Annotated in this window: 42 protein-coding genes and 1 tRNA gene; 21 read left to right on the top strand and 22 right to left on the bottom strand. The window is 71.3% G+C overall.

What is annotated here, in order from left to right; all coding sequences use genetic code 11:
• Window positions 1-96 precede the first annotated feature (96 nt).
• From ND747_RS08425 to glpR, 3 genes are all read left to right on the top strand, one after another.
• Complete coding sequence (locus ND747_RS08425; protein WP_251732925.1) at window positions 97-618, top strand: molybdenum cofactor biosynthesis protein B; 522 nt, start codon at window positions 97-99, stop codon at window positions 616-618.
• 13 nt (window positions 619-631) lie between these two features.
• Window positions 632-1264: a GNAT family N-acetyltransferase gene (locus ND747_RS08420; RefSeq protein WP_251732921.1), complete on the top strand. Its 633-nt coding sequence runs from the start codon at window positions 632-634 to the stop codon at window positions 1262-1264.
• A 515-nt stretch (window positions 1265-1779) separates the two neighbouring features.
• On the top strand, window positions 1780-3087 hold the full coding sequence (gene glpR / locus ND747_RS08415; protein WP_251732920.1) for a gephyrin-like molybdotransferase receptor GlpR: 1308 nt from the start codon (window positions 1780-1782) through the stop codon (window positions 3085-3087).
• 276 nt (window positions 3088-3363) lie between these two features.
• Here glpR and ND747_RS08410 read toward each other — a convergent pair whose 3' ends face one another.
• A complete protein-coding gene (locus ND747_RS08410) occupies window positions 3364-4059 on the bottom strand; it encodes a cyclase family protein (RefSeq protein WP_251732919.1) in 696 nt (231 codons plus the stop codon).
• A 175-nt stretch (window positions 4060-4234) separates the two neighbouring features.
• Here ND747_RS08410 and ND747_RS08405 point away from each other — a divergent pair, with 175 nt between their 5' ends.
• From ND747_RS08405 to ND747_RS08390, 4 genes are all read left to right on the top strand, one after another.
• Window positions 4235-5809 (top strand): MFS transporter, encoded by a 1575-nt coding sequence (locus tag ND747_RS08405; RefSeq protein WP_285900189.1) that lies wholly within the window; start codon window positions 4235-4237, stop codon window positions 5807-5809.
• A gap of 305 nt (window positions 5810-6114) precedes the next feature.
• Window positions 6115-6771, top strand: a complete 657-nt coding sequence (locus ND747_RS08400; RefSeq protein WP_251732917.1) for a MarR family winged helix-turn-helix transcriptional regulator — start codon at window positions 6115-6117, stop codon at window positions 6769-6771.
• 282 nt (window positions 6772-7053) lie between these two features.
• Window positions 7054-7620 (top strand): DUF4365 domain-containing protein, encoded by a 567-nt coding sequence (locus ND747_RS08395; RefSeq protein WP_251732916.1) that lies wholly within the window; start codon window positions 7054-7056, stop codon window positions 7618-7620.
• Window positions 7617-8741, top strand: a complete 1125-nt coding sequence (locus ND747_RS08390) for a hypothetical protein (RefSeq protein WP_251732915.1) — start codon at window positions 7617-7619, stop codon at window positions 8739-8741. Before ND747_RS08395 ends, ND747_RS08390 begins: the two co-directional genes overlap by 4 nt.
• Here ND747_RS08390 and ND747_RS08385 read toward each other — a convergent pair.
• Window positions 8738-9688, bottom strand: a complete 951-nt coding sequence (locus ND747_RS08385; RefSeq protein ID WP_251732914.1) for a LysR family transcriptional regulator — start codon at window positions 9686-9688, stop codon at window positions 8738-8740. The genes ND747_RS08390 and ND747_RS08385 overlap by 4 nt on opposite strands.
• Before the next feature lie 100 nt (window positions 9689-9788).
• Between ND747_RS08385 and ND747_RS08380 the strand changes: the two genes are divergently transcribed.
• The gene (locus tag ND747_RS08380; protein ID WP_251732913.1) at window positions 9789-11048 is read left to right on the top strand and encodes an MFS transporter; all 1260 of its coding nucleotides are present in this window, start codon (window positions 9789-9791) and stop codon (window positions 11046-11048) included.
• An 82-nt stretch (window positions 11049-11130) separates the two neighbouring features.
• On the opposite strand, the gene ND747_RS08375 is transcribed toward ND747_RS08380, so the two are convergent.
• Window positions 11131-11682 (bottom strand): hypothetical protein, encoded by a 552-nt coding sequence (locus ND747_RS08375; RefSeq protein WP_251732912.1) that lies wholly within the window; start codon window positions 11680-11682, stop codon window positions 11131-11133.
• A gap of 93 nt (window positions 11683-11775) precedes the next feature.
• Between ND747_RS08375 and ND747_RS08370 the strand changes: the two genes are divergently transcribed.
• The gene (locus ND747_RS08370; protein ID WP_251732911.1) at window positions 11776-12255 is read left to right on the top strand and encodes a helix-turn-helix domain-containing protein; all 480 of its coding nucleotides are present in this window, start codon (window positions 11776-11778) and stop codon (window positions 12253-12255) included.
• 70 nt (window positions 12256-12325) lie between these two features.
• On the opposite strand, the gene ND747_RS08365 is transcribed toward ND747_RS08370, so the two are convergent.
• Window positions 12326-12811, bottom strand: coding sequence for a type II toxin-antitoxin system PemK/MazF family toxin (locus ND747_RS08365; RefSeq protein ID WP_251732910.1), 486 nt, complete (start codon window positions 12809-12811; stop codon window positions 12326-12328).
• Window positions 12812-13592: 781 nt separating this feature from the next.
• Here ND747_RS08365 and ND747_RS08360 point away from each other — a divergent pair.
• The gene (locus ND747_RS08360) at window positions 13593-13817 is read left to right on the top strand and encodes a DUF2188 domain-containing protein (protein ID WP_251732909.1); all 225 of its coding nucleotides are present in this window, start codon (window positions 13593-13595) and stop codon (window positions 13815-13817) included.
• Between the two features lie 206 nt (window positions 13818-14023).
• On the opposite strand, the gene ND747_RS08355 is transcribed toward ND747_RS08360, so the two are convergent.
• The 3 genes from ND747_RS08355 to ND747_RS08345 all read right to left on the bottom strand — a co-directional run bounded on the left by ND747_RS08355 (window position 14024) and on the right by ND747_RS08345 (window position 15863).
• Complete coding sequence (locus ND747_RS08355; RefSeq protein ID WP_251732908.1) at window positions 14024-14926, bottom strand: YihY/virulence factor BrkB family protein; 903 nt, start codon at window positions 14924-14926, stop codon at window positions 14024-14026.
• 322 nt (window positions 14927-15248) lie between these two features.
• A tRNA-Ala gene (locus ND747_RS08350) sits at window positions 15249-15322 on the bottom strand.
• 16 nt (window positions 15323-15338) lie between these two features.
• Window positions 15339-15863 carry a hypothetical protein gene (locus ND747_RS08345; protein WP_251732907.1) on the bottom strand — a complete coding sequence of 175 codons (525 nt, stop codon included), beginning with the start codon at window positions 15861-15863 and terminating at the stop codon, window positions 15339-15341.
• 763 nt (window positions 15864-16626) lie between these two features.
• Between ND747_RS08345 and ND747_RS08340 the strand changes: the two genes are divergently transcribed.
• Both ND747_RS08340 and ND747_RS08335 read left to right on the top strand, forming a co-directional pair.
• Window positions 16627-18171, top strand: a complete 1545-nt coding sequence (locus tag ND747_RS08340) for a phosphoribosyltransferase (protein WP_251732906.1) — start codon at window positions 16627-16629, stop codon at window positions 18169-18171.
• A 160-nt stretch (window positions 18172-18331) separates the two neighbouring features.
• Window positions 18332-19147, top strand: a complete 816-nt coding sequence (locus tag ND747_RS08335; RefSeq protein ID WP_251732905.1) for a CBS domain-containing protein — start codon at window positions 18332-18334, stop codon at window positions 19145-19147.
• Window positions 19148-19181: 34 nt separating this feature from the next.
• Here ND747_RS08335 and ND747_RS08330 read toward each other — a convergent pair whose 3' ends face one another.
• The 3 genes from ND747_RS08330 to ND747_RS08320 all read right to left on the bottom strand — a co-directional run bounded on the left by ND747_RS08330 (window position 19182) and on the right by ND747_RS08320 (window position 21455).
• Window positions 19182-20003 (bottom strand): sulfate/molybdate ABC transporter ATP-binding protein, encoded by an 822-nt coding sequence (locus ND747_RS08330; RefSeq protein ID WP_251732904.1) that lies wholly within the window; start codon window positions 20001-20003, stop codon window positions 19182-19184.
• Window positions 20000-20965 carry an ABC transporter permease gene (locus tag ND747_RS08325; RefSeq protein ID WP_251732903.1) on the bottom strand — a complete coding sequence of 322 codons (966 nt, stop codon included), beginning with the start codon at window positions 20963-20965 and terminating at the stop codon, window positions 20000-20002. Before ND747_RS08325 ends, ND747_RS08330 begins: the two co-directional genes overlap by 4 nt.
• 82 nt (window positions 20966-21047) lie before the next feature.
• Entirely contained in the window at window positions 21048-21455 is a 408-nt protein-coding gene (locus ND747_RS08320) for a molybdopterin-binding protein (RefSeq protein ID WP_251732902.1), read from the bottom strand.
• Window positions 21456-21634: 179 nt separating this feature from the next.
• Here ND747_RS08320 and ND747_RS08315 point away from each other — a divergent pair, with 179 nt between their 5' ends.
• Window positions 21635-22159 (top strand): NUDIX domain-containing protein, encoded by a 525-nt coding sequence (locus ND747_RS08315; RefSeq protein WP_251732901.1) that lies wholly within the window; start codon window positions 21635-21637, stop codon window positions 22157-22159.
• 241 nt (window positions 22160-22400) lie between these two features.
• Window positions 22401-22877, top strand: coding sequence for a hypothetical protein (locus ND747_RS08310; RefSeq protein ID WP_308204587.1), 477 nt, complete (start codon window positions 22401-22403; stop codon window positions 22875-22877).
• Window positions 22878-22922: 45 nt separating this feature from the next.
• Here the strand turns inward: ND747_RS08310 and ND747_RS08305 are convergent, their stop codons facing one another.
• Together ND747_RS08305 and ND747_RS08300 are read right to left on the bottom strand one after the other, a co-directional pair.
• Window positions 22923-25400 (bottom strand): hypothetical protein, encoded by a 2478-nt coding sequence (locus tag ND747_RS08305; RefSeq protein WP_251732899.1) that lies wholly within the window; start codon window positions 25398-25400, stop codon window positions 22923-22925.
• Between the two features lie 87 nt (window positions 25401-25487).
• Window positions 25488-26324, bottom strand: a complete 837-nt coding sequence (locus tag ND747_RS08300) for a TetR/AcrR family transcriptional regulator (RefSeq protein ID WP_251732898.1) — start codon at window positions 26322-26324, stop codon at window positions 25488-25490.
• A gap of 221 nt (window positions 26325-26545) precedes the next feature.
• On the opposite strand from ND747_RS08300, the gene ND747_RS08295 reads away from it, so the two are divergent.
• On the top strand, window positions 26546-28129 hold the full coding sequence (locus tag ND747_RS08295; protein ID WP_251732897.1) for an MFS transporter: 1584 nt from the start codon (window positions 26546-26548) through the stop codon (window positions 28127-28129).
• Between the two features lie 82 nt (window positions 28130-28211).
• On the opposite strand, the gene ND747_RS08290 is transcribed toward ND747_RS08295, so the two are convergent.
• Window positions 28212-29096, bottom strand: a complete 885-nt coding sequence (locus ND747_RS08290) for an acyl-CoA thioesterase domain-containing protein (RefSeq protein WP_251732896.1) — start codon at window positions 29094-29096, stop codon at window positions 28212-28214.
• Window positions 29097-29496: 400 nt separating this feature from the next.
• Here ND747_RS08290 and ND747_RS08285 point away from each other — a divergent pair, with 400 nt between their 5' ends.
• Both ND747_RS08285 and ND747_RS08280 read left to right on the top strand, forming a co-directional pair.
• Window positions 29497-30249 (top strand): cysteine hydrolase family protein, encoded by a 753-nt coding sequence (locus ND747_RS08285; protein ID WP_251732895.1) that lies wholly within the window; start codon window positions 29497-29499, stop codon window positions 30247-30249.
• A gap of 20 nt (window positions 30250-30269) precedes the next feature.
• A complete protein-coding gene (locus ND747_RS08280; RefSeq protein ID WP_251732894.1) occupies window positions 30270-31985 on the top strand; it encodes a regulator in 1716 nt (571 codons plus the stop codon).
• A gap of 52 nt (window positions 31986-32037) precedes the next feature.
• Here the strand turns inward: ND747_RS08280 and ND747_RS08275 are convergent, their stop codons facing one another.
• The 5 genes from ND747_RS08275 to ND747_RS08255 form a co-directional block, all read right to left on the bottom strand.
• On the bottom strand, window positions 32038-33264 hold the full coding sequence (locus tag ND747_RS08275; RefSeq protein ID WP_251732893.1) for a family 43 glycosylhydrolase: 1227 nt from the start codon (window positions 33262-33264) through the stop codon (window positions 32038-32040).
• 65 nt (window positions 33265-33329) lie between these two features.
• On the bottom strand, window positions 33330-34853 hold the full coding sequence (locus ND747_RS08270) for a SulP family inorganic anion transporter (RefSeq protein WP_374216184.1): 1524 nt from the start codon (window positions 34851-34853) through the stop codon (window positions 33330-33332).
• Between the two features lie 5 nt (window positions 34854-34858).
• Window positions 34859-35737, bottom strand: a complete 879-nt coding sequence (locus tag ND747_RS08265; protein ID WP_251732892.1) for a DUF305 domain-containing protein — start codon at window positions 35735-35737, stop codon at window positions 34859-34861.
• A gap of 192 nt (window positions 35738-35929) precedes the next feature.
• Complete coding sequence (locus tag ND747_RS08260; RefSeq protein ID WP_251732891.1) at window positions 35930-37513, bottom strand: FHA domain-containing protein; 1584 nt, start codon at window positions 37511-37513, stop codon at window positions 35930-35932.
• A 239-nt stretch (window positions 37514-37752) separates the two neighbouring features.
• Window positions 37753-39537, bottom strand: coding sequence for a glycoside hydrolase family 15 protein (locus tag ND747_RS08255; protein WP_251732890.1), 1785 nt, complete (start codon window positions 39535-39537; stop codon window positions 37753-37755).
• Between the two features lie 352 nt (window positions 39538-39889).
• Here ND747_RS08255 and ND747_RS08250 point away from each other — a divergent pair, with 352 nt between their 5' ends.
• The gene (locus tag ND747_RS08250; protein ID WP_251732889.1) at window positions 39890-40471 is read left to right on the top strand and encodes a hypothetical protein; all 582 of its coding nucleotides are present in this window, start codon (window positions 39890-39892) and stop codon (window positions 40469-40471) included.
• A 95-nt stretch (window positions 40472-40566) separates the two neighbouring features.
• Here the strand turns inward: ND747_RS08250 and ND747_RS08245 are convergent, their stop codons facing one another.
• Together ND747_RS08245 and ND747_RS08240 are read right to left on the bottom strand one after the other, a co-directional pair.
• Entirely contained in the window at window positions 40567-40764 is a 198-nt protein-coding gene (locus ND747_RS08245; protein ID WP_006541195.1) for a hypothetical protein, read from the bottom strand.
• 344 nt (window positions 40765-41108) lie between these two features.
• Window positions 41109-42650: a phospholipid carrier-dependent glycosyltransferase gene (locus tag ND747_RS08240; protein ID WP_285900192.1), complete on the bottom strand. Its 1542-nt coding sequence runs from the start codon at window positions 42648-42650 to the stop codon at window positions 41109-41111.
• A 172-nt stretch (window positions 42651-42822) separates the two neighbouring features.
• Here ND747_RS08240 and rsmI point away from each other — a divergent pair, with 172 nt between their 5' ends.
• A complete protein-coding gene (gene rsmI, locus ND747_RS08235) occupies window positions 42823-43806 on the top strand; it encodes a 16S rRNA (cytidine(1402)-2'-O)-methyltransferase (RefSeq protein ID WP_251732887.1) in 984 nt (327 codons plus the stop codon).
• A 14-nt stretch (window positions 43807-43820) separates the two neighbouring features.
• Here the strand turns inward: rsmI and ND747_RS08230 are convergent, their stop codons facing one another.
• Both ND747_RS08230 and ND747_RS08225 read right to left on the bottom strand, forming a co-directional pair.
• Window positions 43821-44471, bottom strand: coding sequence for a YdcF family protein (locus tag ND747_RS08230; RefSeq protein WP_374216183.1), 651 nt, complete (start codon window positions 44469-44471; stop codon window positions 43821-43823).
• Between the two features lie 135 nt (window positions 44472-44606).
• Window positions 44607-45710 (bottom strand): ABC transporter substrate-binding protein, encoded by a 1104-nt coding sequence (locus ND747_RS08225; protein WP_251732886.1) that lies wholly within the window; start codon window positions 45708-45710, stop codon window positions 44607-44609.
• A gap of 135 nt (window positions 45711-45845) precedes the next feature.
• Here ND747_RS08225 and ND747_RS08220 point away from each other — a divergent pair, with 135 nt between their 5' ends.
• Window positions 45846-46670, top strand: a complete 825-nt coding sequence (locus ND747_RS08220) for a TatD family hydrolase (RefSeq protein ID WP_251732885.1) — start codon at window positions 45846-45848, stop codon at window positions 46668-46670.
• 62 nt (window positions 46671-46732) lie between these two features.
• Entirely contained in the window at window positions 46733-47617 is an 885-nt protein-coding gene (gene rsmA / locus ND747_RS08215) for a 16S rRNA (adenine(1518)-N(6)/adenine(1519)-N(6))-dimethyltransferase RsmA (protein WP_285900190.1), read from the top strand.
• The last annotated feature ends 53 nt before the right edge of the window (window positions 47618-47670 follow it).

Raw genomic sequence — 47670 nt, 5'->3', positions numbered from 1 at the left:
GCCGCCGCGACCCCGCACCCCGCCACCGTCACCGCCGCCACCGCCGCCACCGCCGTCGGCCGGACCTCGGAGGCCTTCGCGAAGCCGTCCAGCCGACTGCCGGCGGGCGCGCGGGCGCAGGTCGTCACCGTGTCCGATCGAGCCCACCGCGGGGTCTACCCGGACCGGTCGGGACCGCTGCTCGCCGACGGGCTGGCTGCCCTCGGTTTTGTGGTCGGCCCACCGACGGTGGTCCCCGATGAGCGGGTCCACATCGAGACCGCCCTGCGTACCGCCGTGGCGGACGGTTTCGAGCTGGTCGTCACCACCGGCGGTACCGGCGTCGGAGCCCGTGATGTCACTCCCGAGGCGACCGCGGCCGTCCTGGACCGCCCGGTCCCCGGGCTCGCCGAGGCGCTGCGGGCCGCCGGCCGTGCCACCGTGCCGGCGGCGGTGCTGTCCCGCGGACTGGTCGGCACCGCGGGCACCACCCTGGTGGTGAACCTGCCCGGTTCCACCGGCGGCGTCCGCGACGGCCTCGGCGTGCTCGCAGGCGTCGTCGTCCACGCCGTCTCCCAGCTGCGCGGGCACGACGACCAGGCCCATCCGGTTCGGCCTGGCGCCGAGCCGACGGGCTGAGCGGCGGGACGGGGTGCGGGCACCGGGATGGCCGGTCGTCCTGACGGAGGGACCGGTCGTCGTGCGGCCGTTGCGGCTGCGGGACGCGTCGAGCTGGGTCGAGGTACGGCTGCGCAACGCCGACTGGCTGGCCCCGTGGGAGGCGGCTCCACCAGGGCAGATGATGGTCCGTGAGACCTGGGAGCAGCGCCAGACCATCGCCGTCTACCGGCAGATGTGGCATCGCCTGCGTCAGCAGGCCCGACTCGGGGCGACGCTGCCGTTCGCGATGGCCGTCTCGGGTCGCCTCGTCGGCCAGGTGACCGTCGCACCGATCCTGCGTGGCGCCTTCAACAGCGCCCAGATCGGCTACTGGGTGGATCGTGACTGTGCTGGCCGGGGGATCACCCCGACCGCCATCGCGCTGATCGTCGATCACTGTTTCGGGCCGGTGGGGCTGCACCGGATCGAGGCGAACGTGCGCCCGGAGAACGCCGCGAGCCGGCGGGTGCTCGCGAAGCTCGGCTTCCGCGAGGAGGGCCTGCACCGGCGCTATCTCGCCATCGACGGCCACTACCGGGACCATCTCGGATTCGCGCTCACCACCGAGGATGTTCCCGAGGGCCTGACCTGCCGCTGGCGGGAGAGTCATCTGCGCCAGCGGTAGCCCGTCCCACCCCGCCCGGCCGACCGCAGCGGGCCCGAGCCGGCGGTAGCCCGTCCGTGCCCCGTTCTCGGGGGCCCGGACGGCGGACGGGGGCCCACATCCGGGTGAGGCGGCGTGGGTGACGAGTTCCACTTCCGGCGTGCCGTGGGTGTCGCCAACCGGACGTGGGTCGCGCCCGGTCACCGGCCGGTGTCGCCGCAGGCACCCCGGAGTGGATTCACAGCACCCGTCGGCGGCCTCGTGCTTTACGAGAGTGCTTCCGCATGTTTCGTTCTGATCTTCCCGGGGGCATCTGGTGTGTTACACGATCGTATGACGATGGAAGCCCACTGGATTGCGTATGCGACACGCGGGGTTCGGGTCGGTGACCACGTGGATTTCGCTCACTAGCGTTCAACCACGAAAACGCAATCCGCTGGTGTCGAGATGAGGCTCCGCATGATCAGCACCGCCGTCCCCGCTGCGTCCGTCGCGTCCGGCACGGTCCGCACGGCCGGCCTGGCGGTGATGGTCCGGTGAGCGCGTTGATCTGGGTCGCGATCGTGGCGGTCTGGGGCTTCGTGCTCATCCCCATGTGGCTGCGCCGGCACGACACGCTCTCCGAGCAGCGTTCCTCGGACCGGTTCACCGGCGCGATGCGGGTGCTCTCCCGCCGCCCGCCGACGCAGGGCGATCTCGCCGACCCGAGCCTGGCCGACCCGAGCCTGGCCGGCGCTGGCATGGACGTTCTCCCAAACCCGAACCCGCAGCGCCTCGATGTGGTGAAAGGAGCGGCCATGCCTCCCGCCGACCCGACCGGCCCGCGCGCCGCCCGTCCCCTGGCAGCCCGCGCCACAACCCAGCCCCGCGCCACAACCCAGCCCCGCACGACAACCCAGCCCCGCACGACAACCCAGCCCCGCGCTTCGGCCGTGGCCCGTCAGGCTGGGCCGGCCCGGCAGATCAGTGCGGAGCGGGCCGTGCTCATGCGTGCGCGCCGGCAGCGCCTGGCCGTGCTGACTGTGCTGGTCCCGGTAACGGTTCTACTCGCCGCGGTGCTCGGTGGGCTGTGGATCGGCCTGCAGGTGCTGGTCGATGCCGGTCTCGCGGGTTATGTCGTCCATCTGCGCCGCGCGACACGGGTCGAGCGGCGGCTCGAGATCACCCGGGAGGCGATCGAACGGCGCATCGAGGCCGAGCGGATCGCGCGGGCCCGGCGCCGCCCGGTCGGTGCCAGCTTCGCCTATCACGAGCGCGCTGACGGCGACCTTGACGTCGACGAGCTCACCCCGGAGGAACTCGCCCACGCCCAGGCCGAGACGATTGACCTTGGCGCTCTGATGAGCGGTGTTTCCCACTGTGATGACGCAGCGTCCGGCCACGAGTACGGGCGGCACGCCGACGCCCAGACCGCCTGGGCCGATGAGCCCGTCCCGACCGGTTTCGGCCAGATCGACCACCCCCATGTTGCTCACGGCCAGACGGCTCACGAGCAGACCGCGTATGAGCAGACCGCGTACGAGCGGGCTGGCTACGGGCAGGTCGCCTATGGGCAGGTCGGGGCTGGGCCGGCGGTGGAGGTCGAGCTGGAGGTGGGCGTCGAGATGGCGGTGAACCTGGAGGAGGCGGGGTCGGTTGCCGTCCGCGCGGCGTCGCGGCCGATCAGCCGTCCGGGCGTCCGGCCCGCGACCTCCCGTCCGGGCCGCGTCCAGATCAACCCGCCGGGTGCCCATGGTGGACTCGTCCCGTCAGCCGCCGAGCCGGCCCCGGTCGGCAGGGCGGACGCGGACGAGCTGACCGCCGACTACGACCCGCTGCTGCACCGGCACGCCGTCGGTAGCTGACGCCATCCCCGCCGCACCCTGCAACCGATCCCAGGACAAGATCCATCTACCCGGGTTGCCGAGGGGGCACACCGGACATCGCGGCCCCGCCGCGACCTGTGTGCATCCTGCACACCCGTGACCCTCAGCGGCGACATCACGGAACGTGGTCATGGTCGATGAACGGCACTGTGCTGCCCGAATAACCGGCAGGATCGTCGTAGTCGACAGATCAGGCATGAACACGACCACGGCGACTCGGGTAGCTCCTGCGCCCGCTCGGCCCACGCAACAGGATCACGGACTGTCACGTGGATGGGGGGATGGCCTGACCTCACCCAGGCGGGCGATGGCGCGGACGGGGGCGCCGTCCGCCGCGGCCAGCGGCAGGGGGAACAGGTACACCTCGATCGGGCGTCCCAGCTGTGACGCCGCCAGCAGTCGTTCCAGGCCGGTGAGGTTCTCGACGATCACCGCGCCGGCGCCGCACAGCACCCGGTGTGCCGCCAGTCCGTCCCCGCCGACCGGCTCGATGCCCGCGCAGGAGGCGGGGGACGGGGTGGGATCGATGCTGGGGGCGTCGATGCCGACGGTGCGCACGCCGGCGTCGACAAGGGCCTGGGCGGTGTCGACCCCGAGGTGGGGATGGTCGAGGTAGTCGGGCTGGCCCCAACGCGCCGACCAGCCGGTGACGATCAGGACGATGTCCGCCGGGCGCAGGCCCGAGGGCAGGATCGACGGGGGCAGGGCCGTCCGGGGAGCGAAGCCGCGTGCGTCGACGGGTACCGCCCGGCCGGTGAAGCGATCCAGCGGGACCTGGTCGAGGCGGGGCAGGGCGTCGTCGACGTGCCAGGGGGCGTCGACGTGCGTCCCGGTCTGTGAGCCCAGGTGCAGACGCTGCACGTTGGCGCCGTCCGTGGTCACCCGTAGCGCGGGGATGACCCGGACCTGCGGATCACCCGGATAGACGGACATGCCGTCGACGATCGGCACCGACAGGTCGATCAGCTCGTCGCTGCTCAGGACGCACCTCCGGACGGAGACGGAAAGGACCGGCGGGGGAGCCGGGCGGGGCGACGGCCAGTGCCCGGGGGAGACGTGGACAACAGAACCTTGGTGGGGGGTCTATATGTATGTAGCATGCATACAGGTCGAGGAAGGGTAGCCCATGTCTCCTGGTGTGAAAATCCCACGAGTACCACCCGTGGTGTCCGTTGCCGTGCTGTGCCTCGGCGGTATGACCGCCGCGCTCACCCAGACACTCGTCATCCCCATCCAGTCCGAACTTCCGGGCCTGCTCGGCACCTCGGCGTCCAGCGCCGCCTGGGTGGTGACGGTGACCCTGCTGGCCGCCGCGGTCGCCATGGTCGTCGCGGGGCGCCTGGCGGACCTGTTCGGCAAGCAGCGGGTGCTGGTGGCCAGTGCCGCGGCCCTCGTGGTCGGGTCGCTGGTGTGTGCCGTGTCCAGCTCGCTGCTGCCGATGTTGGCGGGTCGGGCACTGCAGGGCCTGGCCATGGGCTTCATCCCGGTCGGTATCTCGCTGATCAGGGAGATCACACCGCCGAAGATGGCCTCGACGTCGCTGGCCGCGATGAGCGCCACGCTCGGCGTTGGCGGCGCCATCGGCCTGCCCCTGTCCGCCTGGATCGTCAACACCTTCGACTGGCACGCCCTGTTCTGGGTGTCGTCGGGGGTCGCCGGCCTGGTGCTGCTGCTGAGCGTGTTCGCGGTCCCGCACGTGCGGGACTCCCGCAACGGAAGCATGGACGTCGGCGGCGCGCTCGGTCTGGCCGCGGGTCTCGTCGCGTTCCTGGTCGGTATCTCCAAGGGCAACGACTGGGGCTGGAGGTCGCCCAGCACCCTCGGCGCGATCATCGGTGGGGTGGTCGTCCTGGTCGCCTGGGCCGGCTACGAGCTGCGGCGGGCCGAACCGCTCGTGGACATGCGGGCGACCGCGAAGCGGCCGGTGCTGATGACCAACATCGCCGCTGTCGCCGTCGGATTCGGCATGATGGCGCAGTCCGTCGTCGTCCCGCAGCTGCTGCAGCTGCCTGAGGCCACCGGCTTCGGCCTCGGCCAGTCGGTGCTCGCCGCGGGTCTGTGGATGGCGCCCGGCGGTGTGATGATGCTGCTGTTCGCCCCGGTGTCCAGCAAGCTGATCGCCACCCTCGGTGCCCGGCTCACCCTGGCACTCGGCGCGTCGGTGCTGTCGTCCGGCTACCTCATCGGTGCCCTGTGGATGAACGCGGCCTGGCAGCTGCTCCTGGTGTCCGCCGTGACATCCGCGGGTGTCGGCATCGGTTACGCCGCGATGCCCACCCTCATCATGGACGCCACTCCGCCGTCGGAGGCGGGCGCCGCGGTGGGCCTGAACGCGCTGAGCCGGTCGGTCGGCGCGACCATCGCCGCCGCCGTGATGGGCACCCTGCTGGCCAGCAACACCGTCAGCCTGGGCTCCGCGCAGGTACCCGACCAGGACGCGTTCCGGCTCTGCTTCATCGTCGGCGCCGTCGCCGCCCTGCTCGGTGCGGCCCTGGCCGTACTGATCTCCGGTCGTCGCTCCGCCGCCACCGACACAGCGGTCGCCGGCAGCCCCATGGTCACCGGCAGCCCCATGGTCACCGGCAGCCCCGTGGTCGCCGACGACGCGGCGGCCACCGTGACTCACCTCGACGCCCAGGCCGCGTTCGCCCCGACCGCGCGGACGGCCGAACAAGCACCGGACATCACCACCAGGGTCTGACGCTCCGCCCGGTGGACCCCGGGCGACGGACCCTGAGCAGGCGCATCCCGGAGCGGACCCTCGGCCGCCGGTTCCGGGGCGCGTCCAACGGTTATCGTCGTCGACACCGCCGGACGGTACCTGATCGACCTCGAGCCGGCCTGTTCGTCGGCGTGCAGCAGGTCGCGGCCTGGACCCGCCGACACGCGTAACACCTCCGTCGGACGGCGACCGCCCGCGATCGCCGTCCGACGGCAGGAGGGAAAGTCCCGCGGGACCCGCGGGGCCGGTGGTGAACACGGGCCCGCGACGGCCCGGGATCTGGCATGGACGAGGTGGAATCGGTGAGCGTGCAGGCCGGAAGGCACAACTCGGATGGCGAAGGGCCGCCGGATGGCGAAGGGGCGTACAGCGGTCCCCGCGGTGGCCCCTACGACGGAGGCCATCTGTACGACGGAGGCCAGCGGCCGGCCGGCCGGCCGGCCGCCGACCAACCAGCTGCGGATCGACTGGTTGGCGGGCAGCACGACGAGGATGAGCTGTTGCGATCCATCGGACGTGAGGTCCTGCGGCTCACCCGCCGACGGATCATGACGCCGGAGGGGTCGACCCTGGACCGGTCGGTGTTCCGCATTCTGTGGGCGCTGGCCGAATCCGGCCCGTCGACCATGGCCGAGCTGGAGACCGCGCTGCATCTGGAGCAGTCCACCGTGAGCCGCCAGGTGAAGGCCGCGATCGGCCGCGGCCTGGTCGAGTCGCACATGCTGCCCGGTTCGCGACGCCGCCTGTTCCAGGCGACCAGCGAAGGCGCGCGGATCTACCAGCAGGAAGCCGTCTTACAGTCGGACGTCTTCAAGAAGGCGCTCGCCGAGTTCGGGCCGGCCCGCTTTCGGTCCTTCACCACTGAGCTCACCGCGCTCAACGATGCCCTCGATCATGCCGCCACCGCGGCTGATCCCGCCACCTCCCACGGCTTCCAATGATGGAAGCTGCGGAAGGTGGCGGGTAACCCGCCAGGATCCGCGCTGGTGTTACCCGCACTGCCCGGATCGGGGCCGTTCGCGCTGGTGCCGCTCTGGCGCAGGGACGGGGTGTTTCCACCCCGGCTCGGCGGGCCGCCGACGCGGTTGTCGGTGAAGGCGGGGACCGCCTCCGCGGGGGTCGGACCGCGGCCACCGTCGCCCGTGGTCCGGGCCGGTCCGGACTCGTGGAGCCTTGCCACGTAAGGTGGCGATCTGTCGGCGTTGGGTGGTCGAGGGGGCTCGGTGGCGGGGGAGCAGGCGGCTCCGAACCAGTGGCCAGCCATGCGGACGCCCTCGGGGGTCCCGTACGGCTCACTCCACGCCACGGAGTGCAAGCAGGCCTTCAGCCTCGCCTTCACCCACGCGATCGCGGCAGCGGCGCGGTGCACGATCTCCGATCTGAGGTCGGACGTCGAGACGGTCGACTACACCGTGCGACAGGTGGCCAACCATCGCCGCTACAGCTCTTCGGTGGTGGATGTGCAGATGAAGTGCACGTCGCAGGACGTTCTCCGGGAAGATGGAGTGCACTGGCAGCTGTCGCGCGATCACTACGATGGGCTACGGGACCCGAAGACCTATAACCGGAAAATGCTCGTTGTTCTTGTTGTCCCTGAGGATCTCGCCGGCTGGCTCGTGACCGAACCGGAGCGGATGATCCTCAGTGGTTCGGCCTTCTGGACCTGCATCGAAGGTAGTGGGCGGATCTCCGGATCCTCCAAGACGGTAGTGCTGCCTCGAAAAAACGTCTACGATGTAGAGCAGCTTCTGGGAATTCTTTACCGGATAGGGAGTGGAGGGAAACCATGAGCGTCGACTCGGCGATTATCGAGGACCTCCCTTCCCTTGAGGTCGACCCGGGTGAAATGGAAACCTTTCTGCGGCTCAACGGGTGGCGGCGGGTCGAGTGTCGCCCCGGCATAAGTGCCGTCTGGGAGAACGCTGCACTGGATGCAAGCGTGATGGTCCCGTATGATCCGGAATACAGGGACTTCGGCCTGCGTTTCAGGGATGCCCTTCAGATCGTGTCCCTGGTGCATGGAATTGAGCCAGGTTCCCTCCCGCTCCGGATCGTGAGTGCGCACAGTGACATCGTCTTCCTGCGGGCGGATCAGTTCACTCCGGGTGATTCGATACCGCTTGGTGAGGCGAGAGTCCTGGTGGACGGAATCTCGCGCATAATGCTTGTTGCGGCCTGTAGTGCAATTAGGCCACGCCCGGCACATCTGGGCAGAAGGCCTGGAGCCGCAACGGACTTCGTAGCCAACGACCTGAGGCTTGGTCACACGATTCGCGGCAGTTTTGTACTGCCTGTCTTTGTTCGCCATGATGGAGCTGCGGCGAGCCCCGGGGGTGACGCGGCTGCTGGTTCGGTCGCGTTCTCGCGGCAGGTGGTCGAGACCCTCGCCAGCGGGCTGGAGGCAACTCGGGAACTCCTCGATCCGCAGGGCGGTATCACGCTCGACGAGGCGGTGGAGCGTGGCGCCAGCGCGGAGATGGTCGAAGCGGTCGGTGTCATGGGTGGGCAGGAAGGTGTCCGGTCACTGGATCTGCGCTTCGTTTTCTCGGGATCGATACCCACCAGTCCGGATGTCCCGAGTCGGATCGAAGTACCGCGGCCACAAGCCGAACAGGTGGAAAAAATCGTCGGCCTACTCAGGAAGAGGCCGATCGAAATGCGGGGTCGGGTCGTCGGCCAAGTCGTCCGGCTGGAACGCGCCGGCAACAACGACGATGGTACGGCAGTGATTGATGGATTCCTGGGAAAGTCTCGGCGTCGGGTCAGGATGAATCTTTCCGGTGATTCCTACAGGTTGGCGATCCGTGCGCACGAGGAACGGGTTTCGGTTGTGGCCACCGGAGAGGTGTCGCTCGTCGGGAGATCCTGGTACCTGACCGGAAGCACCGAGTTCAGAATTCCCGCGGTCTAACCGCGACCTGCGGTGGACTGCGCCCACCTGGGCACCCAGGTGTCAGCCTCGGGACGCCTTGCTCGCGTGGCGGCAAGATGATCGACAAGGGTGCTGAGGACGGGATGGGTGTTGTCCCGGTGCCAGACCAGCGAGTGCGGATAGATCGGGGTCGGACTGCGGATGGGGATGCGGCGCAGGTCGTAGTGGTCGGGCCACAGGTATCTGGTGTGCTCGCCGGCGAGGTTCGCGAGCGTCGAGGACTCGGCGAGCACATCGAGCAGGTGTTCGGTGCCGAAATGGGGGCCGACCCGCTCGATCGTGAGTCCGAACGTGTCGGCCAGGTCGTCGTAGTAGATGTCCCATTCGCTTTTCCGCAGCATGCCGGGCATCCAGATTCGCTGCCCGACCAGGTCGGCGGGCGTCACGACGCGGGCGCCGGCCAGCGGGTGGGCCGGACCCACCAGCAGTTGGTGGGCGTCGTCGACGGCTGAGCTGGCCCTGATCCCCGCGGGCAGTGGGGACGCCGGGGAACCCACCGCCCGGAACGAGGCGTCGATGGTTCCCGCCTGGATGGCGGCCATGGCGGCCTGGGCACCATCGACGATGGTCACGAGATCAAGCTCGACGTCGGGGTGGGCGCGGTGGAAGCCGCGCAGCACCGCGGACGGCGCGATCCGGTAACTGAGCACATCGACGCGCAGGGCACGGCGCCCGGGCCGCACCGAGTCCACGGCTCGTTGGTCGACCCGCAGCAGCTCGTGCGCGTGCGGGAGGAACGCCTGACCGTCGAGGGTGAGCCGAGTACCGCGCGCGGTGCGGGTGAACAGGCGGACACCGAGATCGCTCTCCAGCGCCGCGAGGCGCTTCGACACCGCCTGTTGGCTGATGCCGAGGTGGGCTGCGGCGAGTTGGAACTGCCCCTCCTGCGCGACGGCGACGAACGCCCGGACCGCTTCCACGTTCATGACACACCCTTCGTACAGCCAATGGTTGTATCTGGCCGACAGATCCTTGTTTGATGAAAGGAAATCATGCCGATGTAATCGGCGGGTGCACACCCCTTGGTTGAGTAGACCGCGCTCGCTGGGTCGGCGGTTCGGCTGGCTGTGGGCGGCCTACGCGGTCAGCGTCTACGGGTCCGGGTTGGGGTTCGGCGCGCTCGCGCTGATCGCCGTGGTGGTCGCGCATGCCGGGCCTGGTCAGGTCGCGGCGCTGGCCGCGGTGGGACCGGCGGTGGGCGCGCTGATCGCGGTGCCGCTCGGGCCGTGGGTGGAGTTCCACCGCAAGCGGCCGGTGATGATCACGATGGACCTCGTTCGCTTCACGGCCATGGCGACGATCCCGCTCGCCTACGCCGTCGGCTGGCTCGGTTTCTACCAGCTGATCGTGGTCTCGGCGGTCGTGGCGGCGGCCAGAATCGCCTTCGGCGCGGCGAGCGGCGCCTGTCTGAAGGCCATCGTCAGGCCGGCTGACCTGCTCACGGCGAACGCCAGGCTCGAATCCACGAACTGGAGTTCCCTCGCGGTCGGACCGCCCCTGGGCGGTGCGGCGATCGGCCTGTTCGGGCCGGTCGTCACCGTGGTCGCCGACGCGCTCAGCTACCTGCTCTCCGCGCTGTGCCTCACCGCGATCCGCGACCGCGCGCAACAGGGGCGAAAAGTCGCATCGAGCCCGATCCGAACCGGTGACCTCCTCGACGGTTGGCGGCACATCCTTTCCCAGCCCGTCCTACGGGCGCTTTATCTCAACAACCTGCTCGTCGCTGGACTGATCATGGCCACCGAGCCGCTGCTGGCCGTGCTTCTCCTGCGCCAACTCGGTTTTCCGCCCTGGCAGTACGGCCTCGCCTTCGCCGCCCCCTGCGTCGGCGGCCTGATCGGCTCCCGCCTGGCCAGCCGGGTGGTGGCCCGCTACGGCCAGCACCGGATCCTGCGGACCGTCGGCGCCCTGCGCGCGGTCTGGCTGATCGGCCTGGCCCTTGTCCGTCCCGGAATCGGTGGCCTGCTCACGGTGATCGCCGTCGAGCTGGCAATCATCATCAACATGAGTCTGTTCAACCCGGTACTCGCCACCTATCGGCTCGAACACACCCCCAGACACCGCGTCGCCCGCACTCTGTCGGCCTGGTCGATCGGCCAGCAGACCGCCATCGCCATCCTCACCGCGCTCGGGGGCCTACTCGCCGACCTCACCAGCCCACGCACCGCTCTCACCGTCATCGGCCTGCTCATTCTCACCAGCCCGCTGTTGCTTCCTCGTCGCGACCACACGGATCGGTCCAGGCCACATCCGACCACGCACATCAAGCAGAAAGCGACCGTGTGAGCCCACGGTGAAACGTTGTTCCGCTGCCCGCGCTCAGCGCTGGAATCTCGGCACAGCGCCCGTTACCAGGAACGCGCCCGCCTTATTCCGGGGATGCCTGCGGGTCGATGCCGCCCTGCGCGCTGGGCCTGCGTCCGGCGAAGTCGAGCAGGCCGACCCAGGTCGGCCGCAGCGCGATGCGGGCCTGCACCGTGCCGGGCGCGTCGACCTGGCTGAGCATGCCGGCGGCCGCCTCGGGCCCGAGGTAGCGGTGCGCCGCCGCGACGTACTCCGGCGCGAGGCCGTCCACCTCGGTGATCTCGACCTGGCCGCGCAGGCTGAGCGATGCGGGCGGGAAGGTGTCGGTGTCGATGGTCACGGCGACCTCCGGCCGGCGCCGCAGCGCTGCCAGCCGCTTCGCGGGATGGCTGATGGCGGGCCCGCGGACGTAGGTGACGGTCACCAGTTCGTCGCCGGTCCAGTGGAACCAGGTCGGCACCACGCGGGGGGTTGCGTCGAGGGCGAGGTAGGCGAACCGCGCGGGGATCGCCGAAGCGAGCAGGCGCCGGGCGGTCGCGGTGTCGAGCAGGGCAGGATCGCCCTGGCGCGGCACGGCGGCTGGTACGGGTGCGGTGTCCGGGTGCAGCGGGCTCATCCTCGACGTCCCTCCAGTCGGTTAGTTCCCTGACGGAACGAACGCTAGCAGGGTTAGTTCCTCAAGGGAACCCATCTGTCGTACGCTGATGACGTGCAACGGACCCAGTTCGGCGACCGGGCCTGTTCGATCGCCCGCACCCTCGACCTGATCGGCGAGCCCTGGTCGCCGCTGATCCTGCGTGACGTGATGGTCGGGATCCGCCGCTTCGACCAGATCCAGGCCGAGCTCGGCATCTCCCGCAAGGTCCTCACCGAGCGGCTGAAGTGGCTGGTCGAACGCGGCGTGCTCGCCCGCAGCGAGTACTCGACCCGGCCCAGGCGGTACGAGTACGTGCTCACCGACGAGGGCGTCGACCTGTGCGACGTCCTGATCGCCATGGCCCGCTTCGGGGACCGTTGGCTTGCCGGTCCGGCCGGCCCGCCCGTCCTGTACCGGCACCGGCCATGCGGTCACGTCGCTCCCGCGTCACCGCGCTGCGAGCACTGCGACCAGCCCATCCGCGCCGACACCATCGACGTCCTGCCCGGTCCTGGCGCAAACCCGAACACCGAGGCCAACCAGCCCGCGTGACGTTCTCGTGGCCTCCATCGACCCGCGTTGGCGCCGGGGACAGCCGGCGGCCGGTCATGGCCGCGCGGTACTAGCGCCAGCCGTAGCGCTGCCGCAGCCGGGCCGTGACCTGCTCGAACGGCTCACGCGGCAGGGCCGCCGACTCGCGGCGCATCCCGCCCTCGTGCACTCGGATCACCCGGTCCAGGTTGACCCAGGACGGCCGGTGCTGGCTGTCCCACCCGCCCGCGCCGACGGCCACGAAGTCGCCCTCGCCGTCGTGCTCCTTGCTGGTCAGCTGCACGGCCAGGTACGTGCCTGCGGACTCGACGGCCACCACGAGTACCGGCCGGTCCTTACCCCGTCCGTCGTTCTCCTCGAACGGCACCCACGTCCAGACGATCTCACCGGGATCCGGGGCCCCGTCCGACTGCGGCGAGTAGCTCATCCGCACCGGCCCGACATCGCCTGGATCGACCTCCCGGGTGGCGTCCGGCCCGGACTCACCCGGCGAGACCTCCCCGTCCGCGCGCGACGACCGTGTCTGCTCCCGGGCCGGGCGACTGCGCTCGGCCACCGTCGAGGGCGACGGGGCAGAGCGGGCCTTCGGCGTCGGTCGCCGCCGGACTTCCTGTCCTGCCTCTGGCGCCGGTGTATCACTCTGACGGCGACCACCCGCCACCAGATCGGACACGATCCTGACCAGATCCCCCAGCAGTCCCATCCCGCCACAATAGTTAGGTCGGCCGCGACGCCCGCAGGAGCAGCTCGACCTGGCAGTCCTTCCGTCGTCCCCGCGCACCGGTGGAACGGGTGCCGCGTGGGCCGTCGGGGCCAAGATCCCGGTGGACCACAGCCGGCTGGACCGAAGTCTCGAACGGGCACCCGCCCCGGCGGCGTCACAAAAGCTCCGGAGGCTCGGCAGGTGCGTACGGGTCAGGACGCCGCGGATCCCATTGCCGGGGGCTCGGGTTCGCGCTGCGGCTGCGTCCTGATGAGAAAAGCGTCAGCGCTCAGGCCGGCCCGGTCGACAAGGACTGCGAGGCTGCCCACGTCAGGGGGCCTGCTTTGCGCCAGGTGGGCCAACGTCGACTGGCTGATCCCGGCCCTGCATGGCGACTCCCTCCACGGGAGGCCTCGTCCCTGACAGTGGGCGTCGATGGCGGCGAAAAACCCTTCTGTATCGACCGTTGCCCGGTCCGGTATGGCACCTTTCCCCCGCTGGATTCGACATGTGACGTACAATTGCAGAAGGCGAACCTGCCTTGCTGCGGCTAATTTGACTCTAGAGTGTCACTTGCGCATCCGCGAATTCTCGCGCGGCTGCGCCCCAGCACACACAGGCCCAGGAGTCACGCATGGCCAACCACAAGGTGTACCAGATCGTCCCCTCGGGCGGCTGGTGGCAGATCAGGCATGAGAACTCGTTCATCTCGACCCATCGAATCAAGGACGAGGCAATCGCCGTTGGCCAGAAGATCGCGATCGGCAAACAGCCCAGTCATCTGGTCGTCCAACGGGCTGACGGCACGGTCGAGACCGAGTGGACATACGGCGACGACCCGGTCCCAGCCAAGAGCTGAGACGAGATGCGGTGGATGGCCGCGAACACGGGCTCCGGTGGTGGGCGGCGGTGTGATGCGATCGCGGGCCGCTTTGTCAGGCAGTCCGTCGTCAAACCCGGTCCCAAGGCCACCGTCACCGATTCGGTGCGGCGCACGAAATCACGGTAGCGACATCTGATCTCGGTTCCGTCTTTTCCCTGGTGGTCTGGGCGGAACCGGGAACGTTACGTATCCGCCCCCTCCTCGCCCCTTCCGGATTTTCTTGAGGCTGGGCGAAGGTCATGGTGCTTCTGTTCGGGGTGCACCGATCCGCTGCGGTTCTCACCGAGTCGCATCTCGCCGAGTCGCAGGGTGAGTCCGTACCCGACCAGGACGATGAGGTGGAGCAGGAAAAGCCAGAAGCCGACCGCGACGGCCGCGCCCACCGGTGAGAAACCGCCGAACGGCAGTCCGAGATCCAGGGTGAACGACAGGAAGAGCACGAATCCCTGCAGGAACCCCGCGACGAAGGATCCGGTCGCTCCCGCCGCGCACAGCGTCGCGGTCCAGGCTGGCCGGCCTGGGCCGACCACCCGGTAGACGAAGGTCAGGGTCGCGGTCAGCACCAGCCAGTCGACCGTGAACGCGACGACCACGCCGAGCGCTGCCGACAGGCCGCTGTCGGCGAACAGGCGGGCCAGTATCGGCGTCACGAGCAGCACCGGAAGCAGCAGCACCGGCGCGGCGGCGAGCAGCGGCAGCACGCTGAGCCGGCCGCGCCATCCGACCAGGTTTTCGCGTTGTCCGGTGAGTCGGACGAAGGCCCGACGCAGCCCTTCGCCGTAGAACGTGGCCGGAATCGCCGCGCCTGCCACGACCAGCGGTGACATCGTCGCCGCAGCCCGGAACGCCGTGTCGACGACCGCGGGTGCGCCCAGACCGCCGGGCAGGGCCTCGGCCAGCGAGCGGCCGAGTTCGCGGGTGTGTGCCTCGCCGAGGAGCAGGTCGATCAGTCTGATGGCGACCAGCACGCCCGGGACGATCGCGATGGCGGCGTAGTAGGTGACGCCGGCGGACATCAGCGCGAGATCGTGGCCGCGCAGGCCGTCGACGACAGCCCGGACCAGCGCTGCGACGCGGCGGGCCACTCTGGTCGGGGCACCTTCCATACCGACAGCATCTCCGGTGGAACGGCCCGGCCTGCCTGCCGCCCTCGCTGCCGCGTCCGCTCCGAGGACCGACCAGGATGGTGTCCGAACGGCTCGGGCCTGCCGACGTCGGGTTCACGCCGCGGACGTACAGCCACGTCATCCCGGGCATGGACGCTGCGGCGGCCGGCCTGTGGCCGGGGTGATTCTCGGTCCGTCCGAGGAGGATCCGCGAGACGAGGTGCACCGGGACGTGCACCCGGAGGATGGTTCGCCGCTGGATGATGAAGAGGACCAGGGCAAAAGCCCTGGTCAACAGGGGTGGAGGTGAGGGGACTCGAACCCCTGGCCTCCTCCGTGCGAGGGAGGCGCTCTACCAGGCTGAGCTACACCCCCTGGAAGCAACTGAAGCTTACAGGACGGCGGGGCGAAGGTGACGACTGCCCCTCGCCGTCCGCGGCGGGGCGGATTGGATGGGCAGCCGCCGGGCGTCTGGGAGGCTCGGCAGCGTGGCGATCAGGCGGTCGAACAGGACGGAGGCGTCCTGCGGGGAGAGCAGGCCGGCGTCGTGTCCGGTCCAGCCCCACAGGTGGGCGCCGTCGAGGATGATCTCGTCGTCGGGGCTGGCGCCGTCGGGGAAGGCAAGCGTGGCGTCGGCGGATGGGGGCGGCCCGTCGAGGGGGCGGTGCGTCCACAACTGCAGCGCTTCCTCCGGGCACCAGGTCTCGTCCCGCACGGCCACCTGCCACGCCGCCCGACCGGGCCGGTACACGGCCAGTCGCACGGACGTGCCGCGGCAGCGAAAGTGCAGACCGAGGCCGTCGCGGCGGACGCTGCGCAGGTCAACCGGCACGGCGCAGCTGCCGGGGCAGACGAGGTATCCCTCGGCTCGCAACCGGTCGGTCCACGCCTTGAAGGACACGGCCTTGGCGGACACAGCTGACGCTGCCTTCCTGGTCGGACTGGGCGATGGTCGCGGACTGGGTGATGGTCGGACTGGGCGATGCCGGGAATCGCCATCTGGTCCAGCTGGGGGCGCGGCCTCGGCTGGGACGGCGTGCGCCAGGGCCAGTGCGAACGTCGGTGCCAAGGCCAACAGCAGTGCGGGGCCAGCGATAACTCCACGCCGGTGGCTGCGCCCATGCGGACGTCGGCGCGGACGCGAGCGGGCGGCGAAAGCCGGGGCTATGGCGTGGCGGTGGCTATGACGGTGGCGATGGACCAGCCGAATCCCTCGCGCCGGGGCGGGCTCCGCGAGCTAGCGGGCCGCCGGGCTCGTCATGGCGGGGACGAGCCTCAGAAGGCGCGAGGGCCGGGACAACCGAGGGAACCCGGACAGCGTGGACAGGCTCCGGCGCTACAGACTGCGCGCCACGCCCAGTGCGAGGCGGGGCCGTGCTGGAAGCGGAGCGTCACCCTGCCGATTATGCACGCCCACCGGTATGCGCGGTGTCACGTGACAGCTGCGGTGCTGGTCGTCAGGCATATGCCGGACTGGCCAGGGCAAGCCAGACAAGTCGGGCGGACGAGAAGCGGCTAGGTGGCCTGCCCGAACTGCCTCGGACCGCACGGGTGGCACGGATGGCCTGAACGGGCGAGGCGAATCACCCGTCCGGTGGATCGGCGATAGTCGCGGAGGGAATCCCGACAGCAGGGGGTGACGAGTCGCTCGGTGACGAGGGTAACGAGGCGAGGTGACCATGAGCATCGACAACCGGATCTTCGCGGACCGCAGGGACGCCGGACGCCGGCTTGCCGCCCGGCTGGAGCATCTGCGGGGGCGTGACGTCGTTGTGGTCGCGCTGCCCAGAGGCGGTGTCCCGGTCGGGTTCGAGGTGGCGCGGGCCCTCGGTGCGCCGCTGGACGTCCTGCTCGTGCGCAAGATCGGGGTGCCGCGCCAGCCCGAACTGGCGATGGGGGCGATCGCCGAGGGCGGGATTCGGGTGGTCAACGAGGACACGGTCCGTCTGGCCCAGGTGGACCAGACGCAGTTCGCCCAGGTGGAGGCCGAGGAACTGGCGGAGCTGGAACGCCGCGGCCACCGGTTCCGCGAGGGCCGTCCCCGGATCGGACTACACGGTCGCACGGTGGTCGTCGTCGACGACGGGATCGCCACCGGGGCCACCGCCCGAGCCGCCTGCCGGGCGCTGCGGCAGCCCGGGGTGGGCCGGATCGTTCTGGCCACTCCGGTGATCGCCCACGATCGCATCGCATCGCTGCGCCTGGATGCGGACGAGGTGGTCTGGACCCACGCACCGGAAACGTTCGTCGGGGTCGGCGAGTTCTACGCCGACTTCAGCCAGACGTCCGACGAGGAGGTCGTCGACCTGCTTCGCCGGGCGTCTGGTCCGGCCGGGCCGGCGAGGGACGTGGAGATCGCGCTTGCGGATGTCCGGCTGCCGGGCCGCCTCGTGGTGCCGGCGCACCCGCGTGGAGTGGTGGCGTTCGCGCCTGGCAGCGGCTCAGGGCGGCACAGCCCGCGTGGGCGGTACGTCGCCGAGGTTCTGGGCGCCGCCGGGCTCGCCACCCTCCTGCTCGATCTGGCCACCCCCGCCACCTCGCAGGCCCCGTCCTTCCCGGCAGTGTCGCTGGCCTCTGGAACCCCGATGGGCGCAGGGACCCCGCAGGTCCCCCCGGCTTCGACGAGTTCGACGAGTTCGGGGGATTCGGTGAGCTCGGCTCCGGTGAGCTCAGCCACCGATTCCGGGTTCGACCTGGCACTGCTCGCCGGACGACTGGCCGGCGTCGACGCCTGGCTCGCCGCCGAACCGGAGACGGCCGACCTGCCGCTGGGGCTGTTCGGCGCCAGCACCGGGGCCGCGGTCGCGCTGGCGGCCGCCGCCGAACCTGGCAGCCGCGTTCGTGCCGTCGTCTCCCGCGGCGGTCGTCCGGATCTTGCCTGGACGTGTCTGCCCACGGTGCGTGCACCGACCCTGCTGATCGTCGGCGGCCTGGACGAACAGGTGCTCGAGTTCAACCGCTGGGCGCAACAACGCCTGACCGGCTGCGTCCACCGGCTGGTCGTCGTCCCTGGCGCCACGCATCTGTTCGGGGAGCCGGGCACGCTCACCCAGGCCGCGGCGCTCGCCCGCGACTGGTTCCTCGATGCCTTCGCTCCCCGCGCCGGCCCGGACCCCGCTCCCGCTCCCGATGTCGCCCCCGATTCCGGTGCCGTCGCTACTGCCGGCCGCCCGCCCGCGGCAGATCCGGATGCCGACCAGCGACGGGCGACGAGTAACCGGTGAGCGGATGAATCACCCGTTTGTGACAGGCACGAGGTCGCCAGGAGACCCTGCGGGTGATCTCTATGTCATCGTGTGACTACAGCAAGAAATCGGGGAAGGACGTGGACGTAGCGTGCGGCGGGTTCACGCGGAGGGCGGGCCCGATCGGAGGGGGAGACAGATGGTCTACGTCGGCTCGATGATCAGTAGGCTGCCGGTGACCGTGCCGCGGACCACCACGATCGGCCAGGCAGCGCAGGAGATGGCCCGAACGGGGGTCGGCGCACTGCTGGTGGTCGACAGCGACCGGCTCGTCGGCATCGTCACCGACCGCGACATCGTGATCCGCGGTGTGGCCCGCGGGGTCGGTGCGGACGGTCGGATCGACGCGTTGATGACCACCGATGTGGTCACCGTCCCCGCCGGCATGGGCGTCGAACGGGCCTACGAGATCTTCCGGGACCATGCCGTGCGGCGACTGCCTGTCGTCGACGGCCGGCGCATCGTCGGCATCGTCACCGTGGACGACCTGCTGATCCGCAGCGAGCGGCAGATGGCCGATCTCGTCCACCCGGTGCACGACGAGACGTTCGCTCCACACCGCGAGCCCGCACCCCCCGTCGTGACCGGCCGTCCCACCGACCGGGCTGCCAGCCGGTCTGTCCGTCGAGGGGCCGGAGTCCATGGCGCGAACGGGAGAGCAGCCAGCATGGTGTCGATGATCCGGGTCTCCGAGTCACCGGTGTTCCCGCGACGGACCGGGGTGCTGCGCGCGCACCCGGGCGACACACTGATCATCCACAGTCATGTGCCGCGGACGGCGGACCGCTCGGGGGAGATCTGCGCGGCCCGGTCGGACAACGGCGATCCGCCGTTCGCCGTGCGCTGGACCGACACCGGCACTGTGAGCTTCGTCTTCCCGGGCCCGGACGCCGAGGTCCGTCACCAGGGGGAGGCTGCCCGCCCCCAGGCAACAGCCGGCGCCACCCGGAACTGATCCCGCCGCCCGTAGCTCTGATCCGGAGCCTGGTTCAGAAACCGTCAGCCGGAGCCGGGGTCGGAGCCGGGGTCGAAACTGGGGTCTGGTCTGGTGACAAAGCCGGGCCCGAGCTCGAGGCGGACGGCGAGGTGATCTCATGGCCGTCGACGAGGGCGATGGTGCGGTCGGCGAGCACCTCGGCGTCGATCGGGTCATGCGTGACGATCAGCACCGGCGCGGACAGCGTCGGCAGGACGGTGCGCAGGAAGGCCCGGACCTCGGTACGGGTCGAGGTGTCGAGGGCGGACAGCGGCTCGTCGAGCAGCAGCAGCCGCGGCCGGGTGGCCAGCGCCCGGGCGAGGGCCACCCGCTGGGCCTGCCCGCCGGACAGTGCGCCGGGCCGCCGGTCGGCCAGATCGCCGACACCGAACCGGGTCAGCCACGACTCGGCGTCCGCCCGGGACTGCCGCCGTCCCTGACCGAGCCGGGCGCGCAGGCCGAAGGCGACGTTGTCGCGGGCGCGCAGGTGCGGAAACAGCAGATAGTCCTGGAACACGACCCCGACGGGACGGTCCTCGCACGCGGTGAAGCGACGTTCGCGCGGATCGTCGAGGACCTCGCCGGCCAGCGTGATGCGCCCGGCGTCCAGGGGCAGCAGGCCGGCGAGCGCCCGCAACAGCGTGCTCTTCCCGGCGCCACTGCGCCCCAGGACGGCAACCACCTCACCCTGGGCGACCCGCACCTCGACGTCCAGCACGAACGCGCCGCGGCGGACGATCATGCGAGCGTCGAGCCCATCGCCGCCGGCCGAGGCGGTGCCGGCCGAGGCGGTGCCGGGCGAGGTCGGGGTCGCCTCGGGATGGGCGGTGCTCATCGAGGTCCCCCCGAGCCGTCCGCGGTGGTGGTCGCGAGGGCGCCGCGGCCGGCCCGGCGGCGGGCGATCCACCGGGTGCCCGGCAGCCACCGGGCGCGCAGCGCGACCAGGACCGTGACACAGACCGCCAGCAGCACGAGGGACAGGGCGATCGCCGCGTCCGGGTCGGTCTCCAGCGCCAGGTAGACGGCCAGCGGCATCGTCTGCGTGGTACCGGGGAAGTTGCCGGCGAAGGTGATCGTCGCGCCGAACTCGCCGAGGGCCCGCGCCCAGCACAGGGCGGTGCCGGCGGCGACCGCGGGCGCCACGAGCGGGACGGTCACCCGGCGGAACGTCATCCAGGGATCGGCGCCGAGGGTGGCGGCGGCATCCTCGAAGCGACGATCGGCGCTGTTGAGCGCACCTTCGACCGAGACGACGAGGAACGGCATCGCCACGAACGTCTGCGCGACCACGACACCGTTGGTGGTGAACGGCAGAGTGAAACCGAACCAGTCGGACAGTGACTCGCCGATCAGCCCACGCCGTCCCAGCGCCAGCAGCAGCGACACGCCGCCGACCACCGGCGGCAGCACCAGGGGCAACGTCACCAGTGCCCGCAGCAGCGTGCGCCCCGGAAACCGGGTGCGCGCCAGCAGCCAGGCCAACGGGACGCCGAACACCAGCGACAACACCGTCGCCTCACTGGACGTCCGCAGCGACAGCAGCAGCGCCTGACGGACGCTCGTCTGGCTCAGCAGGTGCGCGAGCCCTGTCCACGGCGCCCGGATCAGCAGACCGACCAGCGGCAACAACAGGAACAGCACCGCGATCGAACCCGGCAGCCACAGCGCCCACGGCACCCGCCGGCGGGTTTCCCGTCGCTGGCCACGGCGGCGGGCCGGACCAGGCCCGCCAGGGCGCGCCGACTCGCCGGCCTGCGTCGACGTACCGGACCATGACAGGGAGGCGTCAGTCGTCATCGCCGGCGGGGTGCCTTTCTCGGGTGCGAACGGACGTGCCGGCGACGACCCCCATCCGGGCGGACCCACGGGGGCGCGGGAGTCAGCGGCGGTCGGGCATCTCGATGACCACGTTGGTCGACTTCACCGCCCCGACGGCGAGGACACCAGGCTCGAGACCGAGTTCGTCGGCGGCCTCCCGGCTCATCAGGGACACCAGCCGGTGCGGGCCGGCCTGGATCTCGACCTGTGCCATGACGGTGTCCCGAGTGACGCGGGTGATGATGCCCGGGAAACGGTTGCGGGCCGACTCCGCCACGACGGGGATCGACGCGCTACTCTGTTCTCCAGCCATGTCCTTGGCGAACTCGGCCAGATTGGCGCCTTCCACCGCCCGACGGCCTGCATCGTCCAGGACGGTGGGCAGGCGACCGCTGTCCGCCCAACGGCGGACGGTGTCGTCACTGACACCGAGCAGCGCTGCTGCCTCGCTGATCCGGAATCTTGGCATACCTGCGATAGTAACCCCGCAGGTTCGGCGACTTTCGCCCGGTTTATCCGATCTTACGGTTATTTCTGTCGCGTTTCTACCGCTTCTGCGGAGTCTACTCGACGACTGACATGCCCCGCGGCGAAACCTTTGCGTTACATTCTACTGACCGTGCGTCGATCCCTGGCCCTGGAGCTTCCATGACCGATCCCGCCCGCCCGTTCGCTCCCACGCAGACCGCCGCCACGCAGGTCGGCAAGGGCGCCGCTGCCGACCGGCGCCGGCCCGCCGGCACGCCGCCCCGGATCAACGTCCGCGCGCTGCTGGTGGAGGGAGGCCGGATCATGCTCACCAACGTGCGTGGCCAGAGCACCTTCCACCTGCCGGGCGGCCCGGTCGAGGCCGGGGAGACCATCCAGGCCGCGCTGCGCCGGCAGCTGGACAAGCAGGCCGACATCGAGGCAAGTCACGTGACGTTCGTCGGCTGTGTGGAAGGCACCCGGATCGAGCGGGGAACCCGCGTCGCCGAACTCGACGTCATCTTCTCCGTCGACCGATCGTGGGCAGCCGAGTTCGGCAGCCGACTCGACGATCTAGACGTCGTCTCGACCCCGCTGAGCAGTCTCGGTGACCTGCAGCTGCAGCCGGAAGCGCTGCGCTCCCTGATCCCCGACTGGCTGCAGCACGGCCGTCCCCTCTGGCAGGGCGCCACCACCGCACGCTGACGTCCCGGCCGGCTCTCGTCGGGCGGCTCTCGTCGGGCGGCGCTGAACGGCTCGGCGTCGGACAGGCCTGCACGGGCGGCTGGTGGGCCGAGCGGCGCTGGTCAACTGCGGGGCGGCGCTGGGCCCACGTGAAGCTCAACGCTCTGCTGGCAAGCAGGTTCGAACCGACCGGCCAGCCGGCTACATTCGCCGGATGTCCGGATGTTCCGAAGGATCTCCGTCCGCTCGACCCATTGTCGGGGTGACCGGTCATCGGGGGCTGACCGAGGTGCAGCGTTGCTACGTCGACGCGGAGCTACGCCGTCTGCTGGCGCCGTTCGCGCGGGTCGCGGGTGGCTTCGCCGGTATGAGCTGTCTCGCCGACGGCGCCGACACCGTCTTCGCCGACGTCGTGCTCGACCTCGGCGGTCGCCTCATCTCGGTGATCCCCGCCCGTGGCTACCGGGATCTACAGCCGCCCGGGCACCTCGACGACTACGACCGGCTGGTCCGCAGCTGTGCCGAGGTCCGCCGGCAGGACCGCGCCCAGCCCGATCTCCCCAGCCTGATGGATGCGAGTCGGGTGCTGGTCGACGCTGCCGACCACATCATCGCCGTCTGGGACGGACAGCCGGCCCGCGGCTACGGCGGGACGGCGGACGTGGTCGCCTACGCGCGGAGCCTGGGACGTCCGGTGCAGATCGTCTGGCCGACCGGCGCGAGCCGCCAACCGGCCTGACCGCCGCCGTCGGCGCCCGCCGCTCGCCGCACCCGTCCGTCGACGTCAGCGCGGGGTCAGCGGGATGACTGTGATCGGGGCCGGGGTCAGGCCGGTGGAAGAACCCGACGTGCTCGCCGGAGGCTGCCCGGCGGGGGCGCCCGCGGTCGCCGGAATGCTGGTGGCTGCCGCCGGGGTGTCTGTGACCTTGGGAACGGCGGCCGGGTTCGCCTGGCTGGTCGAACCTCCGGCGGAACGAGGTACCGCCGGGATCCGGCCCATGGGGCGGGGGCTGGCCGCCGGCTGACCAGGCGTGGTGGCCACCAGGGGCACAGCGGCGGCCGGCTGGGCCGCAGCCACAGCTGCTGGCTGGTCGGAAGCGGTCGGCCGAGTGGGGGTGAGAGACGTCAGGGGCACAGCGGCGGCGGCCGGCTGGGCGGGAGCGGCGGGGGTAGCGGGTTGTGCCGGGACGGCAGGGGTGGGCGGCTGGGCGGGGGGCACGGGCAGCGGTGCGGGCGCGGCGACCGCGGCTGGCTCGGCGGCAGCGGCGGCCGGCCGAGCGGGGGGTACGGCGGCTGGCTTGGCTGGGGGCGTGGCCGGCCTGGTCTCAGCCGGCCTGGTCTCAGCTGGCCTGGTCTCGGCCGGCCTGGTCCCGACGGTGGCTGCCTGGGCCGGGGCGGGAGACGCCGGCGGCTCGTGGGCGGGTTCGTCGGCGGGGGAGATCGGGGTCAGCGGGGTGATCAGCAGGCCGGCCGGTGGCGCGCCAAGGGTGAGGCCGAGGTCGTCGTCCGCGGCGCTGCCCGTCCCGCTCGCTGCCGCGGCGGCCGGCGTGCCGGCACCCGGTGAGGTGCCGGCACCCACCAGCCGGAGGGTGTCGAGGGCCAGATCCGCCTCGGAAAGCCGTTTCTGCTGGTGCTGGGCGGTCGGAGCCAGGGGATCTTCGGCGCCCGGGGCGGCCGGGGCACCGATGGCGGCGCCGGCCGGGTCCAGGGCGGTGGTGGCCGACGGGATCACCGGCGCGGCCTCGGCCGGGACGGGAGCCACGGCCCCACGGCCGGTGCCGGTGTCGGTGCCGGCCGTCCTGGCACCGGCGCCTGGACCGGCGTTCGGGCCGGCTCCCAGGCCCACCGCCGACCGGTCGGCCGCGCGGGAGGCAGCTGGCAGGTCGGTGGGGTGCGTGTCGTGCAGCGGTGCCTGGGCGCCGGAGGTGACCTCGTCGCCGGAAGCGCCGAGACCGGCGACTGCGGCAGCCGCCGCCACCGCTGCTGTCGCGGCGACAGCCAGCACGGCCACCGGCCGTATCCGGGAACGGCGCTGCTGATCGTGCTTCGGTACCGGCGGCGCGTCGGCCAGGTGACGCACCTGACGGTCAGGCCGCGCCCCGGTGGTCGCGGATCCGGCCGCCTCGGCCGGGGTGGCAGCGCCGAGGCCGCCGGCATCCGCAGCGGTTGTCCCGGGGGCGGCAGCGCCGCCGCCCAGGACAGGGATGGGTGCCGGTGGCAGGCTGGCCAACGGCGGCAGGGCGAGGCCCGCCGCGACGAGATCGGCTGCGGCCACCGCAGCGTCGACGCCTCTGGCGGTCCCGGTGCCTCTGGCCGTCCCGGTGGGCGCGGCGACCGTGGCGGCGGCACCGGCCGGCGCGGCGACGCCGGTGGTGCGCTGGCCGCGGCGACGTCCACCGGATCGCCCGGGGCGCGGGCGAGCACCGGAAAGCAGCGCCAACAGCTCGGCGGTGTCGGGTAGTGAGCCGCCGTCGGCAAGACGGACCCGGGTCAGGGCGCGACGCACGCCTGGGCTGGTCAGCTCGCTCGGGTCGTCCTCCGACTCGGCCCGCCGCCAACCGCCGCGCCCGGCGGCGGGCCCCCCCAGGCTGGACGGGCGCCCGGTGGCAGCCAGATCGACGATGCCGGCCCAGGCGACGATGTCCGCCGCGGGACCGTCCCAGCCGCCCGCGGCCGGCCCGAAGCCGTACCCGGGAACGTAGGTGGTGCCGGCGGTCGGCTCGCCCCCGCCACCGGCCGTCACCAGCAGGGGCCGCAGGGCCGCGGCGACGCCCAGATCGACCAGCCGGGGGCCAACGACCGAGAGCACAAGGTCGGCGGCGGTCAGATCACCGAGTGGACCGACGCTGCGGTGCGCCGCCTCGATCGTCGTGAGCAGGCTGCGGGCAAGGCGGTCGATCTCCTCGGGCGACAGCGGGCCGCGTTCGGCGAGCTCCCGGGCGAGGGTGGGCCCGCCGACGAACTCGGTGACGAGGTAGGGCCGCGTGGCCGCGGGTGCGGCGTCGAGCACGCCGCAGGTGTACGGGCCGGCGATCACGCAGGCCCGCTCGACGGCGGCGGCGAAGCGGGCTCGCATGTCGTCGCGCAGCGCGTCACCGGGATGCAGCGAGCGGACGGCGACCTGAGCACCGCCGGGTGCCCGGGCCAGGTGGACGACGCCGGTGATGCCCACATCGACCCGGCCGAGAAGCTGGTACGGCCCGAGCATGGTCGGTTCGCCCGTGGCGAGCGGGGCCACGTGGCGCGGAAGACGAACGGTCATGTGGGCTGCCCCGGATACGACTCGTGGCTCGCCGACGGCGACGGACCTCTCTGACAGTAGCGACTCACATCGTGTCCGTGAAGGGCGCTACGCCCGCTTCTTCAGTATTTTGCTGTCCGCCGTCTGCTGTTCGGCTTTGCCGGGGAGTGCGCACCCGGATCCTGGTCGGGTTTCGCGCCCGGCCTCCGGGTGGGTGGCCTCGATGCCGTCGAGCAGCCAGCCCAGTGCTCGTTCGAAACGCGGCGTCGGCAGGAGGAGGCCCATCGTGCACAGGCTGCGCAGGCGGGGAAGCTCCTCGCCGTCGGACAGGGCGCCGAAATCCGGCTCGAGCGCCTGCGTGGCGGCGGGATCGTCCCCCTTCGGCAACGGGGGATGCGGGAACGCCTGGCTGCTGATCTCCCGCAGGGTGCAGCCGACGACGAGGTCGTTCACCGAGTGCAGAATGCGCTGCTGCTCGAGCGGATCATCGGTGATCTGCGAGACGACGCCGAGGTACTGCTCGATGAACCGCAGCTTGTTGGGTCCACGAGACGGACGGGCCACGACCTGCAGCGTCCACGGGTGGCGTTGGTAAGCCTCCCGGAACCGCTGCGCGATCGCGGTGAGACCGGCCCGCCAGCCGGTCGGGACCTCGGCGAGCAGGCTCTCGCCCAGGAACTCGTCCCAGACGAGATCAAGCAGCTCGTCCTTGTCTCGGACGTGATAGTAGAGCGTCATCGTCCCGACGCCGAGGTGCATGGCGAGCCGGCGCATCGACACCGCGGCCAGGCCGTCCGCATCCGCAAGCTCGATCGCCGCCCGGGCCAGCAGCTCGCGGCTCAGCTTCGACCGGCAGGCGCCCGTGTGGCCCGTGCCCGTGCCGCCCGTACCCGTGACCGTGCGCACAACGCCGGTCCTGGTGGCTGGTTCCGCCGGCGCGGCCATGACCTGGTCACCTCCGACCACATCGGGAAGCGGGAAAAGCGTTTTGCCGTTCGTACATCGTACGGCGTAGGGTGGTGGCACGTCCTCGTACGGTGTACGAACTTGCTGGCATACGATCTGTGCTGGCGTACGGCCCTGTGCTGGTGGGCGAGCAGACGCACGCAGGTGAGCGCCACGCAGGCGAGCACGGATGGGCGTGTAGACGGGAGGGATTGACGTTCATGGCTTCACGTTCGGAGACAGGGCCGGGCCCGGCGGCAGGATCGCGTTCGGCGGAGTCGTCGACCGCTCCGGCGGGGGCGGCCGGTCCGTCGCGGGCCTCATGGGCCGTCCTGGCGGTCTGCTGCCTGGCCCAGTTCATGGTGGTGCTCGACATCTCGATTGTGAACATCGCGCTACCGTCGATGCAGGATGACCTCGGCCTGTCGGCCGGGGGTCTGCAGTGGGTGGTCAATGCGTACACCCTGGCCTTCGCCGGGCTGCTGCTGTTCGGCGGGCGGGCGGCCGACCTGTTCGGTCGACGGCGGGTGTTCATCCTGGGCCTGGCTCTGTTCACGCTCGCCAGCCTCGGTGGTGGCCTCGCGCAGAACGAAGTCCAGGTCATCGTTGCGCGGGCGGTGCAGGGGCTCGGTGGCGCGGTGCTGGCGCCGGCGACGCTCAGCCTGCTGATGACCTCGTTCGCGGAAGGCCGGGAGCGCACCCGGGCCCTCGGGGCCTGGGGTGCGACGGCGGCCAGCGGTGGTGCGTTCGGCACGGTGCTCGGCGGTGTACTCACCGACATCGCCGACTGGCGCTGGGTGCTGTTCGTCAACGTGCCGATCGGCATCCTGCTGATCGTCGCGGCGCGGACGGTGCTGGTCGAGTCGCGGGGTCAGATCAGCCGGCTGCGTGACCTCGACGTCCCCGGCACGGTGACGGTGACCGGCGGTCTGGTGCTGCTGGTCTACGCGATCGTGCGAACCGAGAACTCGTCGTGGACGTCCGCGACGACACTCGGCATGCTCGCCGGTGGAGTCATGCTGCTCGGGGCGTTCCTCGCCATCGAGGCGAACAGCCCGAATCCGCTGGTGCCGCTGGGGATCTTCCGCTTCCCGGGGATCGCGGTGGCGAACCTGATCGCGGCCGTGCTGGGGGCCGGCATGTTCGCCGTGCTGTTCTTCCTCACGCTGTATCTGCAGCGGGTCCAGGGCTTCAGTCCGCTGCGGGCAGGGCTCGCCATGCTGCCGATGCCAGTATCGATCATGATCGCGTCGCAGATCGTGACGCGGATGATCGGCCGGCTGGGGCCGCGCCCGATCATCGTCGCCGGAGTCGTGATCGGCGCCGCCGGTCAGTTCTGGATGACGGGCATCTCTCCGGGCGGCTCCTACTGGGTGGAGGTGTTCGGCCCCATCGCGCTGATGTCCGCCGGTATCGGCACCGTCATGGTCGCGATGGTCACCGCCGCGACGTCCGGGGTGCCCATGCACATGGCCGGGCTGGCCTCCGGGCTCGTCAACACCGGCCGGCAGATCGGCGCGGCCGTCGGCCTCGCGGTCGTCACAACCCTGGCCGCGAACCGCACCGAGCACGAGACGCAGCACGGCGCCGCGCTGCCCGACGCGCTGACCTCCGGGTACACGCTCGGCCTACTCATCGCCGCCTGCGTGTTCGTCATCGGCCTGCCGATTGCCCTGCTGCTGCCGCGCCGCGGCGGCCCGGCTGTCCCGGTGCCGGTGCCGGCCGGGCTGTCCGACGGCGAGCCCGTCGCAATCGCCCAGAGCGCGGTCAGCGAAAGCGCGGTCACCGAAAGCGCGCAGGCCTGACCCGCAGCACCGCTTGATCCCGCAGCACCGCCGATCGGGACGTGACTCGCCGGGTGGCCGTCGCGTTCCGATCGGCGTTCTGTCAGCGTGACTGGCGCAGCAGGGAGATGACGGATGCCTCCGCGCGCAGCTCGCCGGCGGCGGTGAAGACCTCGATCCGACTCGCGGCCCGCTCGTCCGCGATGTGCAGGCCGCTCACCCGGTAGAGCAGCCACTCCCGGACGTCGACCTCGTCGTGGAACGTCACCGTCATCGACAGCACCAGACCGGTGACCCCCGGGAGCATCTCCCCGGTGGGGGTGAGCAGCCCAGCCATCGCCAGGACATCCGCCGCCGGCATGAACTCGCAGGCATGGGCGAGCAGTGCCCGCCAGATCGTCGGATCGTCACCGGCGCCGGGGATGCGCGACCAGTGATCCCGCCGGTAGCCAGGGCCTTCGGTGGCCAGCCGCGTCTCCCACGGAATCAGCCGCAGGTGCCGGTCGGCCTCGGCCGCTTCGGGGCTGACCGGTAGTGGTGTGCTGGTCCGGTGGATCCCCGGGTCCGGCCGCCGAGTGCGCAGCATCAGGTTCGTACGGGACAACGTCTGCGAGTCCTGGCGCACCGACAGCGCCAGCGCCCCCACCGACCGGCCGTCCGCCAGCCGCTCCACGTCGATCCACACCGGCCACCGGCAGTTGCCGGGCCGGAAGAAGATGGCGTTCAGGGAGTGCACGACCTTGCCCGGCGTCACCCGCTCGGCCAGCACGATCTGCTGGCCGACCTGCTGCCCGCCAAGGACGCCGCCGTGCGCGCTGTGCAGCGCCCGCACCGGCACCGGTGGGACGTCTCCCCGTACGTCCAGCACGGACAGCAACTGCTCCAGCGTGAACCGGTCCGACCCGGTCGCGTTGATCAGTGGATCGGCCTCGACCGGTGTCGCACCGCCCGGCTGGGAAGGGCTTGTCCTGGCCGGTTGAGTAACCACATCGCACCCTCTCGTCAGTAACAGTCGACAGCCGTTGGCTGGGTCCCCGGGGTCAATGTCGACCTGTCCGGCCTGACGGGCATGCGGCGAGTGGCGCAGGCCATATCCAGCACCGGACTGCTGCCTGCGTAAAAGCAAGCAAAACGTCCTAGAACCGGCCGTACCCGGCTCTGTATACGGTCCAGGATACGAAACTGGATACAGAGTTCATGGTCGCGTTACGCGCCGCGCGGTGGACCGAAACGCACCCGCCCGACCCTCAGCTGCAGACACGACGGGGGAGGCCGGTGGGCCGCCGTGCCCGGCTACCGCAGCCGGCAGCAGTGATCTCCCTCTGACTGGCCCGCGTGCTGTGCGCGGGACGACCCGCACCTGTGGAACCCCGAGGGCGAGAGCTGGCATGACCGACACCGCACCGACCCCGACCGACGCACCGACCGGTCCCGCGAACACCCCGCTGACCGTGGGCGCCCGACCCTACGACTTCACCTTCGACCCCGCGACCACCGCACTCGTGCTCATCGACATGCAGCGCGACTTCCTCGAACCGGGCGGTTTCGGGGAGAGCCTCGGCAACGACGTCAGCCAGCTGCGCAGCACGATCGAGCCGCTGCGCGCGGTGCTGGCGACCGCGCGCGCCGCCGGGCTGACCGTCATCCACACCCGGGAGGGCCACCTGCCCGATCTGTCCGACCTGCCGGCGGCGAAGCTGCACCGCGGCAACGCCACCCTGCGCATCGGCGACGTCGGGCCCAAGGGCCGGATTCTGATCCGCGGCGAGTACGGCCAGGACATCATCGACGAGCTGGCGCCGATAGACGGCGAGACCGTCATCGACAAGCCCGGCAAGGGTGCCTTCTACGCCACCGCCTTCGGCGACGTGCTCCGCCAGCGGGGCATCACCAGCCTCGTGGTCACCGGTGTGACGACCGAGGTCTGCGTGCACACCACGGTCCGCGAGGCCAACGACCGCGGCTACGAGTGCCTCGTACTCGGTGACTGCGTCGGCTCCTACTTCCCCGAGTTCCAGCGGGTCGCCCTCGAGATGGTCGCAGCCCAGGGCGGCATCTTCGGCTGGGTCGCCCCGTCGCAGGCCTTCCTCGACGCCCTGGCCCCGCTGCTGTCCGTACCCGCCGCCGTCGCGGCCTCCTGAGACAGGACTGGTCCACGCAGATGATCAAGATCGGAACCCGGTCGTCGCGGCCCTCGACGCCGAGCCTGCCCTACTGGACGAAGGGCGACACCAACGCCTTCTTCGGCCTCGGCGTCAACGTGCTGGTCAACGTCATCGTTCTGACGTCGCTGTGCCTGTTCGTCGTCAACATCCCCAAGGCCGACGTGTACGGCGCGATCCTGCCGGCGCTCGGCATCGCGATGCTGATCGGCAACCTGTTCTACGCCTACCTCGGCCGGCGGCTGGCCGCGAAGGAGGGCCGCGACGACGTCACGGCCATGCCGTACGGGCCGAGCGTCCCGCACATGTTCATCGTCGTCTTCGTGATCATGTTGCCGATCTACCTGAAGACGAAGAACCCGGTCGCGGCGTGGCAGGCGGGTCTGGCCTGGGCGTTCATCATCGGGATCATCGTCGTGATCGGCGCGTTCGTCGGCCCGACGATCCGGAAGTACGCCCCGCGGGCGGCGATGCTCGGCACGCTCGCCGGCATCTCGATCGCGTTCATCTCGATGCGTCCCGCCGCCCAGATGTGGGACGCCGCCTGGATCGCGCTGCCCGTGTTCGGCCTGCTGCTCATCGGACTGCTCACCGACCTGAAGCTGCCGTGGAACCTGCCGATCGGTGCGGTGGCGCTGGCGGTGGGCACGGCGATCGGCTGGATCGGCGGGTTCATGGACACCCCGGCGGTCTCCGAGGCGGCGAAGGACATCGCGCTGTCGCTGCCGACATTCCACTTCGACCGGCTCATCGACGGTCTGCGCGACATCTCTCCCCTGCTGGCCACCGCGATTCCCCTCGGCGTCTACAACTTCACCGAGGGCATGACGAACGTGGAGAGCGCCGCGTCCGCGGGGGACAGCTTCAACCTGCGCCCGATCCTGCTCGCGGACGGCTTCGGCGCGATCATCGGCTCGGCGCTCGGCTCGCCGTTCCCGCCCGCGGTCTACATCGGCCACCCCGGTTGGAAGTCCGCCGGCGGGCGCACCGGCTACTCGCTGGCCACCGGCGTGGTCATCGCGCTGCTGTGCTTCTGTGGGATGTTCGGCCTGCTCAACGCGGTGTTGCCGCTGCCGGCGATCGTGCCGATCCTGCTCTACATCGGTCTGCTCATCGGCGCCCAGGCCTTCCAGGTCTCGCCGAAGGCGCACGGCGCGGCGGTCATCGCAGCGATCATCCCGAACATCGCCTCGTGGGCGGCCGGGCAGATCGACAACACGGTGACCACCGCGGTCGGCGTGGCGTCGAAGATGAACCCGGCGGTGAACCTGCACATCACCGACGCCGACCTCGAGGGCAACAGCGTGCTGCTGCATGGTCTGCACCTGCTCGGGGACGGTGCGGTCCTGGCCGGTCTGGTGCTCGGCTCGATCGTCGCCTTCATCATCGACAAACGGTTCGTCTCGGCGACGATCGCCTCCGCGGCGGGGGCGGCACTGGCGTTCATCGGTCTCATCCACGCCGAGAAGGTCGAGTGGGACGCCGGCGGCGGACAGGTCGCCCTGGGCTACCTGTTCCTCGCGGTGGTCTGCGGAATCTGGGCACTGACCCGCCCCGAACCGCGGATTCCGGACGCCGAGGAGATCGCGCTCGAGCGTGAGCACGGCATTCCCGTCCAGACCCCGCGCACCCCCGAGCACGAGGACGCCGCCGCAGACCCGGCCGCCGCAGACCCGGCCGCCGCCAACCCGGCGGGCGCCGCCACCGGCGGCTGATCCCGGCGTCGTCGACCCGGTTCCGCACCTCGGAGGCGGGTCGACGACGCGGTCAGTCGCTGTCCCGGGACGTGCGGTGCTGGGCGTCGGAGCCGCGGTGGGCGCCGACGTCGCTGCGGCTCTGACCGTTGCGGGTCTGGTCATCGCGGTTCTCGCGGTTGAAGTCGAACCAGTGGTGCTTGGAACCGTCGGTGCTGCCCGGGTCGTCCGGTCGGTTCTGGCCGTCCCGGCCGTCCCGGTCATCCCGGTCGGAGGTGCGCAGGGTGCCCTCAACGGTGGACGTGACGGCGACCTTGAGGGAGTCGTCATGCACCTGCAGCGGGACGACGACGAACCGCCCCAGCGGGGCGTAGGCGCCGGTCGGCGGGGCGTCCCAGGTGTGCAGGCCCAGCCACCAGCGGTGGCGCGCATCGGCGAAGACATGGGCGCCACCGGGCCCGGAGCCGACCAGCGAGCCGGTGAGCATCGGCCGTTCGGCGGCCTCGCACGGGCCCAGTGGCGTGCGGCAGGTGGCGTTCGCGACCACCTGCCGGTCGTTGAGTTCCGGCGCCGCTGAGTACACCAGGTGGTAGTGCCCGTTGTCCTCGAGGATCGACGGGCTCGCGACCCGACCGGCCTGCCAGGGCAGGCTCGGGCGCAGCAGCGTGGCGGGGTTGCCGGTGAGCACCAGACCGTCGGAACGCAACGGCTGCGCCCACAGCGCCGGACCCGATCCGCCGGACTGCCCGGGGCTGCTCCAGGCCAGGTAGGGCCGTCCGGCGGCGTCGACGAAGGGACTCGGGTCGGTGCTGCCGCCCTCGGCGGTCTGGCAGACGAAGGGGGCGAGCGAGGTGTCCTCGAACGGTTCGTCGAGATGTTTCGAGGTGGCCGCCGAGACGCAGCGGATCCCGAGCCCGCGCACGGTGGCCGTGTAATAGAGCACGAACGATCCGTCGAACACGCCGATCGCGGCCGGTCCGAGTCCCTCGCTCGGATCCGCCCAGGCGGGGGGAGCATGCAGGGCGTCGGGTCGAACCGTCCAGGTGCGCCGGTCCCGGGTGGACAGCACCTGGATCGCATCGGGGGAGCGCGGGTCGACGCCGACGGCATAGGTCGTGCGGTGGTAGGTGACCATCGTCGGTGCCGGCAGGTCGACGCCGGCCACGATCACGGCCCGGTCGTTGCCGGCCGCACCCGATTTCGACAGGTACAGCACGGCGAGCACCAGGACGAGGACGACCATGCCCGGCTGACGGCGGGCAAAGTCGACCAGCCCGCCGGTGAGCCCCTTCTCGCCCATGCGCCACCATCCTCATCGTGAACACCTGATGGCGGAGTGTATTCACGGTGGGGCGGTATTGGCCGTCAATTGACCTTCGACAGTCCCTGGATCAGGGCGGCGTCGGCCGGACGCAGGCCGACCAGGCTGACCTCGACGCCCCGCTCGCGGTACTTCGTCCGGACGTCGTCGAGCGCGGCGACCGCCGCGGAGTCGAGCACGTCCGCCTGGGAGAGGTCCACGACCACGCGGGCCGGGTCGTGGGCGTAGTCGAACGCGCCGAGCAGGTCGTTCGTCGAGGCGAAGAACAGCGAGCCGCGGACCGCGTAGATCCGTTCGCCGCCCTGCGGGTCGAGCACGCTGGTCACCACGGCCAGCCGTGCGGCCCGCTGGGTGAACAGCAACGCCGAGAGCACCACGCCGACGACGACTCCGTAGGCCAGGTTGTGGGTCGGCACGACCGTCGCCACCGTCGCCACCATCACCAGGGTCTCCCCGCGGGGCATCCGGCGCAGGGTCGCCGGCGCGACGCTGCGCCACTCGAAGGTCATCACGGCGACCAGCATCATCACCGCCGCCAACGCCGACATCGGGATGTGTCGTACGAGGTCGCGCAGCGGCACGACCAGCAGCAACAGGAAACCGCCCGCGGCGAACGTCGACAGCCGTCCGCGTCCCCCGGCGTTGACGTTGACGATCGTCTGGCCGATCATCGCGCAGCCGCCCATGCCGCCGAAGAACCCGTTGACGATGTTCGCGATGCCCAGACCCCAGCTCTCCCGGTCGGGGTTGTGCGTGGTGTCGGTCATCCGGTCGACGATCTGCGCGGTCAGCAGCGTCTCCAGCAGCCCGACGGCCGTGAGGGCCAGCACGTACGGTGCGATGATCCGCAGCGTCTGCCAGTCCACCGGCACGTCCGGCAGACCCGGTCGAGGCAGGGACGACGGCAGCCGTCCCTCGTCCCCGACGGTCGGGACGGAGATGTGGAAGCAGACCGTCACGAAGGTCAGCAGTGCCACCGCGACCAGCGGCGCCGGGACCGCACGGGTCACGCGCCCCACCGTGAGCAGGATCATCAGTCCGGCCGCGACCAGCACATACACCGGCCACGGCCGGCCGATGACGTGCGGCAGCTGTGCCGTGAAGATCAGGATTGCCAGGGCGTTGACGAATCCGATCATCACGGTGCGTGGGATGAACCGCATCAGCCGCGCGATGCCGAGCAGCCCCAGCACGAACATCAGCAGGCCGACGCCGATCGTGGTCGCGATCAGGTACTGCACCCCGTGCTCACGAACCAGGGGGGCGGCGACCAGCGCCATCGACCCGGCCGCCGCGGAGATCATCGCGGGCCGTCCGCCGGTGAAAGCGATGATCATCGAGATGGTGAACGACGCGAACAGGCCGACTCGCGGATCGACCCCCGCCACCACCGAGAACGAGATCGTCTCCGGGATCAGCGCGAGCGCCGTCACCAGCCCGGCCAGCAGCTCCACCCACATGTAACGCCGGCCCGGCCAGCGCACGCCCGGCCACCGTCGACCGGGCGGTCGTCCACGCTGACGGGCGGTCGGTGCGGCGGCGCCTGTCCGGTCGGAGATCTCGGTCATAAGGGTCAGGCCCGGGGGGCGCCGAGGCGGACGAGGTCCAGCTGCATCTGATCGATCTCGATCGACTGGTTGAGCACCATCGCCCGCGCCGCGCTGCGGGTGCGGTCCTGCTCACCGTGCCGGGCGGCGTACTGGGCCATCGCCAGCCCACCGCGATGATGCCTGATCATCAGGGTGAGGAACAGAACATCAAGATCATGTCCGCGGAGGGTGGCGAGCCGCTGCATCTCGGCCGACGTCGCCATCCCCGGCATCCGTGCACCGCCGGCCGACCCGGTCATGGCGCTCATGTCGCCGCTTCCGCTCATCCCGGGCATGTCCTGGGTGGCCGACCCGCCGTCGGTCATGGTGCCCCCCATCCAGCGCATGGGGGCGCCGGTGCTGGACTGCGCGCGGCCCCACCCCGACAGCCACGCCGACATGACACCGATCTCCCGCTGCTGGGTGAGGGCGATGTCCTGCGCGACGCTGCGGCTGGTCGGATCCGTGCCACGATCGAACTCGATCATCGCCATCTGGACGGCCTGGGCATGATGCTCAGACATGTCCCGGGCGAAGCCGACGTCCACGGAGTTCTCTCCCGGCGCCCGGTCGAGCAGGTCGCCGAGCGCGGCACCCGCGGCGAGCAGCGCCGCGACCACCACGAGCACCACCGGCGTCCACCACAGTGCCGAGTGCCCGCGTCCGCGCCGCCGCCCGGCCGGACCGTCCTCGGTCGGCGCACCGCCCTCGGCGGGTACACCGTCCTCGATGGGCCTGCCGTCCTCGGCGTTGGTGCTGGTGGGGTCGGATCGGTCGCCGACGGGGGCGCTGCCGGCACGTGCGTCTACGGTGGCGGCCGGGGTGGGCAGATCGACCCCGGCGCGCGGGTCTGTATCGCTCATCGTCCGTCAAGTCTGACGTAGGTGCCGACCTTGTGCGCGCCACCCCCACCCGCCACCCGGGTCGGCGCCATCCGTCCGGGCCATTCGATCATGGTGTTCCGCGGAACCGCCGGCATCGTCCGGCCGGCTCAGGCTCGTCGACGTCGCGGTTGTGACCGCCGGACATCGGCGAGTCGCCGAGGCGGTGTGCGGTCAGCCGTGCAGGTGGGAGTTGAAGACGAAGGTGCGCTTGCCGACCTGAACCCGGGTGCCGGGGACCAGCGGGGCCGCCTGGTGCGGGTTCAGGGGCGTCCAGACGGTCGCCTCCGGGGGTGCGATGTAGGTGCCGTTCGCCGATCCCTGGTCGGTGATCACCGCGTCCCAGCCGGTGAGGGTGATGATGGCGTGGACCCGGGAGATCGCGCTCTCGCCGTCCTCGACGGGCAGGGCCCGGGCGGTGCCCGCGCGGACGGCGTCGTCGCGGTCGGGCTGACGGCCGATGACCAGGTCCATGTCGACGGTGAGGGTCATCCCGTCGTCGAAGACGAGGATGCCGATCGGTGGACGGGGGCCCCACACGGTCCGGTTGGCCTGCTGCGCCAGCGACTGCCCGCACTCGGCGCAGTACGGCGCCTGCGGGTGGTTGAAGTGACCGTTTGTGCACAGCACCCCCTCGACCTGGGGCTGTGAGCTGTTCGGCAGCATCGTGGGCGCCTCGTCGTCCTCGATGAGGTCCGAGACGGTGAACGTCTGCCCGGGCAGTTGGGTGAGCGCGTCGTGCTCGTCGTCGGTGAGATCGTCGGTGAGCGGCTCCTCCGGCATCCCGCCGGGGCCCATCCCGCCGGGGCCGTCGGCCGGCCCGAGACCGGAGCCGCTGGAGTGCCCGTAGCCACCACCGCCGTAACCGGGCGTGGGAGCGGCGTGGTCGATGCCGGCCTGACCGCCGCCTGGACCGGATTCGACGCCGGCGTGACCGAGTGCCTCCCCGTAGCGGTCCCGGCCGGCGAGTTCGGTCACCGGGTCCTCGTCGAGCTCGTCGAGGTCGGCGGCCTGGGTCGGTTCGGCGGCGGCGCGACGGCGATGGGCCTCCTCCTCCTGGCTGAGCAGGGGAGCGAGGGCCGGCGGCGTGGTTGAGAGCGAATCGGGGACGCGGGCACCGGAGGTGGGGATCGGGGCGCTGCCGGTCCTCGGCTCCCGGGACGGGTCGAAGGCGGCGAGCATCCGGTCCGCGGACGACTTGGAGATCGGTATCGCCGGTGCGGTGCTGGCCACCAGGCTCACTCCGACCCCGGCCACCGTGCCCAGGCGCAGGTCCAGCGGAAAACCGAGGCCCGAGACGCCGCCCTCGACCCCGTCGGAGTTGACCAGGCCGGTCGGCGCGACGTCGATGCGGGTGCAGTCGGCGGGCAGCAGTCGGTCGACCCAGGTGGCCGAGTCGACCCCGGAAAGAGTCAGCCCGGACGGCCCGCTCACCACCACGTCCATCGCGCCGTGCACGAGCGCGGCGACCCGGTCGTTGACGGTGGTCAGCAGGCTGAAGTCGGGCACCCGGTCGGGGTCGGCGTCGGCCAGGACCCCGGCGACCCGGCGCACCAGGCGCCGGCCCATGGTGGCCTCGGACGTACCCACCTCGGCGGCCACCTCGGCGCACAGCCCGAGCAGCCTGCTGGTGATCTCCGCGGTCTCGGGCTGGTCGACCCGCGCGACGACCAGCGCGCCGGGCAGTCGTACGACCACTCCGGTCCGGTCGGTACGCCCGGACTCGACGACCACCCGGAAATGGTCCAGACCCGCCATGACTCGCCTCTCGTCCCCACGTCCACGCCGCGCGGCGATCCTCGCCACGAGCCAGCCGTCCTGCCCCGGCCGGCCGGATTCCCGGCCGACCCCCGTCCCCGACGCCGATTGCGGTCACCAGCCGGCCATCGCCCTATCCTTGCCGTCCACGGGCGTCTGCGGACGGTGGATATGCCGATGTGGTCCTGTCGTGCTCGCGACCGGGTGCGGTCCCGGACCTATCCTGCCCGTGCCGGACCTCAGCCCAGCGCGCGGTCGAGGTTGATGGCGGCGCTGATCAGCGCGAGATGGGTGAAGGCCTGCGGGAAGTTGCCGAGCGCCTCCCCGGACGGCCCGATCTCCTCGGCATACAGGCCGACATGGTTGGCATAGGTGAGCATCTTCTCGAAGACGAGGCGTGCCTCGTCCACCCGGCCGGCGCGGGTCAGCGCCTCCACGTACCAGAACGAGCACAGGTTGAAGGTGCCCTCGTCGCCGGTCAGCCCGTCGCTGCCGTCGGCGGCGTACCGGCGGACCAGGCTGTCGCTGACCAGATCCTCGCCGAACCGGTCGAGGGTGGACAGGAACCGCGGGTCGGTCGGCCCGGAGAACTTCACCAGCGGCATGCACAGCAGCGACGCGTCCAGCCGCGGGGAGCCGGGAAACTCCATGTAGGCGCCGCGGGTGGGGTTCCAGGCCTCGTTCTGCACGAACTGGTAGGCCTGACCGGCGAGGTCCTTCCATTCGTTCGTCGGGCCGGGCAGCCCGCGCTGGCGGGAGATCCGGCAGGCCCGCTCGAAGGCCACCCAGGTCATCAGGGCCGAATAGGTGAACCGCTGCCGTCCGCCGCGGGTCTCCCAGATGCCCTCGTCGGGGGAGTCCCAGTGTTTGGCGAGCCAGTCGAGCTGACGGCCGAGCGCCTCCCACAGCCCGAACGAGATCGGCACCCGCTTGTTGTACAGGTACACCGAGTCCATCAGCTCGCCATAGATGTCGAGCTGCAGCTGTTCGGCGGCGGCGTTGCCGATCCGCACCGGCTTCGAGCCGCGGTAGCCGGCAAGATGGTCCAGAACGATCTCGTCCAGGTTGGGATTGCCGTCCACGCTGTACAGCACGTACAGCCCGGATTCCTTCGGCGCCTCGTGGCAGCGCTGTTCCAGCCAGTCCATGAACGCGGCCGACTCGTCGGTGAAGCCGAGCGCCATCAGCGCGTAGGTGGTGAACGCGGCGTCGCGGATCCAGGTGTAGCGGTAGTCCCAGTTGCGCACCCCGCCGAGTTCCTCGGGCAGTGACGTCGTCGGCGCGGCCACCAGCGCCCCGGTCGGCCGGTAGACGAGCAGCTTGAGTACCAGCGCGCTGCGCAGCACCATCTCCCGCCAACGGCCGTGGTAGCGACCGCGGCGGATCCACGACTGCCAGTACTTCAACGTCCGGTTGAACAGTGCGTCGGCCTCGCCGGTGACCAGCGGGCGGATCGAGGCGTTCCATTCCAGGACGATGTCCGCGGTTTCCCCCATGGCCAGGTCGAAGTCGGCGTGCACCGCCGTACCGTCGATGCGCAGCGGCAGCGAGGTGCGCAGCACCAGTGTTCCCGTGGACGACGCGAACACCGCCCCCGACCCGGGCACCAGCGTCACCGTGTGCGCCGCCCGGCCGTAGTCGAACCGCGGGTCACAGCGCAGCCGGAACGACGCCGTCCCCCGCACCGCCCGCGCCTGGCGGACGATGACGTGCGGCGTCTCGGTGACGTCACTGTCCATCGGCACCATGAAGTCGACGACCTCGCCCACCGCGCGCGGCGCGAGAAAACGGGTCATCAGCACGTTCGAGTCGGGCAGATACAGCTGTTTGGCCCGCGACTGCGGGCAGTGAATGCGAAACGACCCGCCGCGGTCGGCGTCGAGCAGGCTCGCGAAGACCGACGGCGCATCGAAACGCTGCGGGCAGTACCAGTCGATCGTGCCGTCCGTGGCGACCAGCGCCACGGTGCGCAGGTCGCCGATGACCGCGTGCTCCTCGATGGGCGGGTAGTCGGTGTGGGGCATTCATGGGCTCCGCGAGGCGTGAGGGGACAAGCGGCGTGCGGGGCGTGCTGGCGTGCTGGCGTGCTGGCGTGCTGGCGTGAGAGGGCAACCCCGCGACGGTAACCCGCGCATCGCACCCTCGCCCACGCCTGCCGGTAAACCCTGACGCCGGGCCGGGCGACGATGTGAACCCGCGGTTACGTCAGCCGTGTCGCCACCGTGGATTTGCCGGTAGTCGGTGGTCAGCGGACTGCCCGACAGTGTGGCGCCGGCCACGCCCACGGGTGGCTCCCGGTATCGAGTCCGATCACGCTTCCCACTCCCGTGGGGTCTGGCCGCGCGGCCCGACAGGCGGGGCACCTACGATCACGCCATGGGCGCCCACCTCCAGACCGCCGAGGACGGTCCCGCCGCGCTGGTGATGTTCGCTCGTGGGGACCGGGTCTTCCCGATCGACGACCTCGGCGGCGGAGTCTGGTCCCGGCGCGGCACCGTCCTCGCCGTCCATCCCGCCGGTCGCCGGGCCGCCAACGGCCAGACCAGCCCGGTGAGCGTGGAGGCGTCCCCCGCCGCGGCGCCGCTGATCGGCGCCCGCGCGACCGTCCTGTGGGACGACGGCAGCGCCGAGGTCCTGGACGAGGCGCAGCTCTGCCTCGTCTACGACCAGGAGGCCCCGGTCGGCGTCCGCGTCGTCACCGTCCCGATGGCCGAGCCGGTCGACGTCGTCCAACACGGCGGCCACGTCGTCCTCATCCTGCGCGACGGCCTACTGCCCCCGGTCGCCCTCGACTCGCTGCGCGACAAGCTCCGCCGGGTCCGCGCCGCTCTTACCCCCGCTCCCACCGCGGCCCGACCCGACGACGCCGCTGCCGCCGCCGACCGTCGTCGCCGCGACCTCGACCTGCTGCGTGCTCTGATCGCCCAGCTCACCGGCGGTTCCGCCGACCGCGGCTGATTCCGCCGCCTGCCGCCCGACGAAAAACGGGCATCCGGCCCCGTGCGGCGGATGCCCGTTCTGGCGCCCGTTGGGTGGGCGGTCAGGGGTGGGTGTCAGGAGGTGGAGTAGGGCCCGGGACGTACGCCGGGGCCGTAGGCGTTGCCGTTCATGCCGGCCCGTGGCTGCTCGGTCATCGCCTGGCTGACCTTGGACGCGATCGCCTCGGTGAGCCTGATCGCCTGGGTGAGCGACAGGTTGAGAACGATCTCGCTGTCGTCGGTCATCGCGAAGCGTACCGACACATCCGCCATGGTCTGTTTCCTCCGGTTTTTGGCCCCCCGGTAGCCGACTCCGGTGAGCGGAGGTCGCAGGGAGATCCACGCGCGGGCCTTACCCGTCGCGCGGCCTTGGGCATGATGACCAACCCACCATCCCCGATGGTGCCCGGGACGTGTGCGACGCCCCCTCCGTTCGGGGCGGTGGTCGGGCGGACGGGGATACCTATATCGTACTCCGGGAAATCGAAAGGATCCGGACGGTGATTAATATACGCCGCATTCGCCGCTTTGATCGCCGAATGGATTTTCTTGGAAACTCCGGGTGTTCGGTGTGGATGCCGGCCGTCCCGTGTGAGACAGCACACATCCGGGTGCCGTCAGATCCAGCCGGGAAACCACATCCGCGCCCGCCAGGAGGAGTACGGGATCACCTGGGCCGCGAGGATCGGGTAGAAGTACGCGAACAGCAGCACCACGACGATCGTGTAAAGGCCGACCGAAAGCGCACCGACGAGGCGTCTGGTGTCGGAGGCGTCGCGCGATCCGAGGGCGAGTCCGGCGAGTCCGGTGATGCCGAGGATCAGGAACGGCAGGCACGGCAGGGCGTAGAAGAAGAACATGGTCCGGGCCGGGAACAGCAGCCACGGCAGGAACGCCGACCCGAACCCGACCAGCACCAGCGCGGCCCGCCAGTCGCGCCGGGCGACCCACCAGGCCAGCACGGCGAGCAGACCCGCGACACCGACCCACCAGACGGCCGGATTGCCCAGCGCCAGCACCTCACGCGAACAGCCGGCCGGGTCGTGGCAGCCGGACTTCCCATAGGTGACCGGCAGGTAGTAATACGCCACCGGTCGGGCCATCACCAGCCAGCTCAGCGGATGTGACGCGGAGGCGTGCCCCTGGTGCAGGCCCTCGTGGAAGTGCAGCACCGCCATCTGGTACTTCCACCAGCCGTGCCACGCGTCGACGAAGCCGTTGCCGTAGAAGTGCCGGTAGTACCCGCCGTCGGTGACGAACCAGCCGGTCCAGGTGGCGAGAAAGACCATGGTCGGGAGGACGACGAAGCCGGCGAACCAGCCGGGCAGGTCCCGCCGCAGCGCGCCGAGGACGGGCCGGCGCGCACCACCGGTACGCCGGGCGCCGACATCCCAGGCGAGGGCGAGCGCCGACAGGCCGATGATCGAGTACAGCGCGCTCCACTTGACGCCCATCGACAGGCCCAGCGCCGCCCCGGCCGCCAGCCGCCACGGCCGCAGCCCCAGTCGCGGGCCGTACACCTCACGCCGCTGCGTCCGCCGGTCGACCGGCGGACGGTCAGGATCACCGGCCGCCGCCGAGGTGGACGGCACGCCGACAGCGGCGACGGCGGCGGTGGTGAGGCGGTCGGCGAGCCTGGCTCGTCCGTGGTCGCGGTCGACCAGCAGACAGGCGAGCGCCACCACGATCCCGGTCATCAGGAAGATGTCGAGGATGCCGATCCGGCTCTGCACGAACTCCAGGCCGTCCATGGCCATGAGCAGGCCGGCGAAGCACCCGAGCAGGGTGGAGCGGAACATCCGGCGGGCCGCGCGGGCCAGCACCAGCACCGCCAGGGTGCCGAACAGCGCCGCCGAGAAGCGCCAGCCAAGCTCCGGACTGCCGTGCGGCGTCCCGTTGCAGCTGGTGTAGCCGAACAGCCCCTCGGACGCCGCCATCAGCCATTTGCCGAACGGCGGGTGGACGACGAACGCCGGGCCGGTGCACGAGTTCGAGTCGATCTCGTAGCCGGCCTTGAGCAGCCCCAGCGCGTCCTTGGTGTAGTAGACCTCGTCGAAGTAGATGCCGCGGGGCTGGGTGACGTGCCAGAAGCGCAGGATGCCGGCGAGCACCGCCACCGACAGGGTGGCCAGCCAGCCGGTGAGCGGGTTGCCCGGCATCGGTGGGCACAGTCGGTCGCGCAGGCTGGTGGCCTGCTGCGTACGGGCGCTCGAACCGCCCACGTCGGACGAGGACGTGCGCTCCACGCGTCCGTTCACACTCCGGGGCACGGGGGCCGTAGTCGCCGTCACACCGATCAGGGTAGGTCCTACCACCTGCGAGACTGGTCGGGTGTCCGGGACCCTGGTGCTGTGTGGTGCACCCATCGGTGATGTGCGCGATGTCAGCCCCCGTCTGGGCGAGATTCTCGCCACAGCGGATGTGGTCGCGGCGGAGGACACCCGGCGGGTGCTGCGCCTGGCGGCGGGGCTCGGCGTGACCATCTCCGGTCGGATCGTGTCCTGCTACGACGCGGTGGAGGGCGCCCGGGCGGCCCAGCTGACCGAGCATCTGCGCCGGGGCGAGACCGTCGCGCTGGTCACCGACGCCGGGATGCCGGCGGTGTCCGACCCGGGCTTCCGGGTGGTCGCCGCCGCGGCCGCCGCCGGGATGACCGTGACCGTCGTGCCCGGCCCGTCCGCGGTGACGGCGGCGCTGGCGGTCAGCGGCCTGCCGTCCGACCGGTGGACGTTCGAGGGCTTCCTGCCGCGCCGCCCCGCCGAGCGGCGGGCCCGGCTGCGGGAGCTGCACGCGGAGTCGCGCACGATGGTGTTCCTGGACAGCCCGCACCGGCTCGAGGCAGGGCTGCGGGACCTGGTCGCCGTCTTCGGACCCGAACGGGCCGCGGTGCTGTGCCGGGAGCTCACGAAGACCCACCAGGAGATCGTTCGCGGCGATCTGGCCCGCCTGCTCGCGTGGGCCACCGACGGCCGGGTCATCCGTGGCGAGTTCACCCTCGTCCTCGGCGGTGCCCCCCGCCGACCGCCGCCGACGGTCATCACCGCCTCCCCCGCCGATGCCGCCTCCCCCGCCGATGCCGGCACGGTCGCCGATGCCGGCACGGTCGCCGATGCCGGCACGGTCGGCGAGGGCCGGGGGGAGAGCGTGCGGGCGGAGGTGCTGGCAGCGGACGTGGCGCGGCGGGCGGCGACCGGGATGTCCCGCAAGGAGGCCAGGCGGGTCGTCGCGGCCGAGTACGGCCTGTCCCGCAACGACGTCTACGCCGCCGAGCTCGCCGCCCGCCCCGGACGCCGTCCCGCCCCGCCGGACTCCTGAAACCGGGCCGGGGGTCAGCAGCCGCGTTGCAGCAGGAGCGCCTTGCCCATGGCAGCCCATTCGTAGGCGATCATGTAGGGCCACATGCCGCGGGGCGGGGAAACGCCGATCATCCGGGCGTCGCCGTGGTAGCAGCGGCCGAGCCGCAGCCGGGCCCGGGTGGTCTGCGTGGTGGCGGTGATCACGAGGACGGAGTGCCAGCCGCGTTGGGCCGCCGCCGCGGCCAGCCAGCGTGACTCGCCCCGGGTGGTGAGGGGTCTGGGCGCAAAGCAGATCACCTCGACGCCGGTCAGCCCGCGGGGGCACGGATCGTCGGCCGTCGGCGTGGAGACGGCGAGGACCGGCGCGTAGCCCGTCCGGGCCAGGGCGACGGCGCGTTCGAGTCGCCCGGGGCTGCCGGCGAACATGACGATCGCATCCGCCCGCGCGGGCGCATCCCGGTGTGGCAGGACGAACAGCCGCACCGTCGCCAACGCGAAGCCGATCACCAGCACACCCGCCACACCCACCAGGACGAACAGCCGCCGCCGTCTCCGGGGCGCCGTGGGACCGGGGTTCACCCGGGTTGCGAGTCGGGGGGAAACCCCCGTCCCGGAATCCGCTGGCTCGACGCCGGGACGTGCGGGCCGAGGCGGCGTCGCTCCGTCGGTCGGTCGGGTCGTCACGACTGCTCCCGACCTCCTCCCCGGACCTGCGCCAACCCGGCCGTCCACTCCTGGGCCGAGCCAACCACCATTCACCCGCGGCGGGTGGACCACCCGCCGTAACGCCGCGCCGGACCACGTCGCCCGGCGGCGGGATCAGCCCAGGACGGGGCGGGGGGCGACGGCGGGGGAGCGGGTGATCAGCCGGGGGTGGGTGAAGGCCGCCCGGGCGGCGTCGCGGGGCCACACCGTGTAGGAGGTCCCGTCCTGCCACTGCACGATCGGGATCTGATGACCGACCTGCAGACCGGTCGCCTCGTCCAGGCGGAACCGGCCGAGCAGGGTGGTCGTGTCGATGCCGCGGGCGGCGGCGAGTACCGAGGTGTCCTGGATACCGCCACAGAAGCGGATCGCCCGGCCGAGGATCAGGCCGGTGACGTACGCCCAGGCGGCGGTCTCGGTCGGGGCCGCGCCGTGCAGGGCGGTGTAGTCGGCGGTGAACTCGCGGGCGCTCGGCCCGGTCGAGGTCGCCCGGGTGCTCTCCGGCAGCCAGCTGCCGGGCGCGAGCAGGCGCTCCCGCAGGTCGCCAAGACTCTCGGTGGCCTGGGCGCTGACCGCGGTGGAGAAGGCCGCTGCCCGCCATGGCCGGCGCAGCAGGACGTTCGCCGCCGCCAGTTCGTCGTCGGGAGCGGCGTGGACGATCAGGATGTCCCCCGGTGGCAGCCGGCTGGCCGCGAGCGTCGCCCGGCCGGGCGGGAAGACGTGCGAGGTGACCTCGAACGCCTGGGCCGCGGCGGCCGCCCGGGTCAGCGAGGTGATCTCGACGGCGGTCTCACCCGAGGCGAGCAGCACCACCTTGCGCGCCCGGCGGTCGCTCGCGCGCACCAGCGACAGCACACCCCGCGGCCAGGTCGAGGTGGCCGCGGCGATGTTGATGACGTTGGGAAAGGCCTGGCGGACGAACCGGGTGGAGGGCGCGCCCGTGTTGAACACCACCCGGTCGGTCGCCCCGTACGCGGCCAGCGCCGCGCGGTGCCCGTAGGGCCCGAGCAGGGCGTCCGGGTGCGCGGCGGTGGCCGCCCGCATCGCCGCTGCCGGGTCGGGGTGGGCGTCGTAGGCGGTGAGGCTCACCTCGTCCCACGGGGCCGGCAGGCGCTCGTCCCGGGCCCAGAGGGTGACACCGCGCAGTCCGGCGAGCCCCTGGGCGGCATCCGGGCCGGTCAGGGGCGTCACGAGGGCAACGGTCAGTGGTGTCGTCATCGAGGGGAATCCTTGCAGTCGTTCACCCGATAAGCGTCCCATGCCCGATTGGGGCTGACTGCGAGACGCCTGATGGTCCCCGTAGAATTTCGTGACATCGCGTGGACGTCCTGCCGCAGAAGGGTGGTGAGTGTGATGGCTCGAAGTTCCGGTCGCACCGGTGATCCACCGCCGTCACCCGATCCCCTCCCCGTCGCGGTGGTCGACAGCCACTGTCATCTGGACCTTATGGACACGGAGGTCGAGGCCGCACTCGCGGCCGCCACCGCCGTCGGTGTGACCCGTGCGGTCACCGTCGGGGTGGACCTGCCGACGAGCCGCTGGCAGGTGGCGGTCGCCGAGGCCCATCCCCAGATCTACGCCGCGGTGGCCATCCACCCCAACGAGGCATCCCACGGCGTGAGCGAAGAGACGTTTCTCGCTGTCACCGAGCTAGCCCGCAAGGACAAGGTTCGGGCGGTGGGGGAGACCGGACTGGACTACTTCCGTACCCCGCCCGAAGGCCATGCCCGCCAGCAGGAGAGCTTCCGTCGGCACATCGCGATCGCCAAGGAGACCGGGCGGGCACTGATGATCCACGACCGGGAGGCGCATGAGGACACGCTGCGCATTCTCGCCGAGGAGGGTGCTCCGGAGACGGTCGTCTTCCACGCCTTCTCCGGTGACGCGGCGATGGCCAAGGTCTGTGCCGACGCCGGTTACGTGATGTCCTTCGCCGGGAACGTGACGTTCAAGAACGCGGCGAACCTGCGTGAGGCCGCCCTGGTCGCCCCCGCCGACCTGCTGCTCGTCGAGACGGACGCCCCTTACCTCACGCCCGTGCCGTGGCGGGGACGTCCCGGCGGTCCGTATCTCATCCCGCTGACGTTGCGGGTGCTGGCCGCGACCCGCGGCGTGGGTGTCGCCGAGCTCGGGTCCGCGATCGCGACGAACGCCGAGCGGGTGTTCGGGCCCTGGTAGACACCGGTCTGGAAGCGCTGCTCGCCCCGGCGGACCTGCGCGCCTTGGCGCACGCACTGGACCTGCGTCCGACCAAGCGCCGCGGGCAGAACTTCCTCGTCGACCCGAACACCGTGCGCCGGCTGGTCCGCCTGGCCGGCATCGGCCCCGGCGACTCGGTCCTCGAGATCGGCCCCGGCCTGGGCTCCCTGACCCTGGGCCTGATCAGCGCCGTCGGTGCCCCCGGTTGCGCGGAACCGGCGGGGACGGTCGTCGCCGTCGAGGTGGATCCGGTGCTGGCCGCGGCCCTGCCGGCGACGGTGGCCGCGCGGCAGCCGCCGGAGGTCAGCGGGCGGCTCCGGGTGGTGCAGGCCGACGGCCTGCGGGTCGTCCCGGCAGATCTGCCGGCGGAGCTTGCGGCCCGGCCGCCGACGGTGCTCGCGGCGAACCTGCCGTACAACATCGCCGTTCCGTTGCTGCTCGGGCTGCTCGAGCGGTTCCCGTCCCTGCAGCGGGGGCTGGTGATGGTGCAGGCGGAGGTCGCCGACCGGCTCACCGCCACCCCCGGTGGACGGGTGTACGGAGTGCCGAGTGTGAAGCTCGCCTGGTACGCGCACAGCCGCGGGGCGGGTGGGGTGCCCCGGCCGGTCTTCTGGCCGCAGCCGAACGTCGACTCCGGGCTGGTCGCCTTCACCCGCAGACAGCCCCCGCCCGGACCCCCGGACCTGCGGGCGGAGGTGTTCGCCGCGGTCGATGCGGCCTTCGCCCAGCGCCGCAAGACCCTACGCACCGCCCTCGCCGGGTGGGCGGGTTCCCCGGCGGCGGTCGCGTCGCTGGCCGAGTCCGCCGGGGTCGACCCGGGCGCCCGCGGCGAGACTCTCGATGTCGAGGCCTACTGCCTGTCTCTTATACACAACACCGAGCCCACGAGACACCAGGAATTATCTGGTATGCCGTCTTCTGCTTGAAAAACGCGGGGGGGGGGGGGGGGGGGGGGGGGGGGGGGGGGGGGGGGGGGGGG

The organism is Frankia sp. R82 (genome assembly GCF_023716925.1).
Lineage (GTDB): Bacteria > Actinomycetota > Actinomycetes > Frankiales > Frankiaceae > Frankia.
This window is presented reverse-complemented; position numbering and strand designations above follow the sequence as displayed.

Coding starts and splice junctions, on each gene's coding strand:
- ND747_RS08405 (WP_285900189.1), top strand. CDS start 4,235: ATGTCTCCTGGTGTGAAAATCCCACGAGTACCACCCGTGGTGTCCGTT.
- ND747_RS08400 (WP_251732917.1), top strand. CDS start 6,115: ATGGACGAGGTGGAATCGGTGAGCGTGCAGGCCGGAAGGCACAACTCG.
- ND747_RS08390 (WP_251732915.1), top strand. CDS start 7,617: ATGAGCGTCGACTCGGCGATTATCGAGGACCTCCCTTCCCTTGAGGTC.
- ND747_RS08385 (WP_251732914.1), bottom strand. CDS start 9,688: ATGAACGTGGAAGCGGTCCGGGCGTTCGTCGCCGTCGCGCAGGAGGGG.
- ND747_RS08375 (WP_251732912.1), bottom strand. CDS start 11,682: ATGAGCCCGCTGCACCCGGACACCGCACCCGTACCAGCCGCCGTGCCG.
- ND747_RS08360 (WP_251732909.1), top strand. CDS start 13,593: ATGGCCAACCACAAGGTGTACCAGATCGTCCCCTCGGGCGGCTGGTGG.
- ND747_RS08340 (WP_251732906.1), top strand. CDS start 16,627: ATGAGCATCGACAACCGGATCTTCGCGGACCGCAGGGACGCCGGACGC.
- ND747_RS08335 (WP_251732905.1), top strand. CDS start 18,332: ATGGTCTACGTCGGCTCGATGATCAGTAGGCTGCCGGTGACCGTGCCG.
- ND747_RS08330 (WP_251732904.1), bottom strand. CDS start 20,003: ATGAGCACCGCCCATCCCGAGGCGACCCCGACCTCGCCCGGCACCGCC.
- ND747_RS08325 (WP_251732903.1), bottom strand. CDS start 20,965: ATGACGACTGACGCCTCCCTGTCATGGTCCGGTACGTCGACGCAGGCC.
- ND747_RS08320 (WP_251732902.1), bottom strand. CDS start 21,455: ATGCCAAGATTCCGGATCAGCGAGGCAGCAGCGCTGCTCGGTGTCAGT.
- ND747_RS08315 (WP_251732901.1), top strand. CDS start 21,635: ATGACCGATCCCGCCCGCCCGTTCGCTCCCACGCAGACCGCCGCCACG.
- ND747_RS08305 (WP_251732899.1), bottom strand. CDS start 25,400: ATGACCGTTCGTCTTCCGCGCCACGTGGCCCCGCTCGCCACGGGCGAA.
- ND747_RS08300 (WP_251732898.1), bottom strand. CDS start 26,324: ATGGCCGCGCCGGCGGAACCAGCCACCAGGACCGGCGTTGTGCGCACG.
- ND747_RS08295 (WP_251732897.1), top strand. CDS start 26,546: ATGGCTTCACGTTCGGAGACAGGGCCGGGCCCGGCGGCAGGATCGCGT.
- ND747_RS08285 (WP_251732895.1), top strand. CDS start 29,497: ATGACCGACACCGCACCGACCCCGACCGACGCACCGACCGGTCCCGCG.
- ND747_RS08280 (WP_251732894.1), top strand. CDS start 30,270: ATGATCAAGATCGGAACCCGGTCGTCGCGGCCCTCGACGCCGAGCCTG.
- ND747_RS08275 (WP_251732893.1), bottom strand. CDS start 33,264: ATGGGCGAGAAGGGGCTCACCGGCGGGCTGGTCGACTTTGCCCGCCGT.
- ND747_RS08270 (WP_374216184.1), bottom strand. CDS start 34,853: ATGACCGAGATCTCCGACCGGACAGGCGCCGCCGCACCGACCGCCCGT.
- ND747_RS08265 (WP_251732892.1), bottom strand. CDS start 35,737: ATGAGCGATACAGACCCGCGCGCCGGGGTCGATCTGCCCACCCCGGCC.
- ND747_RS08260 (WP_251732891.1), bottom strand. CDS start 37,513: ATGGCGGGTCTGGACCATTTCCGGGTGGTCGTCGAGTCCGGGCGTACC.
- ND747_RS08255 (WP_251732890.1), bottom strand. CDS start 39,537: ATGCCCCACACCGACTACCCGCCCATCGAGGAGCACGCGGTCATCGGC.
- ND747_RS08250 (WP_251732889.1), top strand. CDS start 39,890: ATGGGCGCCCACCTCCAGACCGCCGAGGACGGTCCCGCCGCGCTGGTG.
- ND747_RS08245 (WP_006541195.1), bottom strand. CDS start 40,764: ATGGCGGATGTGTCGGTACGCTTCGCGATGACCGACGACAGCGAGATC.
- ND747_RS08240 (WP_285900192.1), bottom strand. CDS start 42,650: ATGCCGGGCAACCCGCTCACCGGCTGGCTGGCCACCCTGTCGGTGGCG.
- ND747_RS08225 (WP_251732886.1), bottom strand. CDS start 45,710: ATGACGACACCACTGACCGTTGCCCTCGTGACGCCCCTGACCGGCCCG.
- ND747_RS08220 (WP_251732885.1), top strand. CDS start 45,846: ATGGCTCGAAGTTCCGGTCGCACCGGTGATCCACCGCCGTCACCCGAT.